The organism is Bradyrhizobium sp. LB8.2 (assembly GCF_040548035.1).
Taxonomy (GTDB): domain Bacteria; phylum Pseudomonadota; class Alphaproteobacteria; order Rhizobiales; family Xanthobacteraceae; genus Bradyrhizobium.
Window position 1 is genome coordinate 114,351 of sequence record NZ_JBEPQV010000011.1, and the last position, 57,085, is coordinate 171,435.

Sequence of the window (57,085 nt, forward strand, 5' to 3'; positions counted from 1 at the left end):
GCGCAGAGGCCTTCAGCGAGACCGGACCTTGAGGGCCGGGCCGCTGCGGCTGGCCCGGGATCTGGGGCGGGGCCGTCAGGCGCGCCAGCTCCTGATTGTCGGCGACTAGCGTGCCTTCGGTGACGAAGAGGTCGGTGACCCTGGATCCCTCCTGATCGGCGACGACCACGGCTTCGCGGCGCGGCACGAAGAAGCCGGTCACCCGGACCAGGTCGGAGAAGCAGGCATTGGTCGACTTCGTTACGATGACCAGCGCCTCGCTCGGCGTTTCCTTGGCCTCGGGGCGATGCCGGTGCTCGAACAGATAATAGCCGACGCCGAGCGCAACGACGAAGACCACCGTTCCGGCCGGCTTGAGATATTCGGAGAGATTCATCGCCGGATCGTCCTGGCCTGGCTCATGGCCATCCGCACTCGGCCCATAGAGAGCGTTTCCCTGAAATAAAGCAGCGTCCCGCAAGGCTGCGGGACGCGCTCTGGAAGCGAGACTTTACACCACATCACGACTTGTCACTTCAAAGGATTACGTCGTGGTCACTTCGATGCGGTGGTCTTGTTTTCCATGTTGACGACCTGCACGCGACGATTGACCTCCGCCATCGGCTGGGCCGGGTCCTTCAGCTTGCTCTTGCCGTAGCCGACGGTGACGAGGTCGGTCGCGGAGATGCTGTACTTGTCGACCAGGTAGCGCTTGATCGAATCCGCGCGGCGCTCCGACAGTTCCTGATTATAGGTCTCACCGCCGGCGGCGTCGGTGTGGCCGGCGACCACGAAGGTCGAGCCTTTCAGGTCGGGGCTGGTCAGCGCGCGGCCGAGCGCCTGTACCGAGGCAACCGATTTGGCGCTGATATTGGCTGAGTTGTAGTCGAACGTGATTTCCAGATCGATGTTCGGCTTGTCCTTGGCCACCGACGCGATTTCTTCACGCTCGGTCGACGACAGCGAACGCGTCGAGCGGCCGCGTACGGACTGGATCAGCTTGGTCTCCGCCGCACTCGGTGCGGGATCGGTCTGCGGAGCGATCGTAAGGCCGCGGGTCAGCGGCTTTTTCGGCGGCGGCGCCAGCGCGCGGACGATCTCGTCATCGGTGACGTTCTTGCTGTTGCCGTCGTCGCCCGCGAATGCCAGCGGGATCGTCAGCGACAGCGCGGCGCCAACGGTGATGATGGACAGGATTGCGGTAAGTCCCTTTGCAGCCAATCTCATAGCAAGTCCCTCCTGATCAGCCAGCTCGCGCGGTTCCAAAATCCCTGCACTAAGCCCCCCGAAGGGGGCCTGCGGCATCCGTCCGATTAGTCTTCGCCGGGCCACCGAGGGTTCGAGGCACATCGGCCTCGATTTAAAAAATATCAACGCACTCCGTAACTTGCGAATTCCTGAACAATGTTCGGGTCCATCGCCTTGGCATTGGCGATGTCCAGCGCACCTTCCTGGGCCGAGCCGTTGCGCTGCTTGGCGATCCCGCGTCCGAACAGCGAGGAAGTCAGGCGCGGATTGATCCTCAGGGCCGCGTCAAAATCGGCGATGGCGTTCTTGGCCGCTCCCGATTTCAAATTGACGAGCCCCCGGCTGTCCAGCGCGTCGACGAAGTTCGGTCGCAGCCGCAGGGCCTCGTTGCAATCCTTCAGCCCGCCCTGGAGGTCGCCGACCACGGTGCGCGTCCAGCAGCGGTTGTTCAGAGCCTCGACGTCCTTCGGGTTGATCCGGAGCGACTCGTCAAAATCCTTGATGGCGAGGTTATAGGCGCCCTTGCTGGCATAGACCTGGCCACGCCGGTAAAGCGCGTTCACGTCGTCCGGATTGGCCGCGATCTTGGCCGTCAGGCCCTTGATGGTGGGGTCCTCCGCCAGCACGGCCGCACTCGGCCCGCTATCCATGCTCGGAGCGGTGACGGGATCGGCCGGTTTCACCGGCGGTGGGGGAGGCGGCAAGGCGGCGTCGACCTGCGGCTTCGGTGACGGAGCAGCCGTCGTGTCGGCCGGTTTCGGCAGCACAGGTGGCGGCGGCGCGGGCGGAGCCGGCGGCGGGTTGTTGGCGACGACCGGCGGCGGAGCGGGAGGCGCGGGCGGCGTCGTCGTTGTCGGACGCGATCCGCCGGCCCCCGGAATGAACGAGAAATCTTCGGCCAGTGAAGAGGATATCCACGGCACCTGCTCGCCGCGCGAGGCGCGGGTGACGCCCATCTTGGTGCGGTTCAGCGTCTCCTCGGCCATCAGGTCGGGGACGCGGATTTCCTTGAGGAGTTCCTGGACGAACAGGCTGTGCTCGCCGCCGGCATCCGACACCACCGAGGCCAGTGCCGCCGAATACATCACCAGCGTTCCGTTCGGCGCGATAACAGGGGTGAGGCCGGCCGAGAAGCTGCGGAACCGGCGCTCGAACGGGTTGCGCCTGGAAGCATCGATGAGCGCGATCTTGACGCCGGCGCCGCGGGTGTTGAGCTCGCCAAGCACGGTTTCGAGGCTGATGCCGTCGCGGCGCACGTCGGATTCGGTCCAGATCTGCGCATCGATCGGCAGCAAATAGCTCTGCCGCGCCGACTGGATGCCGAATCCGCTGAAGAACACCAGTGCCACCGCCCCCGGCTTGATCTTGCCGTACAGCTTGTCGAAGGCGCGGCGCATGCCGTCGCCGGTCAGGTTCTCATTGATCTCGACGGAAAAGCCATCGCGCTTGAGCTCGTCGGCGACGTCGCGCGCGTCGTTCAGCGGTTCCTTCAGCGGGGCGTCGGCGTCCGGATATTTGGCATTGCCTATGACCAGCGCAAAGCGATCGCCGGCCGCAAGCGACGGAGCGGTCGGGATGAGCGACACGAGCAAGGGCAGAAGCAAAAGGAAGCGAATTTTCATAATCAGCGCGGTCCAGCCAAAAAGGCGCCGTTACCAGCTTGCGCCGCGGCGACCTTAACTTACGCAATGCGCATTATCAAACCGGGGAAGGGAGGCGTCAACTGCTTGCAAATTCGGCGGTATCGCGACAATTGACCGCGACGCATGGGCACGTTGCGGGGGAATAAACGGGCAGTCACGATTCCACTCGATGCATTCTGGTTGCCATTACGGCTGCATGTTAGGGCAGTCATGGCGACAACAATGTGATTGGTTTGACCTTTGCGGCGGACAATGGCTTGGTGCCATCGATCGCCCCTGAAGGTCCATCCAGAAAAAGAGCAAGATCAAGAGCATGGGAAACGCCTACGAAATCTACGCACTGCGCTATGCGACGATGTCGCCGCGCACCCCCAATATGAACTTCCTTGCGCCCGATCCGCATGACAGCGCGGCGCAGGATCTCGACTATTTCGTCTGGCTGATCCGCGGTGGCGGCCGCGACATCCTGGTCGATACCGGCTTCAATGCTGAGGAAGCGACCGCGCGGGCGCGCAAGCTGACGCTCAATCCGGTCGATGCACTGGAGCGCTTTGGTGTCGCGGCATCGAGCATTCGCGACATCATCGTCACACATCTGCATTACGACCACGCCGGCAATCTCGACCGCTTCCCGAACGCGCGCTTCCATCTCCAGGAGCGCGAGATGGCTTACGCGACGGGCCGCTGCATGTGCAACGGACTGCTGCGACATCCGTTCTCGGTCGAGCACGTCACGCAGATGGTCCGCCATGTCTATGGCGAGCGCGTCAATTTCTATTCCGGCGACGGCGAGGTCGCGCCCGGCGTCACTGTGCACCGCGTCGGCGGCCATTCGGACGGCTTGCAGGTGGTGAGGGTCGAGACCGCGCGCGGGCCAGTGGTGCTGGCGTCCGATGCCGCGCATTATTACGCCAACCTCCAGCGCCGGAGCCCTTTTCCGATCGTCTACAACATCGGCGACATGGCGCAGGGCTGGGAGATGATCGAGCGGCTCGCCGGCCATCCTGATCGATTCATCCCCGGCCACGACCCGATCGTGACGGAGATCTATCCGCGCGCCAGCGACAAGGTCGATGCCTGGGCGCTGCATTTGCCGCCGTCGCGGTCGTTTGCGAAGTGATCAATACGCCTGCTTGGCGTCGGCCTCTTCGCTGGTCTGGATCAGGTCGAGGCTCTGTTCGATCTTGCCGAGCAGCGCTGAGAATTGCTTGCGCTCCTCAGCGGTGAGGCAGGCGAGGATCTCGTCTTCCCGCCGCAGCAATTGCGGAAACAGCTCCTCGTAGAGCGTGCGCCCCTTCTTTGTCAGCTGCAGGCGGAATTCGCGGCGGTCGGCTTCGTTCTCGACGCGCTCGATCAACCCCTGGTGCAGCAGCATGGTCACCGCGCGGCTGATGGTGGATTTATGCGTGCGGGTGCATTGCGCAACGTACTGCGCGCTGCAGGCATCGTTGCGGAAGCCGAGCGTCGCGATCACGCGCCAGGCCGGGATATCGAGGCCGTGACGTTCCTGATATTCGACCGAAAGCGCGGCACTGACCTCCGCCGCGAGCCGGTTCAACCGGAACGGCGCGAACTTGAACAGGTCGAGCCGTGTTTGTGGAATGGGCAAAGCCTCCTCGGCCACCCGTGTCTTCAGCGCGATGTCGCTGGATGTCCTCGCCAAGGAGAGCGCTCCGAATTCCAGTTGACGGCCGGCCGGCACCGGTTCAAAATGGTTGCACGTGAGACTATCTAGCAGATCAGTCCTCTCCTGACCAGAGCCGAGGTTAGCGCATGGCGCAAGCCAAGACCCAGCAGGCCAAAACCCAGTTCGGCTATCGCCGCCACCCCGATCAGGATCGTCCCGGCCAAGGCCCGGCCGAGCATCCGGTCGTGATCGTTGGTGCTGGCCCGGTCGGGCTGTCGCTGGCGATCGACATCGCCCAGCGCGGCCAGCGCGTCGTCCTTCTGGATGACGCCGATCGTATCGGCGAAGGCTCGCGCGCGATCTGCTTCTCGAAACGTTCGCTGGAATATTGGGATCGGCTCGGCGTCGGCGACCGCATGGTCGAGAAGGGCGTGGTCTGGAGCGTCGGCCGCATCTTCCACGGCGAGTCCCAGCTCTACCAGTTCAACCTGCTGCCGGAAGACGGTCACAAGCGGCCTGCCTTCATCAACCTCCAGCAATATTACGCGGAGGCCTACCTGGCCGATCGCGTGCAGGACCTCCCGGGCATCGACCTGCGCTGGCGCAACAAGGTGACTGCGCTGGAGCAACGCAACGATTCCGTTGCGCTGACCATCGAGACGCCGGAAGGCAACTATTACCTGCACGCACAATATGTCATCGCCTGCGACGGCGCGCGCTCCTCGCTGCGGCAGATGGTCGGCGCCGACTTCGCCGGCCAGGTATTCGAGGATCAGTTCCTGATCGCCGACGTCAAGATGACCGCGGAATTTCCGACCGAGCGCTGGTTCTGGTTCGATCCGCCGTTTCATGCGGGGCGTTCGGCGCTGTTGCACCGACAGCCCGACGACGTCTGGCGCATCGACCTCCAGCTCAGCCGCGACGCCGATCCTCTCACCGAGAAGAAGCCCGAGAACGTGCGGCCGCGGATCGCGCGCATGCTCGGCCACGACAAGTTCGAGTTCGAGTGGATCTCGCTCTACAAATTCCAGTGCCGGCGGATGGACCGCTTCCTCCATGGCCGTGTGATTTTTGCGGGAGACTCCGCGCATCAGGTCTCGCCGTTCGGCGCGCGCGGCGCCAATTCCGGACTCGAGGACGCCGAAAACCTCGCCTGGAAGCTCGACCGTGTGCTGCGCGGGACCTCGCCCGCGAGCCTGCTCGAGAGCTATCATGTCGAGCGCAGTCTCGCTGCCGACGAGAACATCCGCGAATCCACCCGCTCGACCGATTTCATGGCGCCGAACACGCGCCAGGAGGCGCGGCTGCGCAAGGCGGCGCTGTCGCTGGCGAAAGAGACCGAGTTCGGCAAGCGCATGGTCAATGGCGGCAGGCTCTCGGTGCCGTGCAGCTATGACTCGCCGCTGTTGTCGCCCGATGCGGATGCGTGGCGTGGTGGACCGCTCCCCGGCTGTTCGATGCTCGATGCCCCCGTTGCGACGCGCGCTGGCGAGCAAGCCTATTTGACGGATGCATTCCGTCAGGGCGGAACGGATTTCACGTTGCTGTCGTTCAGCAATGGCGCGGCGATTGAGGCGCCTGTTGGTGTGAAGGACATCTGCATCGGCGGTGAGGACGGGCTCGCGGATCCGGCGGGGCTCACCGCAAAGCGCTATGATGCGGAACCAGGCTCAGCCTACCTACTAAGGCCGGACGGCTACGTTGCGGCGCGCTTCCGCCACCCGACGCGCGCTGGCGTCGCGGCAGCGCTGTCGCGGGCCCAAGGCTTCAATGAGCAAGGCTTGAATTGAGGATTCGCATGCCGCTTTCCACCAGCTCCAACTTTGCGCGGCCCGACGACGCCTTTCGCGCCATCGTCGAGGCGCATCGTGGCTTCACCGACGAGCAAAGCGCTGATTTCGACGCGGCGCTGGTGCTGATCCTCGCCAATCATATCGGCGATATCGAGGTGCTGCGGGACGCGATTTTGCTCGCCAAGCGGCGCATGATCGACGGCCAGCAGCAACAGCAACAACAGCAATAACGAATGTCCAAAGGAACGAATTAATGGCGAAGAACTTCGCGTCCACCGGCGATCTCTCCGAGAAGAAGATCACCTTTTCCGAGATCGGCACTGATCTCTACGCCTTTACGGCGGAGGGCGACCCGAATACGGCAATCATCCTCGGTGACGACGGCTGCCTGGTGTTCGACGCGCAATCGACGCCGGCGATGGCCAACAAGGTGATCGAGCGCGTCCGCACCGTCACCGACAAGCCGATCAAATATGTCGTGCTGTCGCATTATCACGCCGTGCGCGTACTCGGCGCCTCCGCCTACAAGGCGCAGGGCATCGTCGCTTCGCAGGAGACCCATCGGCTGATCGAGGAGCGCGGCCAGCAGGATTGGGATTCCGAATATGGCCGCTTCCCGCGCCTGTTCCAGGACGCCTCGAGCATTCCCGGCCTGACCTGGCCGACGCTGACCTTCGAAGGCGAGATGTCGATCTATCTCGGCAAGCGCGAGGTGCGGCTGATGCAGCTTGGCGCGGGCCACACCTCGGGCGACATCGTCGCCTGGGTGCCCGATGCCGAGGTGATGTTCTCCGGCGATCTCATCGAATATCACTCGGCCTGCTATTGCGGCGACGCGCATTTGCGCGAATGGCCGCTGACGCTGAACGAGATCCGCAACTTCAATCCCAAGGCGATCGCGCCGGGCCGCGGTGATGCGCTCAACGGGGTCGCCACAGTGCGCGAAGCCATCGCGATGACGCGTGACTTTGTCACATCGCTCTATGGCGCCGCGGAAATCTCGGTCGCCAAGGGCCGCACGCTGAAGGAATCGATGGCCGCGACGCGCGAGGTGATGGATCCGAAATTCCAGGGCTTCGCCATCTACGAGCACTGCCTGCCATTCAATGTATCGCGCGCCTTCGACGAGGCCTCGGGGATCGACGATCCCGTGATCTGGACCGACAAGCGCGACCAGGAGATGTGGGCCGCCCTGCAAGGAGGAGGATAGTCATGAACATCAATACCTCGCCCGATCAGATTGTTCGCAGCACCGCCCAGGTCACGCCGGGCTACATGTCCGGCTTCGGCAACAGCTTTGAGACCGAGGCGCTGCCGGGCGCCCTTCCGATCGGGCGCAACTCGCCGCAGCGCTGCGCCTATGGCCTCTATGCCGAGCAGTTGTCCGGCTCTCCCTTCACCGCGCCGCGCGGCACCAATGAGCGGTCATGGCTCTATCGCATTCGCCCGTCGGTGAAACATTCGGGCCGTTTCGAGAAGGCCGATGTCGGCCTGTGGCGTTCGGCGCCGTGCCATGAACACGATCTGCCGATCGCGCAGTTGCGCTGGGACCCGGCCCCGATCCCGAAGGAGGACATGACTTTCCTTCAGGGCGTGCAGACCATGACCACGGCCGGCGACGTCAACACCCAGGCCGGCATGGCCGCGCATATCTATCTCATTACCAAGTCGATGGTGGACCAGCACTTCTACAATGCGGACGGCGAGCTGATGTTCGTGCTGCAGCAGGGCAATCTGCGCATCGTCACCGAGTTCGGCCGCATCGACGCCGAGCCTGGCGAGATCGTGGTGATCCCGCGCGGCGTCAAATTCCGCGTCGAGATTCCGAACGGGCCGGCGCGCGGCTATCTCTGCGAAAACTACGGCGGCGCCTTCACGCTGCCGGAGCGCGGGCCGATCGGCGCGAATTGCCTCGCCAATGCGCGCGACTTCATGACGCCGGTCGCGCACTACGAGGACAAGGACACACCGACCGAGCTTTTTGTGAAATGGGGCGGCTCGTTGTTCAAGACCCAGCTTGCCCATTCGCCGATCGACGTGGTCGCCTGGCACGGCAATTACGCGCCCTACAAATACGATCTGCGCACCTTCTCTCCCGTAGGCGCGATCGGCTTCGATCATCCCGATCCCTCGATCTTCACCGTGCTGACCTCGCCGTCGGAGACGGCGGGCACGGCGAGTATCGATTTCGTGATCTTCCCCGAGCGCTGGCTGGTCGCCGACAACACCTTCCGCCCGCCCTGGTATCACATGAACATCATGAGCGAGTTCATGGGCTTGATCTTCGGGGTCTACGACGCCAAGCCGCAGGGTTTCGTTCCGGGTGGCATCTCGCTGCACAATTGCATGCTGCCGCACGGTCCCGACCGCGACGCCTTCGAGCACGCCAGCAACGGCGAATTGAAGCCGGTGAAGCTCACGGGCACCATGGCCTTCATGTTCGAGACCCGCTACCCGCAACGCGTCACCGCGCATGCGGCGAATGCCGCGACGTTGCAGGACGACTACGCGGATTGCTGGAAGGGCCTCGCGAAGCGGTTCGATCCGAACAGGCCGTAGCGCCGCGCCACCCACTCCGTCGTCATGCCCGGGCAGAAGCGCGAAGCGCGTCTTCGCGCTAGATGTCCCCCGCATCCACGTGTTGAAACGCAGAAGAAAGATCGTGGATGGCCGGGACAAGCCCGGCCATGACGGTCTCGAGTTCGGAGAATCCCGTGTCCCATCCCAACGACCCCAGCCTCCGCTCTTTCATCGACGTCGATCCCACCTCCGATTTTTCGATCCAGAATCTGCCTTACGGGGTGTTCTCGACCGCGGCCAATCCGACGCCGCGCGTCGGCGTGGCGATCGGCAATTGCGTGCTTGATCTCTGGGAGATCGAGCAGGATTCGCGCCTCGATGTCGGGCCGCTTGGCGTGTTCTCGACGTCGTCGCTCAATCCCTTCATGGCGCTGGGACCGAAGGTCTGGACGAAGACGCGCGCGCGGGTCAGCGAGCTTTTGCGTCACGATAATCCGGAGCTGCGCGACAATGAGGAGCTGCGCAAGCAGGCCTTGGTGCCGATGCGTGATGCAAAACTGCATCTGCCGTTCGCGGTCTCGGGCTACACCGACTTCTATTCCTCGAAAGAGCACGCCACCAATGTCGGCGTCATGTTCCGCGGCAAGGACAATGCGCTGCAGCCGAACTGGCTCCATATGCCGATCGGCTATAACGGGCGCGCCTCCACCGTCGTGGTCTCCGGCACCAAGGTGAAGCGCCCGCGCGGGCAGCTGAAGCCGCCGAACGTCGAGGTGCCGAGCTTCGCCCCGTGCAAGCGGCTCGATTTTGAGCTGGAGATGGGCGCCGTGGTCGGCCAGCCCTCGCCGATGGGTGGCATGCTTAACGAGCAACAGGCCGAGGAGATGATTTTTGGTTTCGTGCTGCTCAACGACTGGAGCGCGCGCGACATCCAGCAATGGGAATATGTGCCGCTCGGTCCGTTCCTCGCCAAGGCGTTCGCGACCTCGATCAGCCCGTGGGTGGTGACGCGCGAGGCGCTGGAGCCGTTCCGGCTGAAGGGGCCCGAGCAGGAGCCGGCGCCGCTCGATTATCTCAAGCAGGATAAGCCGCAGAACTACGATCTCGAGCTCGACGTCTCCTTGCGCGCCGCCGGCGCCAACGCGCCTGCCGGCATCAGTCGCACCAACTTCAAGTACATGTACTGGTCCTCGGTGCAGCAACTGATGCACCACGCCTCCTCCGGCTGCGCCATGAATGTCGGAGATCTCCTGGGGAGCGGCACGATCTCCGGCCCGGAGAAAAACCAGCGCGGCAGTCTTCTGGAGATCTCTTGGAACGGCACCGAGCCGGTTGAATTGCCGGGTGGCATCAAGCGGTCGTTCCTGGTAGACGGCGACAGCCTCGTCATGCGCGGCTGGTGCCAGGGCGAGGGCTATCGCGTCGGTTTTGGCGAGGTCGAGGGGACAGTTTTGGTGGCGGAATAAGTTGCGCCATCCCATAAACCCGTCATTGCGAGCGTAGCGAAGCAATCCAGAATCTTTCCGCGGAGAGAATTCTGGATTGCTTCGTCGCAAGGGCTCCTCGCAATGACGGCGTGAAGAGAGCCTATCGCCTCTCAGCCGGTACGTCTTTGACTCTCGCGCAATGCGCGGCGACATCCTCCTGGCTGTACTTCAAATGCACCCGCTTGTCCGACGGCGCCTGCTTCGTCGTGCACACGCCCGGTCGCCATTCCTGCGTTGGCCTTATCGGGCGCGGCGCAAAACCGCCACCGCAGTTCGGGCAGACGTTGGAGAGTTTCGTCTCCACGCAGTCCGCACAGAACGTGCACTCATAGGAGCAGATCCGCGCATCGGTCGCGTTCGGCGGCAGGTCGCGGTCGCAATATTCGCAGTTCGGTCGAAGCTGGAGGGCCATGGCTGAGTCTCCGCAGGTCGGCCGGGATCATCGCAGATCGCGCGCGCAGCGCGAATGCCGGATTTCCCTCGATTTCAGCCGGGTTTGATTTCCTTCAGCGGCAGACGCGTGCTCTCCTTCAACCTGTCGAGCACGATCGAGGAGCGCACATGCGCTACACTCTGGTGCGGCATCAGCACGTCGTTGACGAGATTGGAGAGACCCTTGAGATCGCGCAGCACGGCTTTCAGTACATAGTCGGCGTCGCCGGTGAGCGAATAGGCCTCCTGGATCTCGTCGATTCGATTGACCAGCGTGCGGAAGCGTTTCGAGTTATCCGGCGAGTGGGTCGCCAGCGTCACCTGGATGAAGGCGATCACGCCGAAGCCGAGCGCCTCGCTGGAGAGATCGGCGTGATAGCCTGATATCACCTTCTCCTCCTCCAGCCGCATCCGCCGGCGCGAGCATTGCGAGGCCGAGAGCCCTGCGAGGTCCGCCAGTTCCTGGTTGGTGAGGCGGCCGTCGTCCTGGAGCGCGCCCAGGATCCTGAGGTCGAAGGCGTCTACCGAAATCATGCGTAATTTTTCTATTTCATGCACAGATCGTGCATATGATAGTCAAAACGCGCCCCGTTTGCACGCTCATTGCACGCCCCGTGAAGGATAGTTCATGGCAGCAGCAAATTTGGGAGAGCGCCATGGGACCGTTTCCGCACGATGCACCGCCGGCCACTGTTACCGCCGACAATCCGATGGGCACCGACGGGTTCGAGTTCGTCGAATATGCGCACCCCAATCCCGAAGAGCTGCACGCCCTGTTCAAGCTGATGGGCTATGCGCCCGTCGCGCGCCACAAGAGCAAAAAGATAACGGTCTATCGCCAGGGGGACATCAATTATCTTGTCAACGAGGAGCCCGGCAGCCACGGTTACGACTTTGTCGCCGCACACGGCCCCTGTGCCCCGTCGATGGCGTTCCGCGTGGTCGATGCGAAGAAGGCCTATGACCGCGCGATTTCGCTCGGGGCCGAACCTGCCGACGCGTCATCCGCGCAGAAGACGCTCGACGTCCCCGCGATCAAGGGCATCGGCGGCAGCCTGCTCTACTTCGTCGATCGCTACGGCGCCACGGGTTCGGCCTATGACAGCGAGTTCGAATGGCTGGGTGCGCGCGATCCGCAGCCGGTAGGCGCCGGCCTGTTCTACCTCGATCACCTCACCCACAACGTCCATCGCGGCCGCATGGACGTCTGGACCGGCTTTTACGAGAAGCTCTTCAACTTCCGCCAGATCCGCTTCTTCGACATCGAGGGCCGTGCGTCAGGCCTGTTCTCGCGCGCGCTGACCAGCCCCGACGGCAAGATCCGAATTCCGATCAACGAGGACGCCGGCGATGCCGGCCAGATCGAGGAATATCTGAATATCTACCGCGGCGAGGGCATCCAGCACATCGCCTGCGGCTGCCGCGACATCTACCGCACCATCGAAGGCCTACGCGAAGCCGGCCTGCCTTTCATGCCGGCGCCGCCCGTGACCTATTTCGAGCGGATCGACGCGCGCCTGCCGAAGCACGGCGAGGACATTGCGCGGCTTCAGACCAATGGCATCCTGATCGACGGCGAGGGTGTCGTCGAAGGCGGCCAGACCAAGGTGCTGCTGCAGATCTTCTCGGCCAACGCGATCGGCCCGATCTTCTTCGAGTTCATCCAGCGCAAGGGCGACGACGGTTTTGGCGAGGGCAATTTCAAGGCCCTGTTCGAATCGATCGAGGAAGACCAGATCCGGCGCGGGGTGTTGAAGGTGGATGCGGCGTAGGCTGTCGCATCCCAACAGATGTTGTCCCGGCCTTCGCCGGGACGACATCGGAATTTGACGCAACCGCGGCCCTTATTTCTCAGCCTTCCACGCCTTCGTCACCGCGCCGATCTCCGCCCCTTCCGGCTCGCGCACCGCCGACGGCGTCCGCGAGAACCGCGGCGCCGGCGCCGGCTGCTTCACGCCGTGGCGCTCGACAAAGACCTGTCGGGCGACCATGTGCGGATGCTCGGTCGCTTCCGACATGGTCAGCACCGGCGCGAAACAGATGTCGCTGCCTTCCATGATCTTGCACCAGTCCTCACGCGTCTTGCTCTTGAACACCGCCTGCAACTTCTGCTTCAGCGCGGGCCAGGCCTTGCGGTCCATCTGCGCATCGAAATCGGCGTCTGTCAGGCCCGCATGCTCGCGCAGCAGCGCGTAGAACTGCGGCTCGATCGAGCCGATCGAGACGAAATGGCCGCAAGCGCATTCGTAGACGCCGTAGAAATGCGCGCCGCCATCGAGAAAATTCTGGTTGCGGCCTTCGGTCCAGCGGCCGAGCGTGGTCATGTCGAAGAAGAACGACATCAGCGATGCCGCGCCGTCGCACATCGCGGCATCGACGACCTGGCCCTTGCCGGACCTCGAGGCATCCAGCAGCGCCGCAAGCACGCCGACGACGAGATAGAGTGCGCCGCCCCCGAAATCGCCGACCAAATTGAGGGGCGGCACCGGCGCTTCCTTGGTGCCGATCGCGGCGAGCGCGCCGGTGATGGAGATGTAGTTGATGTCGTGGCCTGCGGCATTGGCGAGCGGGCCCTGCTGGCCCCAGCCGGTCATGCGGCCGTAGACCAGTTTTGGATTGCGCGCGAGCACAATGTCGGGGCCGAGCCCGAGCCGCTCCATCACGCCGGGGCGAAATCCCTCGACCAGCGCGTCGGCGTTTGCAAGCAGGTCGAGCACTTCCGCGATGGCCGCCTTGTCCTTGAGATCGAGCTCGATCACCTTGCGGCCGCGCCCCGCCACCGACTTCATGCTCTTCTTCGCGCCGACGCGGTCGAGGGTGACGACGTCGGCGCCCATGTCGGCCAGCATCATGCAGGCGAACGGTCCGGGGCCGATGCCCGCGAATTCGACGATGCGGAAGCCCGACAGCGGGCCAGAGGTGCGGACGGAAGAGGTGGGGGCTGGTTGATCGAGCACGTTTTTGTTTCCTCGGATCCAAGGCGCGTATTGCCGATGGTCGGCGAGCGCCGAGGCGTTCTCTGTGGGGCGAGTTAATTGGCTGATTAACTTTTCTCGCCTTCACGCCGGTGAGGCAAGCGGTTTTCATGCCGCGTGGCCAAAATAAAAACGGCGCGCACCGAAGTGCGCGCCGCGGAAAATTTGCGTCGAGGCGCTATCAGCCGGCCGCAGCCACCGCGCGTTGCGCCATCACCTTGATCAAGTTGGCGCGGTACTCGGCGGTGCCGTGGATGTCGGCCAGCAAATTGCTCGCCGAAATGCTGACGCTGTCGATCGCCGAAGGTGACCAGTTCGCCTTCAGCGCTGCTTCGATCGCGGGGACCCGCATCACGCCGCTCTCCGAAGCGCCTGTGGCGGCCACCCGAATCTCGCCCGACTTCGTCTGTGCCACGAACACGGCGGTCAGTGCGAAGCGGGAGGCCGGGTGCCGCATCTTTTCGTAGCCTGCCTTCGCCGGAACCGGGAACGACACGGCGGTGATGATCTCGCCGTCTTCCAGCGCCGTGGTGAACAGACCCTGGAAGAAATCCTCCGCCGCAATCGACCGCTTGTTGGTTTTCACGGTGGCGCCGAGCGCGAGCAGCGCGGCCGGATAATCCGCGGCGGGATCGTTGTTGGCGATCGAGCCGCCGATCGTGCCGCGATAGCGTACGGCGGGATCACCGAGCATCGACGTGAGATAGGCAATCGCAGGGATCGCCTTCTTCACATCGGCATTCTGCATGATGTCGAAATAGGTCGTGCCGGCCTTGATGGTCAGCACGTCGCCTAAGAGCTCGACGCCTTGCAGCTCCTTGATCTTGCCGAGATCGATCACGTCGGACGGGCTGGCGAGGCGCTGCTTCATGACCGGCAGCAGCGTCTGGCCGCCGGCGAGGAATTTCGCCTCGGTGCTCTTGGCGAACAGGCTGACGGCTTCGTCAACCGAGGACGCGCGATGATAAATGGTCTGGTACATCTTCGTTCCTCTCCCTTAAGCCGCGTGGATCGTGCGCCACACCCGGTCAGGGGTTGCGGGCATTTCCAGATTGTTCTTGCCGATCGCATCCGTGATCGCATTGATCACGGCCGCGGAGGCGCCGATCGCGCCGGCCTCACCGCAACCCTTGATGCCCAAGGGATTGCCCGGGCACAGCGTCGTGGTGTGGGAGAGGTTGAACGAGGGCAAATCGTCGGCACGCGGCATGGAGTAATCCATGAACGAGGCCGTGACCGGCTGGCCGTTGGCATCGTAGATCGCGTGCTCGAGCAGTGCCTGCCCAATGCCCTGGGCCAGGCCGCCATGGACCTGTCCCTCGACGATCATCGGATTGATCAGCCGGCCGAAATCGTCGGCCGCGACGAAGTTGACGAAGGTGGTCTTGCCCGTGCCGGGATCGACTTCGAGCTCGCAGATGTACGCCCCGGCGGGGAAGGTGAAGTTGGTCGGGTCGTAGAAGGCGCTTTCCTTCAAGCCCGGCTCCATTCCGTCAGGCAGGTTGTGCGCGGTGTAGGCCGCGAGCGCGACCATCGGGAAGGCGATCGCCTTGTCGGTACCGGCCACCTTGAACTCGCCGTTCTCGATGACGATGTCGCCCTCCGAGGCTTCCAGCGCATGCGCGGCGATCTTCTTGGCCTTGGACTCCATCTTCTCCATGGCCTTCAGGATCGCGGTGAGACCGACGGCTGCCGAACGCGAGCCGTAGGTGCCCATGCCGAACTGCACCTTGTCGGTATCGCCATGGACGATCGAGACCTGGCTGATCGGAACGCCGAGGCGCTCCGCGACGAGCTGGCAGAACGTCGTTTCGTGACCCTGGCCGTGGCTGTGCGATCCCGTGAGGACCTCGATGGTACCGACCGGGTTGACGCGCACCTCGGCCGATTCCCACAAGCCGACGCCGGCACCGAGACTGCCGACCGCCTTGGACGGCGCGATGCCGCAAGCCTCGATGTAGCAGGACACGCCGATGCCGCGCAGCTTGCCGTCGGCTTTCGCCTTGGCCTTGCGCCCGGCGAAGCCGGCATAATCGATCGCCTTCATCGCGGCATCGAGCGAGGCGTTAAAGTCGCCGGCGTCATAGGCCATGATGACCGGCGTCTGGTGCGGGAACTGGGTGATGAAGTTCAACCTGCGCAGCGCGGCCGGATCGACCTTCAATTGCCGCGCCGCCGTCTCCATCAGACGTTCGATCAGATAGCTCGCCTCGGGGCGGCCTGCGCCGCGATAGGCGTCGACCGGCGTGGTGTTGGTGTAAACCCCGACCACCTCGGCATGGATCGCCGGGATGTTGTACTGACCCGACAGCAGCGTCGCGTAGAGATAGGTCGGCACCGACGACGAGAACAGAGACATATAGGCGCCGAAATTGGCGTAGGTCTTCACCTTGAGGCCGGTGATCTTGTTGTTGGCGTCGAACGCCATCTCGGCATGGGTGACGTGGTCGCGGCCATGCGCATCGGTGAGGAAGGCCTCGGTGCGGTCGCCGGTCCATTTCACGGGACGGCCGACCTTCTTCGAGGCCCACAGCGCCACCATCTCTTCGGGATAGATGAAGATCTTGGAGCCGAAGCCGCCGCCGACGTCGGGCGCGATCACGCGCAGCTTGTGCTCAGGGGCGATGTTGTAGAACGCCGACAGCACGAGGCGGGCCACGTGCGGGTTCTGCGACGTCGTGTAGAGCGTGAAATGCTCCTCCGCCGAATCGTAATCGGCAATGGCCGCGCGCGGCTCCATCGCGTTCGGCGCAAGGCGGTTGTTGGTGACGTCGAGCTTCACCACGTTGGCGGCCTTGGCGATGGCGGCGTCCGCGGCGCCCTCGTCGCCGATCACCCAGTCATAGACTTGGTTGCCGGGGGCTTCGGGATGCAGCTGCGGCGCGCCGGACTTGATCGCGGCGTGGACGTCGGCGACCGCGGGCAGTTCTTCGTAGTTCACGACCACGGCTTCGGCCGCGTCGCGCGCGAGGTTCTTGCTCTCGGCGATCACGACTGCGACGGCCTGGCCGACGAAACGCACCGTCTCCGGCGCCATCGCGGGCCATGCGCCCATCTTCATCGGGCTGCCGTCCTTGGAGGTGATGGCCCAGCCGCAGATCAGGTTGCCGACCTTGTCGTCGACGATCTCTTGTCCCGTGAGCACCGCGACCACGCCCGGCATCTTCAGGGCGGCGGAGGAATCGATCCCCTTCACCTTGGCATGCGCGTGCGGGCTGCGGATGAAATGGGCGTGGGTCATGCCCTGCAATTTGATGTCGTCGACGTAGCGGCCCTTGCCGGTAATGAAACGCTTGTCTTCCTTGCGCACGACGCGCGCGCCAATGCCTTCAACACCCATGTTTGGTCCTCCCGACCGGAATTTGTTTTCACCGCGCTTTCCCTCGAAAGCGGCAGCGGTGGTTCTTATTTCGAGGCGCGCCGCTTACTCGGCCGCCTGCGAGACCTTCATGCGCCCGGCCGCATCCAGCACGGCTTTGACGATGTTGTGATAGCCGGTGCAGCGGCAGATATTGCCTTCGAGCTCGTGACGGACGGTGGTCTCGTCGAGCTCGCCACCATGACGATGCACGATGTCGATCGCCGACATGATCATGCCCGGCGTGCAATAGCCGCATTGCAGGCCGTGATTGTCGCGGAACGCGGCCTGCATCGGGTGCAGTTCGTCGCCTTTGGCGATGCCTTCGATGGTGGTGACGCTGGCGCCGTCGGCTTGGCCCGCCAGCATGGTGCAGGATTTCACCGCCTTGCCGTCCACGTGGACGACGCAGGCGCCGCACTGGCTGGTGTCGCAGCCGACATGGGTTCCGGTGAGGTTGAGGTGTTCGCGCAGCAGCTGGACCAGCAGCGTGCGGTCCTCGACGTCGACAGCAACGGCCTTGCCGTTCACCGTCAGTTTGACTGTAGACACGGTTGAAGTCCTCCCGGGATTGATTTTGATTGTTTCCAATTAGAGACAGCGACCCGGAACTTTGCAACTAGGATTTTTGGTCGCCTTCGTCATGGAAAAGTCATTGATCCAGACGGGCCTGCGTTGATTTGGGGGAAGAGTCGACGGGATCCGGAACGCCGCGCCGGGCCGACGTGGGATGCCAGCCTCTATATCCCCATGCGGGCCGCCTTGGCCGGTTGAGCCGAAAATCTGCGGGGCGCGCCGAATTTACCGCCCCTTATCGATTCTGCCTTAGTTTTGCGCAGCCAGGTCAGGGGGCGGGGCGCCACCGGATCGCGGCTGAACAGAAAATGGGGGTAGGAATGTCCGGGCGTATCGCGTCGTCCTCGAAGCGCACTATAATGCCGACCCTCAGGTTCCGGGCCAAGATCATTCTGGGTTTTGCCGCCGTGCTGGTGATCTCCGCCGGCAGCATGGCCTTCTCGTATTTTGGCTTCGAGCGGGTCTCGTCCGGGGTCGGGTCCTACCGCGCCAGCGTCACCGAGGCCGATCTCGCCCGTAATATCGACCGCGAGCTGCTCGCCTATCGCTCGGCCGTCAAATATTTCGTCGTCACCGGCAAGGAGGACGACGCCAAGGCGGCGCTGGACACCGAGGCCAACCTCAAGAACGCCATCGACCAGGCCACCAGGAGCGCCAAGAGGCCGGCGCGCCAGGAAAGCCTGGGCAAGCTCGCCAAGGAGTTTTCCAACTTCTCCGCGACCTTCGCAAAGGTCCTTCAGGCCAAGCGTGACAGCGCGCTGCTGGTGCAGAACCAGCTTACGCGCAACGCCAACCTCCTGAAATACAAGCTCGACGACATCGGCAACAACGCCTCCGATTCCGAGGCGCAGTCGATCGAGTTCGGCACCAAGCAGGTCAACGCCCAGTTCCAGACCGCGAACGCGGCGGCGACCAATTTCGTGCTGACGTCCGAGCAGGCGATTGCGACCAGCGCGCTGGCGCGGCTGAAATTCGTCGAGAACTCGCTCGGCGCGGTCTATTCCATGGACGACAAGATCGTCGCCGGCCTGAAGGAGGCCAAGGCGCTGTTAGGGGCCTATCGCGAAGCGCTGGAGAAGCTGATCGCCAACGCCAAGATGGTCGACGATCTCGTCACCGAGATGAGCGGCTCGGCCGGAGCGATCCTTCAGGGTGCCACCGCCATGAAGGCGGACCTCGTCGCCGAACAGCAGCGGCTGGAATCCGAATCGGAAGCGACCATCGGGAAGACCGAGCAACTGGTGCTGATGCTGGCCATCGGCGGCACGCTGCTCGGCGCGGTCCTCGCCTTCCTGCTCGGCACCGGCATTTCGCGTCCGATGATCGCGATGTGCAAGGCGATGCGCGAGCTTGCCTCGGGTAATTTCGACGTCGTGCTGCCGGGCCTGGGCCGCAAGGACGAGGTCGGCGAGATGGCCGGCGCGGTCGAGGAGTTCAAGGTGCAGGCCGTGGCCAAGGCCGAGCGCGACGCCGCCGCGAGCGAAGTCCAGAACAGGGAGCAGGCCGCAAGCCGCCGTTCCGAGCTGATTCGTTTCGCCGACGATTTCGAGAGCGCGGTCGGCGCCATCGTCTCCAACGTCTCGGCCTCCGCCGTGCAGCTGGAATCGGCGGCCTCGACGTTGACCCGCACCGCCGAGACCACGCAGAGCCTGTCGAGCCAGGTCGCCGACGTCTCCGAGCAGGCCTCCAGCAACATGCAGTCGGTCGCGACCGCGACGGAAGAGCTCTCGGCCTCGGTCGAAGAGATCGGCCGCCAGGTGCGCGATTCCAGCCGCATTGCCGAAGCTGCCGTGGTGCAGGCGAAGGAGACCGATGGTCGCATCGGCAAGCTCTCGCACGCCGCCCAGCAGATCGGCGAGGTCGTCAAGCTCATCACGGCGATTGCCGAGCAGACCAACCTTCTGGCGCTCAATGCCACCATCGAGGCGGCACGCGCCGGTGAAGCCGGCCGCGGCTTTGCAGTTGTCGCCAGCGAAGTGAAGTCGCTCGCGAGCCAGACCGCGAAGGCCACCGACGAGATCTCCTCGCACATCACGGGCATGCAGGGCGCGACTGCCGAATCGGTTGCGGCGATCAAGGAGATCGGCGCCACCATCGGCCAGATCTCGTCGATCTCGACGTCGATTGCGAGCGCAGTCGAGCAGCAGGGCGCGGCGACGCAAGAAATCGCGCGCAGCGTCCAGACCGTCGCACAGGGCACCCAGACCGCCGCCACCGACATCGGTCAGGTCAATCGCGGCGCCGCCGAGACCGGCTCGGCCTCGGAAGAGGTGCTGCACTCGGCCAAGACGCTGTCATCCGAAAGCACCCGGTTGCGCGCCGAGCTCGACCGCTTCATGGGGAATATCCGGGCGGCGTAGGCAGTCGCTTTTCCAATGTCGTCCTGGCGAAGCCAGACCCATTATTCAGCGAAGAGTTGCGGCGCGTGGCCGGTAACCCCGCGTCTTCGTCAAACCGCTCCGACGAGGGGAGTGATCATATGAAGACACCCCCGCGTCACCTAACCGCTAGTTGCGGCGCCACAAATTTACCGCCGCTTATCCTTTGCCCCGTAACGTGCAGAAGAGTCAGGAAGCGGGCTGCTTCCGGGCTGCGCCTGGTTTTCCGCGAATGGAATGGGGTGGGGGAATGCCCGTCAAGTCGAAGCCGAACACATCGAAGCTGCTCACCCTGCGCTTTCGCGCAAAAATCATCCTTGGCTTCGTGGCGGTGCTCGCCATCCTCGCCGTCAGCATGGCTTTCGCCTATTTCGGCTTCGAGCGGATCCAGGCCGCCGTGGCCTCCTACCGCGCCAGCGTGGCGGAAGCGGACCTTGCACGGACGGTCGATCGCGAGCTGATCAGCTACCAGGGGCTGGCGCGGGCTTATGCGCTGACCGGCGCGGCGGATGACGAGACCGCGGCCAAGGCCGCCGAACAAAATCTGAAGGCGGCGATCGCCAAGTCGACGGCCGCGACCACGGGCGCGGCGCGCCGTGAGCAGGTCGGCAGGCTCGAAGCCGAGTTCCAGCGTTTTACGAAGGTGTTCAGCGAGATCATCACGTTGACACGCGAGAACAACAAGATCGCGGCCGATGAGCTCAACAGCGTCGGCAATAAGATCCGCTTCAAGTTCGACGATCTCGCCGACACCGCCGCGCTGGCGGGGCTTGCATCCGTTCAGACCACGGCCAAGGACATCACATCGCAATACCTTGCGGTCTCTACCTCGGTCGGCGCCTTCGTCGCCAAGCCGGAGCCGAAGAGCGCCGACGGCGTGACCGCCCGCATCAAGTTTCTGGAGACCCTGCTGGTCTCGATCTATGCCAACGAGCAGAAGATCACCGACCGCGTCACCGAGATCGGCAATCTCCTGAAGCAGTACCGCACCTCGTTCGGAAAGCTGACCGAGAATGTGAAGGTCATCGTCAAGTCGAACGGGGAGATGACCAAGACGGCGGCGGCCATCCTGAAACTCTCGGGCGAGCTGCGGTCGGACCTCTCAGCCGATCAGCAGCGCATCGAGGAGAGCGCCAATGCCACCATCGGCGACACCGAGCGGACGATGCTGATGATGGCGCTCGGCGGCCTCGCCATTGGCGCCGTGTTGGCCTGGATGCTGGGCAATGGCATTTCGCGTCCGATGATCGCGATGTGCAAGGCGATGCGCGAGCTTGCCTCGGGTAATTTCGACGTCGTGCTGCCGGGCCTGGGCCGCAAGGACGAGATCGGCGAGATGGCCGGCGCGGTCGAGGAGTTCAAGATGCAGGCCGTGGCCAAGGCCGAGCGCGATGCCGCCGCGAGCGAAGTCCAGAACAGGGAGCAGGCCGCAAGCCGCCGTTCCGAGCTGATTCGCTTCGCCGACGATTTCGAGAGCGCGGTCGGCGCCATCGTCTCCAACGTCTCGGCTTCCGCCGTACAGCTGGAATCGGCGGCCTCGACGCTGACCCGCACCGCCGAGACCACGCAGAGCCTGTCGAGCCAGGTCGCCGACGTCTCCGAGCAGGCCTCCAGCAACATGCAGTCGGTCGCGACCGCGACGGAAGAGCTTTCGGCCTCGGTCGAAGAGATCGGCCGCCAGGTCCGCGATTCCAGCCGCATTGCCGAAGCTGCCGTGGTGCAGGCGAAAGAGACCGACGGTCGCATCGGCAAGCTCTCGCACGCCGCCCAGCAGATCGGGGAGGTCGTCAAGCTCATCACGGCGATTGCCGAGCAGACCAACCTTCTGGCGCTCAATGCCACCATCGAGGCGGCACGCGCCGGTGAAGCCGGCCGCGGCTTTGCAGTTGTCGCCAGCGAAGTGAAGTCGCTCGCGAGCCAGACCGCGAAGGCCACCGACGAGATCTCCTCGCACATCACGGGTATGCAGGGCGCGACTGCCGAATCGGTTGCGGCGATCAAGGAGATCGGCGCCACCATCGGCCAGATCTCGTCGATCTCGACGTCGATTGCGAGCGCAGTCGAGCAGCAGGGCGCGGCGACGCAAGAAATCGCGCGCAGCGTCCAGACCGTCGCACAGGGCACCCAGACCGCCGCCACCGACATCGGTCAGGTCAATCGCGGCGCCGCCGAGACCGGCTCGGCCTCGGAAGAGGTGCTGCACTCGGCCAAGACGCTGTCATCCGAAAGCACCCGGTTGCGCGCCGAGCTCGACCGCTTCATGGGGAATATCCGGGCGGCGTAGGGCTTCGTTACGGCAGAGCGAGCGGCGCGCTTTCCGCGCTCACTCCCTCCCGAATACCCGCTTCAGCTCCACCTTTGCTCGCTCCAGCCGCGTGCGCTGCGTCTGCGGCAGCGTCTTGCCAGCGCGGTTGATGTAGAACGTCAGCATCGACAGCGCCGAGCGATAGGCGCCGGTCTTGCGGCGCGCGCTGTGCTCGGCCGAGCGTTTCAGCGAAGTCGCGATCTTCTTCGCGCTTGTCAGCTTGAACACGCCGTGTTTGAGGTCGAGCGCGTCGCTCTCCTTCGTCACCCGCTGTGACCAGCGCTTCGGTGAGGCGCGTTTGGTGCCCTTGCGCGCCGCTGTTTTGCGAGAATGTGTCTTCCTTCTGACATGAGCCATGCGCCAACTCCTTGCGGCTCCACCGAAAACCAGCGGCGCGAACGGTCGTTCCAAGGGAACCTGCCCTCGCCGCAGACGTTGTCGCAGGTGGCAGGCGGAATGCCGCACCCCTTTGATCGGATCGACCGCGTCCACCTCCCGTGCCGGGGCGTCCATTGGTCAGATGCAACAACGCGATGGAATTGCAGCGAAGCGCAGCGCCGAATGATGGACCTGTGGTCTCCACGGCGGCTGCGGTCGATCGCATCATCGAGACCAGCATTCCCTCGCGACTCGACGCGCTGCCGTGGAGCGGCTTTCACACGCGCGTCGTGCTCGCGCTCGGCATCACCTGGATTCTGGATGGCCTCGAGGTGACGCTGGCCGGCGCGCTCTCCGGCGCGCTGAAGCAGAGTCCCACGATGCGTTTCTCCAATCTCGATCTCGGCGTTGCCAATTCCGCCTATCTTGCGGGTGCTGTGCTCGGCGCGCTCGGTTTCGGCTGGCTGACCGACCGCATCGGCCGCAAGAAGCTGTTCTTCATCACGCTTGCGCTCTATCTCTCGGCAACGGCCGCGACGGCTCTGTCATGGAACGTCGCGAGCTATGCGCTGTTTCGCTTCCTCACCGGCGCGGGCATCGGCGGCGAATACACCGCGATCAATTCGACCATCCAGGAACTGGTACCGGCGCGCTATCGCGGCTGGACCGATCTCGTCATCAATGGCAGCTTCTGGATCGGTGCTGCCATGGGCGCGGTGGCGGCCATCGTGCTGCTCGATCCCGCTGTGATCGGTCCCGATCTCGGCTGGCGTCTTGCTTATCTCATCGGCGCGGCCATCGGTCTCGTCGTGCTCTTGATGCGGATGTGGATTCCGGAGAGTCCGCGCTGGCTGATGATCCACGGTCATCCCGACCGGGCCCACAAGATCGTCGACGAGATCGAGCGCTCGGTGATCGGGCGCGACCAGGATACGAGCGACGGGCGCTTCACCAAGATCCGGCTGAAGATGCGCGATCACACGCCGATCCGGGAGGTCGTGCACACGCTGTTCTCGGTCTATCGCCAGCGGGCGATGGTCGGCCTCGTGCTGATGATCGCGCAGGCCTTCTTCTACAATGCCATCTTCTTCACCTTCGCGCTGGTGCTGACCGATTTTTACGGGATCAGCGCCGATCATGTCGGCTGGTATCTGCTCCCCTTCGCCGCCGGCAATTTCCTTGGTCCGCTGCTGCTCGGCCGGCTGTTCGATACGCTCGGCCGCCGCATCATGATCATGTTCACCTATGGCGCGTCGGGCCTGTTGCTGGCGCTGTCCGGCTATCTGTTTTCGATCGGCGCGCTGAGCGCACAGGGACAGACTATCGCCTGGATGGTGATCTTCTTCTTTGCCTCGCCCGCAGCGAGCGCCGCTTATCTCACAGTCAGCGAGACGTTCCCCCTGGAGGTCCGCGCGCTGGCGATCGCGGTCTTCTACGCGGTCGGCACCGGCATAGGCGGCGTGATCGGCCCCGCGCTATTCGGCGCGCTGATCGACACGGGATCACGCACCAGCGTGTTCGCCGGCTATTTGCTGGGGTCATTCCTGATGATCGCGGCCGCGATCGTGGCATGGCGCTATGCCGTCTCAGCGGAACGCAAATCGCTCGAAGAAATCGCGCGGCCGCTTGCATCTATGGAGTAGACTATGAAATCGGAACTGGCTGAACTGGATCAAAAGCGCACCATGGTCGACATTGAAGCGCCCGATGCGGTGCCGGTGCCTCACGCACTCGTGCCGCATCTCAACGAGACAGCGATTCTGCTCGACATCGACGGGACGCTGCTCGACCTGATGCCGACGCCGCGTGAGGTGTGGGTGCCGCCAAGCCTGTCGGAAACGCTGAACCGGCTGACGGAGCGCACGTCGGGCGCGCTGGCGATGGTCAGCGGCCGTTCGCTCAACGACATCGATCTGATCTTCGCGCCCGATGTATTTCGCGCCGTCGCCGGCCACGGCGCGGAGATGCGGCTTTCGGTGGATAACGAAGCCGATGCCGTCAGCGCGCCGCCGCTGGACAAGGAGTTGAAGCGGCGGCTCGCAGCGGTTGCCAAGCTCAGTCCCGGCATTCTGCTCGAGGACAAGGGTTATTCGCTGGCGCTGCACTACCGCCTCGCGCCGCATGCGGAGAAAGCGATCTATGAATCCGTTTCGCTGATCCGCGCCGATCTGCCCAATGCGCCGATCGAGGTGCTGCCGGGCAAGTTCGTCTGCGAGATCAAGCATTCCGGTTTCACCAAGGCGACCGGCGTGCGCGAGTTGATGACGCACGAGCCATTCAAGGGGCGCCGCCCGATCTTCATCGGCGACGACGTCACCGACGAGACCGTGTTCGCGATCATGCCCGACATGAACGGGCTCTCGTTCTCGGTGGGCCGCCGCGCCATCGGCGTCGACGGCCATTTCGATGCGCCGAACGATGTGCGCACATTCCTCGCGCGTCTGCTCGACGACACAAGATTGGAATAAGGCACCGACATCTCGAAGCCACATTTGGGCGCTCGCAATGGTTCCGGTGCGCGCGCTATTCGTGCTGCATGTCCCGGCCACCAAACCGGTTTTTGTTGAACGAAATCGGCATGTTCCCATCAGGAAAAACTGGTTCCAATGCGCGCGCCTGATTTTGGTTTCAATCCGAAGAAATGATGATCAGGAACCATATTGATGAACGGCAGTTAAATAGGGTGGAATGAACAGGAGGGGACGACCTGTGAACTTAATCGTCGTTTCAAATCGTGTTGCGCGCGGCAAACCTAACGAGCCGATGACGGGCGGGCTCGCGGCTGCGTTGCTTCCGGTCGTTGAGAATTCAGGCGCAATCTGGGTGGGTTCCTCAGGTCGCGTGCGGGATGGCCATCAAAAGGAACCGTTTGCCGAGATTGAAGCACTGGGTTCGGGTGCGATCGCAACGCTGGATCTGCCGGCGGCGCATTATGGCGGCTATTACGAAGGCTTTGCCAACTCAGCCTTGTGGCCGGCGCTGCACTCGCGCAGCGACCTGATCCGCGTCTCGCGTGATGACTATGTGAGCTATCGCGAGGTCAACGCCTTCATGGCGCGCGCCTTGATGCGCTTCCGGAAAGCACAAACGGCGTTCTGGGTGCAGGACTATCATTTCCTCGCGCTCGGCGCGGAACTGCGCCATCTCGGCGTCGATGACCCGATCGGCTTCTTCCTGCACACGCCGTGGCCGGTCGCCGCGGTGATGCAGGGCGTGCCCAATCATCGCGAGCTGATCACGGCGATGCTGGCCTACGATCTGCTCGGCTTCCAGACCAATGACGATTGCCAGAATTTTCTCGGCTATGTGGCGGGCGAACTGGGCCTCGTTGTCGAGGACGGGGTCGCGATTTCGCAGTATGGCCGAACTCGTTGCGAAGTCTTTCCGATCGGCATCGATGCCGAGAAGTTCGCGCAATACGCGGCGAAGTCGGTTTCGCATCCGGACGTGTCGCGGCTGCGCCGCAGCCTCAACGGCGAGCGGCTGGCAATCGGCGTCGACCGGCTCGACTATTCCAAGGGCCTCGTCAACCGCATCAGCGCATTCGACCGGCTCTGGACCGAGCATCCGCAGTTTGCGCGCAGCATCTCGCTGTTGCAGATCGCAAATCCCTCGCGCGGTGCGATCGAGGCCTATGGCAATCTCCAGAGCGAGGTCGCGCGTCTCGTGTCCGACGTGAACGGGCGCCACGGCGAGGCCGACTGGACACCGATCCGCTATCTCAACAAGGGATTTAGCCAGGCCGTGCTCTCGGGTCTCTACCGCACCGCGCAGATCGGCGTGGTGACGCCGCTGCATGACGGCATGAATCTGGTGGCCAAGGAATACGTCGCCGCGCAAAATCCGGCCGATCCCGGCGTGCTGGTGCTGTCGAAATTCGCCGGCGCGGCCAACGAACTCGACACTGCCCTCCTGGTCAATCCGCACGACATCGACGGCATGGCGCGCGCGATCGCGGTCGCGGCCGCGATGCCGCTCACCGAGCGCAAGATGCGCTGGGAAGCGATGATGAAGAAGCTGCGCGGCCACACCATCCAGCGATGGTCGGCGGATTTTGTCGCCCAGCTGGAGAAGTGCCGGACCGAAAAGGCCGCGGTGGCGCCGCTCGAAGCACAGCCGCCTCAGGCGTTGCGCTGGCTGAAGTCCGCGATCTCAGGTGTGCGGTTGATTTAGCTCTTGCTCGCCCGATTCTTATGGGAAGGGCCGAGGTGAGTGGCTACAGCCCTTCAGTAGCAATACGACACGCCCTCCAAAATCGCGCACTGCCGCTTGTTCGGCGCGTTCGGATCGTCCAGCGGCACCATGCCCTTGCCCTGGCCGACAAACACGCCAGGCCCGACATGCACTGAGCTTTTGTTGCCGATGATTACGCTCTGGTGCGGCGTCGAGCTCGAGCGCGTGCCGTCGGGCCAGAGGATGGCATCGCCCGAAAGCATCCCGCGCCGTCCGTCGTCGCAGCTCACGTCGACCCCTTGCCGGGTGCAGATTTGTGCAGCGGCCGGTCCGGCGACGGCGGCGGCAAGGGCCGAAATCAGGCTCATCGCGATGATGGCGTTACGGATGGTCATGGTGCTCCCGGTCGTGGTTGGGCATTTTCAAGTGAATCGTCGCACCAAACCCGCCGCCGGTTCGGCCCGTAGCGGGTTCCGAGCGCTGAGGCCGCGTCCGATATTATCTATGAAATACAAGATCTTACGGAAATTTCACCCGATTTCCCCGCGATCCCTTGCAAAATCATCGGCGCCCCTTCAAGAGAGTGCGCTCCGGAGAGATGGCCGAGTGGCTTAAGGCGCACGCTTGGAAAGCGTGTGTGCGGGAAACCGTACCGTGGGTTCGAATCCCACTCTCTCCGCCAATCGTCAAAACTAAGAAGAAAATTAGTCAGTATCGAGAAGGACCGCCGGCGGCGAAAGTCCAGGTGGCGGATTCCGGCTGGCATGTCGAGTGCGTGCTGGCAGGTGTCGTCCCTCATTGCGCGGGTAGGTGAAGCAGCCGCCTGAAATGCCGAAACATCTGCGACTGCGACTGTTCACGGTTCCAGCTCAGATGCACCGAAAGGGCCGGACTGCCATCGATGTCTATCGTGCTGAAGCGTCGGCCGGTCTCACCGACTACCGCGACATCGTCGACGATTGCTATCCCAACGCCTTCGTGCACAAGGCCTATCGCCGTTTCGATATGGCGGACCCGTATGCCAACGTGCGGCTCGATCCCAATTTCTCTAAACTGCTTTTCCGCGATCGAGCCGTGGGGCGTATGAGGCTCAAAAAGGATCAAGAACTTGTCCTTGAGGTCCGTAGCCGTCAGTTTGTCGAAAGCCGCCAACGGATCAGCAGACGGAACAAGCGCAACGAGTTTGCATGGACGCACGGGCACGCTTTCGATCAAAGGGTGAGCTACTGGAAAGATAGAAACTACACACTCTCCCTTTTGGAGGAGCAGGTAGTCGATGATCTGCTCCAACATCAGAACATCGATATGAAACTGCAGCTTCGGAAGGGCCTCGTGCATGCGGGCGATGACGTTGGGCACCACCGCACGACCCGGGCTGCCGGTGGCGCCGATTCGAAATAGTCCTCCGTCTCCGTTGACGAGGCGCTCAACCGCATTCCCTAGCTCGTCCAGCTCATCGAAGACCTTGCTTGCCAAACCCAGCAGCCGAATGGCCTCCCCCGTGGGGACAAGCCGCCCCTTGGTTCGCTTGAACAGGGTCAAACCGAGAATGTCCTCGCAACGCTGCACGATGCGCGAAACGCTGGGCTGCGTGGTGGCCAGGACTTTGGCCGCGCCATTCAAGGTGCCTGACGCCATAACCGCCCGGAACACCTCAATCTGGCGGAGGCTCAGGCGCCGCCTGTCCGCAGCGGTCTTCCTGACTTGTCCGTATTCGACGGAATCTTCACTCGTCCTGTCGGCAGTCATGTCGTCACCAACTGCTATGCCTTCAAGGCATAGAAGATGGCAAAAGCTTTCATTGTGTCAATAGGCCTGAGCAGGCTTCTCTGTTTCCAACCAACCAAAAGGAAACGGGAGGATCTCTCATGAGAAACCGCACGATTGCTGGGCTTGTGGCCTGCGCGATCTCGACTCTGGCTTCGATCGCCCACGCAGCCGATCCCGTGAAGGTCTGTGGGTTGAGGTTCACCTCGTCGGCCGCAAATTTCATTGCCGTCGAGAAAGGCTACTACGCAGACGAAGGGCTCGACATCACCCTTGCCTATTTCGATGCCGCGCAGCCTGTCGCCGTGGCCGTTTCGGCGGGCGCTTGCGATATCGGCGTCACCGGGTTCACGGCCGGCATGTATAATCTGGCCGGTCGGGGTACGTTGCGCATCATCGCAGGGGAAGCCTGGGAGGAGCGTGGCTATAAGTTCATCGGTTTCGTTGCTTCCAACGAGGCCTACGACAAAGGCCTCAGGAGCATCAGGGACTTGCCGGGCAAGCGTTTCGGGGTAACGCAGCTCGGTTCGACGTTCCACTACAATGTTGGAATGCTTACCGACAAATATGGCTGGGACAACAAGGCCGTTTCGGTCGTTCCACTGCAGTCGGTCGCCAACATGGTTGGCGCCGTCAAGTCTGGCGCGGTCGATGCTGCGGCGTTGCCATCCTTCGTTGCCAATCCGCTGAGCGCGGGAGGCGCGGTTAAACTACTTGGTTGGGTTGCGGCGGAAACACCGTGGCAGGTGTCCGGCGTCATCGCATCCAAGGACATGATCGACAAGCGCCGCAGCGTGGTCGAGCATTTCATCAAAGCCTATAAGCGCGCAACGGCCGAATACGACGCCGCATTCAATCATCTCGACGCCGGTGGCAAGCATGTCTTCGGCAAGGATGCTGAAGCGCTTTTCCCAATCATTGAAAAGTACACCAACACCTCGCGGGCCGTGGTGATGGATGGCCTGCCCTATGTCAACAAGCAGGCCAGCTACAATATCGCCAACGTCGCCGCGCAGCTCGACTGGTACAAGGCCCGCGGTTTTGTCGATGCCGGCGTCACCGTCGACAAAGTTGCCGATGCGTCCTTCGTAGAGGTCGTGAAGGAAAATTTTAAATAGCCGTCGATCCTCCCTGAGGAAGTCGAGAGAGGAAGCGAGCCATGGATCTGTCGGTTGCTGCGATCTCGCATTGGTATGGCGGCACCAATGCCCTTCAGAACGTCAGCTTTGATGTCAAAAGCGGGGAGGTGGTCTGCCTGATTGGTCCCTCGGGCTGCGGGAAATCGACCCTTTTAGGCATCATCGGAGGGCTGATCGCGCCTTCATCCGGCGAAGTCAGGCTGCGCGGGGCGCCTCCCGCGGGTTCGCTCAATCCGCTGACCTACGTGTTCCAGGATTTCGCTTTGTTGCCCTGGCGCACGGTCAGGGGAAACGTGGCCCTTGCGCTCGAAGAGCACAAGCTTCCGGCAGGCGAACTCGCCTCGCGCGTCGGCCGCGCGCTAGCGATGTGCGGGCTTTCGGACTTCGCGGAGGCCTTGCCCAGGCAACTATCGGGCGGCATGAAGCAACGTGTCGGCATTGCGCGCGCGATTGCCGTCACCCCGGCGGTGTTGCTGTTGGACGAACCCCTGTCCGCGCTAGACGCCCAGACACGTGACCTTCTGATCGAGGACTTGCTCGAGATTTTCCGGCGCGAATCCGCCACCGGCATCTGGGTGACACACAACCTCGATGAGGCGCTGAGGGTCGGAGACAAGGTCGTCGTGCTTTCGCGGAGGCCCGGCCGGCTCAAGAAGATCGTCCCAGTCGACATCCCGCGCGACCAGCGTGTGCTTCCGGAATCCGCGGCCGAAATGGCGAGACTGCACAATGAACTCTGGTCGCTGATCAAGGCAGAAGCCGTGATGGCGGATCGCGAGGTTGCCGATGTCTAGCGCACTCAAACTGGTGCAGGACGCGTCCCAGCGCAACTCCACGGGTTCTAAGGATGAAGGCCCGGAAGCGGTCGTCAGATTCCGTGGTGGCGGATTCGACCCTCGGCCGAATGCCTGGATCGGCTGGGCGGCGATCATCGGCCTTGTGGCGATCTGGCAGCTGGCAGCAGCGTCCGGATATCTTTCACCGTTGGTCCTCCCCAGCCCGGTTCAGGTCGGAAGCGCACTCCTCAAGATGGCGGCCGCCGACGATTTCACGAGCCAGGTGTCCGCTTCGCTCTCGCGCGTGGCGAGCGGATGGCTCATCGGCACGATCATGGGACTGATCGTCGGCTGCGCCATGGGTGTTTTCTCGATCGCCCGGGCCGGCGCGCTGCCCATCGTCTCCGGGCTTTATCCCATTCCAATGATCGCCATCCTGCCGTTGCTGATCGTATGGCTCGGCATCGGAGAGAGTTCCAAGACCGCCGTTATCGTCCTCGGCGTCTTCTCGCCGACCGTGATCAGCACATTCAGTGCGGTGGACAATGTTCCGCGGGGCCTGATCCGCATGGGACAAAGCTTCGGACTTTCCTGGCGCTCCATAGTGCTCAAGATCATCCTGCCTGGCTCGCTTCCCGGCGTCCTTGCCGGGTTTCGGATCACTGCGGCGATCGCGCTGATCCTTCTGGTGTCTGCCGAAATGATCGGCGCCGAATATGGCATCGGCGCGCTGATCCTGCTCGCCGGAAATCTCATGCAGACGGACCGGCTCGTTGCGGGCGTTCTCCTGCTCTCGGCGACAGGGCTGGTGATTTCCTGGCTGCTCGGCCGGCTCGAAAAGGCGCTGCTGAAATGGCGATGAACTCTGCAACTCATATCGTTTCCAAAACGTCTGGAGCCACAAGACTGGAAGCAGACATTTGCGTCGTCGGCAGCGGTGCTGCAGGTTCGATGGCGGCACTGACAGCCGCAAGACTCGGTCTCAAGACCGTCCTTGTTGAAGCGATGCCAAATGTCGGCGGGCAGTTGGTCGGGACATTGCTTGGAACGATCTGCGGGCTCTACGACAATGGACCGCAGCCACGTCGGCTCACATTCGGTCCTGTCGACGACCTGCTGAAGGACCTTTGGCAGCGCAATGCTATTCATGCGCGTCGCGCTCTGAATACGCTGGTGCTGCAATATGATGAAGCGTTGACGGGACGCTGGACCGAACGAGCGCTTCGCGACGCCGGGGTGGAACTCGTTCTCGGAGGCGTGGTCCGCAACGCCTCTATGGTGGACCGTCGGGTCACGACGCTTGATGTAGCGACCCGCTGGGGCGACCTCAAAATCTCCGCTCACGGATTCATCGATGCTTCCGGAGATTCCACCGTCGCATGGCACGCGGGACTTCCGGTGCGCGAACCCGACGAAGCACAATGGGGAACTCAGATGTTCATCATAGAAGGCTTCGAAGTTGACAAGGCCGACCTGATCGACGGGTTCAAGGTCGAGGAAGCCTTGCGGCGCCGCAGTAGCGAATTCGGTTTGCCCCGCAGGGACGGGTTCATTTTCAAATACCCCGGCCGTGATATCGCAACCGTCAACATGACGCACATCCCCAATCCCACAGAACCGATCGCCGCCGCCGAAGCGGCTTTGGCGGGCAAGGACCAAGCCGATGTGCTGATGGAATTCTTCAAATCGGAGTACCCTGAAGTTATGGCCAACGCCCGCATCCGATCTTACGGGCAGCCAGGCATTCGTCAGACACGCTGGTACGTGGCCGATCATCATCTCACCCTTGATGAAGTGCGCGGCGGCCGGCGACCGAAGGACGCGGTGGCTCGCTGCACCTGGCCCGTCGAGGCCCACAACTCCGCCGAGCGCGTCTATTGGGAAGAGTTTGAAGATCCAGACCACATGCACTATGTGCCGCTTTCCAGCATGATCCATCGCGACGCCGACAATCTCGTCGCAGCCGGGCGCTGCATCGATGGAGACACGGCGGCGCTTGCCTCGGTACGCGTGATGGGTCCATGCTTCGCGATGGGGCAGGCGGCTGCACATGCGCTAAAACTCGCTGGCGTCGGGTCCGTCCGGGACGTGTCGTTTGCAGAGCTCGAATGCGCTCTTCGCGCCAATCTGGACAACTTCGCAGTCGATCCGTGGACGGAGAGCGCGATATGAATGCGCCCGGTGCGCTCCACTCGTCATCTTACGATGTTGACCTCTACTCCGACGAGGTGATCCTCGATCCTTACGATCATTATCGAGCCATCCGCGAACTCGGCTCGGTCGTGTATCTGCCTAAGCACAATCTGTGGACCATGAGTCGCCATGCCGATGTGAAGGCTGCACTGCTGAATCACGAACTGTTTTCGAGCGCCAAGGGCGTCGCTGCCAACGATGTACTTAATACCGCCGGCCTCGGTAACACCATCACAAGCGATCCTCCTGATCACACGCGCATGCGCTCGATTATCCGCGAGCCGCTCACAGTTCCCGCGCTGCGCAAAATATCGCCATCGGTGAAGGACGAGGCTGAGGCCGTTGTCGAGCGTCTCGTCCGGCTGGGCGAATTCGAAGTCATGAGCGAACTGGCGCAATATCTACCGGTCACGATCGTCTCGCGCCTTGTCGGTCTGCCTGAGGAAGGCCGCGGCAACATGCTGAAATGGGCGGGCGCGACCTTCGACGCGCTCGGACCCATGAATGGACGTGCGCAGGCGGCCATGCCGAAGATCGAAGAGCTGCACGCCTATTGCAGGAACCCGGCGACGATCGGATCGCTGCGCCCCGATGGCTGGGCCGCCGCGATCTGGAGGGCGGCGGAACGTGGTGATATTCCGCGCGACAAATGTCCGGCCATGATGCGTGATTATATCAGCCCGAGCCTCGACACCACCATCTTTGCCACGGGGAACATCGTGCGCGCGTTCGCAAGATTTCCGGATCAATGGGACTTGGTGCGACGCGACTGGAGCCTCATATCGGGCGCGATCAATGAAGGCATTCGATGGGAGTCGCCCGTGCGCGGCTTCACCCGCGTGCTCACGCGGGATGCAGAGTTCGACGGTGTCGAGTTGCCAGCGGGCACGCGGATGTTGCTGCTTTATGCCTCTGCGAACCGGGATGAACGTGCCTGGAAAAGCCCCGAGATATTCGATGTGCGTCGCGACACACGGGACCATATCGGCTTCGGGTTCGGCCCGCATATCTGCGTCGGGATGCATCTTGCTCGTCTCGAAATCACATGCCTGTTGCAGGCGCTGGCGAAGCGCGTCACCCGTTTCGTCATCCGTGACGAGCAATGGGGCATCAACAACGCGCTGCGCGGTCTCAAGACCATGCATGTCGAGGTCATGATAGGCGAGGACCGGGAAGCCAAGCGCGATCAGCCGATTTCACTGGCCGAGCCGCTCAACCATCTCGCGGTTACCGTCGCCGGAATCGTCGAAGTCGCGAAGGACATATGGCTGGTCACATTGCGATCGGCCAATGGCTCGCCCTTGCCCGAGGCGTCGCCGGGCGCGCACATCGACGTGCACCTGCCCAACGGCTTGACTCGGCAATATTCGGTTGTACTCGGCAAGGGCGGTGCGGGCAGAATTCAGATCGGCGTGAAACGCGAGCACGCGGGCCTGGGCGGCTCAGCCTTCATTTTCGAGAAGCTGCGAGTCGGCGACGACATCCGGATATCAGGACCGCGCAACAACTTTCCGCTGGTCGAAATCGCGCGGAACAGCGTGTTCATCGCAGGCGGGATCGGCGTCACGCCCATCATCAGCATGAAGCGCCGCGCCGCGCAGCTCGGCTTGACGCATCGACTCTACTTCGCGGCTCGCGCCGAATCCGAAGTTGCGTTTCTCGATGAATTGTCGGGTGATCCGAATGTTCATCTCCACATCGACGAAGAGGCCGGCTCGGTACTCGATCTCGCAAGCATCGAGGCCGGTGCGCCGGCGGACACGCATTTCTATTGCTGCGGGCCGAAGCCGATGATGCAAGCATTCGAACGGATTTTCGCTGTCCGACCGAAGGAATGCGTGCATCTCGAATATTTCTCGGCCAGGCACGAAGCGGCGCGGAGCGGTGGCTTTGACGTCGAACTCGCCGGCAGCGGCCGCATCGTCAGGGTCGAGCCGGGCGAGCGCATCGTCGATGCGCTCCGCCGGGTCGGTGTCGAGGTGCCGGTATCGTGCGAGCAGGGTGTTTGCGGTTCATGCGAAACGCAGGTCCTCGCCGGCGAGCCGGACCACCGGGATTCTGTGTTGAGCGCCGAGGAAAAGGCCGCGAATAAATCGATGATGGTATGCTGTGGTGGCTGCAAAGGCGATCGCCTGGTTCTTGATCTGTAGGCTGGCGAGAAGTGATGAACCTTTGCGGCGTATCCGATCCTTGCCATCGCTCCAGCACCTTCGAAAAGTTCTGCGACAAGGAGCGCAAGCGGTGCCGCTGCGCTTGGTGTCCTCCATGCCCAGCACCTCAATTCCGACTCTGTGTTCGGCGTCAAGAGATCGCTCGTTGCGTCCTATGAGAGGTTCGACCGCGAATTCACTCCGTGGCGTTCCCATTTCGATTTCATCTTGACGCTAGAGGAATTCTCGGACGGCAAGACGTCGCATACCCCGCTCGTCGAGCGCGAGGCGCCATCCGGTCCGCGACACCCTTCCATCGGCGATCGTTGCCGACATGGCGATGCTATGCGGCTGCAGGCAAATGCTCCGATTGGTCGCTATCCAAATAGGGGCGTCAAAAACCCGGTCGCGACGCGGCAATCTTGGCGGTAGTGCGTTCCGTTGTTCAGCCAATACGTGGTCATGGGAAAACACCTAAAGGTTCATGAGCGTATCTCGCGCGCCTTCGGCCGCGCCGGCGCGCCATGCAGAAACGCGCCTGTACACGGGCGCGTGACCTCCATAACTTCCGCGGCGCAATTTGAGGAGACGCGACGTGGCGAAGAAAACGGCGACCAGGAAGAAAAGTGCTGCGAAGAAAGCAGCAAAGACCTCCGGCAAGACGAGCGCCGTTCGCAAAAGCGTGTTTGCGAAGGCTGCAACGAAGCCGGTCAAGAAGGCCACTCCGCGCAAATCGTCCGCACCGCGCCGTCCCAGGGGCCCGGCCTGGCAATGGTCGGCGGTCGAGACCGCAGCCGCAATCCGCTCCGGCGCCATCTCCGCGGTCGAGACCGTCGAGGCGCATCTCGAGCGGATGCGTGCCGTCAATCCGAGGCTGAACGCCGTCGTCGTCGATCTCTCGGAGGAGGCGCTGGCTGCGGCGCATGCGGCCGACAAGCAGCGCGCGAAGGGCGGCGAACTCGGCCTCCTGCACGGCGTACCGATCACGATCAAAGAGAATGTCGATTACGAAGGCCGTCCGAACTTCAACGGCGTGCCGGCGAACAAGGATCTCGTTGCGCCGTCGGATTCGCCCGTGGTGCGCAACCTGAAGAAGGCCGGCGCGGTGGTTATCGGCCTCACCAACACCCCGGAATTCTCTTTCCGCGGCTTCACCGACAATCCCTTGCACGGGCTGACGCTCAATCCCTGGGATCCTGATATCACCTGCGGTGGCTCCTCGGGCGGCGCGGGTTCGGCGGTCGCCGCCGGCATCGGCACTATCGCGCACGGCAACGACATCGGCGGCTCGCTGCGCTGGCCGGCGCATTGCAACGGCGTTGCGACCATCAAGCCGACGCAGGGACGTATTCCGGCATTCAACGCAAGCGCAACCGCCGAGCGGCCGATGCTGGCGCATCTGATGTCGGCGCAGGGGCCGCTCGCCCGCCACGTCGCCGACATCAGGCTCGCGCTGGAAGTGATGAGCCAGCGCGATCCGCGCGATCCCTGGTGGGTGCCGGCGCCGCTGGTGGGACCGAAGCCGAAGGGGCCGATCAAGGTCGCGCTCGCCAAGATTCCTGAAGACATGGACGTCGATCCGTCCGTGCGCACGGCGTTGCGTCAGGCCGCCGATCATCTGGAGCGTTCCGGCTATCGGGTCAGCGAGGTCGATGTGCCCGACATCGACGGCGTCTGGCAGACCTGGTGCGACATCATCACCAATGAGACGATGGTGTTGCAGGAGGCCGGCATGCTGAAGGTGACGTCTGAAGACTTCCACAAGGCGTGGGGCGGCATGAAGGCCAAGGCCAATGTGCTCGACCTCAAGGCCTGGATGCAGGCGACTGCCGCGCGCAACGGCCACATCCGCGCCTGGCAGCTGTTCTTCGAGGAATATCCGGTCGTGCTGGCGCCGACCACGGTGAAGCCGACGCCGGGCCCGCGTGAAGACACCGTCAGTGCCGAACGCGTGCGCGAGATCTTCTGGGGCGAGATCCGCTTCATCTCCGCGATCAACGTGCTGGGTTTGCCGGGCGCCGTGGTGCCGGTGACGCTGCACGATGGCAAGCCGATCGGCGTGCAGCTCATCGCCGGGCGCTATCGCGAGGACCTCGCGCTCGATGCGGCGGCCGCGATCGAGAAGCGGGCCGGCGTGCTCGCCCATCGGCTGTGGGAACAGATGGATTGATAGACAGCGAAGGCCTCACCTTCTCCCCTTGCAAAAGGGGAGAAGGAAACCGCTCAGCCAGCAGCGCAAAAACTCATTAATCCAATTTGACTCGAATTTTAGCCAATTCCCCAACAATCGTTAGGGTTACTTCCTCGATCTCTAGACGAATTATTGTCCGCTTTACCACCCGCCTCTAACAGAGGGACGGCGGACACCGCACATGCCTCATACAGGCCAATAAGTGCGGCCCGCTCCACGCGGAGGTGGCACGATGCGCAACGAGACGATCGCTATTCACGCCGGCTACGAGCCCGAAGCCACCACGCACGCGGTTGCCGTGCCGATCTACCAGACCGCGGCTTACGCCTTCGACAGCGCCGATCACGGCGCGGCGCTCTTCAATCTCGAGGCCGAAGGCTATCGCTACAGCCGCATCGCCAATCCGACCAGCGCGGTGCTGGAAAAGCGTATCGCCGAGCTCGAGGGCGGCGTCGGCGCGCTTGCGGTCGCGACCGGGCAGGCGGCGCTGCATTTCGCCTTCGTCAACGTCGCCGATCACGGCGGCAACATCGTTTCCATGCCGCAGCTCTACGGCACCACGCATACGCTGCTCTCGCACATCCTGCCGCGGCAGGGCATCACCGGCCGCTTTGCCGAGAGCGACAAGCCTGAGGCGGTCGAAAAGCTGATCGACGAGAACACCCGCGCCGTGTTCGCCGAAACCATCGGCAATCCCGCCGGCAATGTCTGCGATATCGAGGCGCTGGCAAAGATCGCTCACGCGCACGGTGTGCCGCTGATCGTCGACAATACGGTTGCAACCCCAATCCTGCTCAAGCCGTTCGATTACGGCGCCGACATCGCCGTGCATTCGCTGACCAAATTCCTGGGCGGCCACGGCACCACGCTCGGCGGCGCCATCGTCGATTCCGGCAACTTCCCCTGGGCCAGGTACGCGGACCGCTTCCCCGGTTACAACAAGCCGGACGCCTCGTACCACGGCCTCGTCTATGCCGAGCGCTTCGGCCGCACTGCCTATATCGAGCGCGCGCGGAGCATCTATCAACGCACCATGGGTTCGGTGCTGTCGCCGTTCAACGCCTTCCTGCTGATCCAGGGCATCGAGACCGTGGCGCTGCGCATGGAGCGCCACTGCGAGAATGCCCGCAAGGTCGCCGAATTCCTGCGTAAGGACCCGCGCGTCGCCTGGGTCAACTACACCGGTTTCCCGGACAGTCCCCATTATCCGCTGGTGCAGAAATATCTCGACGGCAACGCGTCCTCGCTGTTCACCTTTGGCATCAAGGGCGGCATGGAAGCAGGAAAGTCCTTCTACGATGCGCTGAAGCTGATCACGCGCCTGGTCAATATCGGCGATGCCAAGTCGCTGGCCTGCCATCCGGCATCGACCACGCACCGGCAGATGTCGGCGGAGCAGCAGCGGGTCGCTGGCGTCTTGCCGGAAACGATTCGTCTCTCGATCGGTATCGAACATTCCGCCGATATCATTGAGGACATCGGCCAAGCGCTGGAAAAGGCCTGCCCGTCCGCGCGCCTCCAGGCCGCGGAGTAGGCGGCGGCAGCGATGACGATCTTGATCGACAGGGATCAAGGCATATCGAGCCCGGCGCTGGTGCCGGGAGAGGGCGATCTTGCGCGCGAGCGCGGCGGCGCCGAGCTCACCATCGGCCTGATCAACAACATGCCGGATCCGGCGCTGAAGGCGACCGAGCGGCAGTTCATGAAGCTGCTCCAGGCCGCCGCGGGCCCGCGCCGCATCCGCTTCCACTGCTTCTCGCTGCCCTCGGTGAAGCGCTCGCCGGAAGCGAAGTGGCACGTCGAGAGCGAATATTCGGAACTCACCGAGCTGAGGCGCCACAAGTTCGACGGGCTGATCGTGACCGGCGCCGAGCCGGTTGCGCCCGAGCTCGACCAGGAGCCATACTGGCGCGATCTCACCGAGCTGATCGACTGGGCCAAGGTCAACACGCGCTCGACGATCTGGTCGTGCCTCGCCGCGCATGCGGCGGTGCTGCATCTCGATCGTATCGAACGGCGGCGGCTTCCGGCCAAATGTCACGGCATTTTCGACTGCAAAGCCGTGACCGGCGATCCGCTGACGCGCGCCGCGCCTGCGCCGCTCAAGGTTTCGCATTCGCGTCTCAACGAGATCGTCGAGGGCGACCTCGCGCAGGCCGGCTACCAGGTGCTGACCCGTTCGGCAAAGGTCGGCGTCGATGTCTTCGTCCGGCAATATGCCAGCCGCTTCGTGTTTTTCCAAGGCCACCCTGAATATGACGCGCTGTCGCTTCAGCGCGAATATCTGCGCGACATCGGCCGTTATCTCGCGCGCGAGCGCGACAATTATCCGCATCTGCCCGCGAGCTATTTTGACGTTGCGACCGAGGAGAAGCTTGGCCGCTTCGAGAAGCAGGCGAGGCACCAGCGCCACCCCACGCTCGGCAACGATCTGCCTGCGCTGAATTTGCGTGCCGATATCGACGCCGGCAGCGCCGCGGCGGCATTGTTTCGGAACTGGCTGCAATATCTCGGCGCCGAGGCCGACGCGTCGGTGCTCGTGCGTTAGGTCTGGACAACGGGTTCGACGTTAGGACTAACCAAGTGTGAAGCTTGCCTCAAGCAGCGAACGAATGCTTCAGTGACGGGGCGGCACAAACAGGGAAAGCGATTCGTGTGGTCGGCACTCCAGGGACGCGTGAGCAATCGGCTGGCCCGGCATTTCCGTGCCGCGCCGCACCGCCTGCCCGCGCATGCGCCCATGGTGAGCTTCACCTTCGACGACGCCCCCGATAGCGCCGCAGGCGAGGGCGCCGAGCTTCTGGAGCAGCATGGCGGCCGCGGCACGTTCTATCTCGCCGGTAGCCTGGTCGATCGCCCCTCGGACCATTGGCACGGCCTGTCAAACGACGCCGTGGTGCGGCTTCACCGCGCCGGGCACGAGATCGCCTGCCACACCTTCTCGCACCAGAGTGCGGTCAATCTCGACGAGCCCGCCATGGCCCGCGAGATCGACCGGAACCGCGGCCATTTTCGCGATATTGATTCCTCGATTACGCTGGAAAATTTCGCTTACCCCTATGGTATTGCCTCGGTCTGGCGCAAACCGCAGCTCGCCAAAACCTTCCGCTCGGCGCGCGGCATCCTTCCCGGCGTCAATCGCGACGTCATCGATCTCCAGTTCCTGCGCGCCTCGCCCCTGGTCGATTGCGAGATCGATGTTGCGGGTGTCGATCGCTATTTCGACGAGGCGGTCGACAGCGGCGGATGGCTGATCTTCTACGGTCATGACGTCGCCAACGCGCCGAGCCCGTATGGCTGCACGCCGCACCTGATGCGCCATGCGCTGCAGGCGGCCGGGAAGCGCGACATGCCGATCGTGACGGTCGCGGAAGCGCTGCGAAGGATCGGGGCGTAGCTTCTTCTTCCTTCTCCCCTTGTGGAGAGGGGACGAAGGCCCGATGCCGCGCGAATAGTCTTGTCATGACCCCAGCGGCATGCGACTGGCGTTGACCGAAATCTCAACGTCTCATCACGCCCATGTCCTCTCCCTCCACCGCTCAGCTGCCTGCGCCGGCCCAGGGCCGCGATGCGCTGTCGGTGCTGCATTCGGTGTTCGGCTTGCCCGGGTTCCGCGGCGCGCAAGGCGAGATCATCCGGCACGTCACCGACGGCGGCAATTGCCTGGTGCTGATGCCGACCGGCGGCGGCAAGTCGCTGTGCTATCAATTGCCGGCGCTGCTGCGTGAAGGCTGCGGTATCGTTGTGTCGCCCTTGATTGCACTGATGCGCGACCAGGTCGCCGGCATGCTCGAAGCCGGGGTCAACGCCGCCGCGCTGAACTCGTCGCTGACCCCGCAGGAAGCCTCCGACATCGAGCGGCGCCTGATCGCGGGCGATCTCGACCTGCTCTATGTCGCGCCGGAACGGCTGGTGACGCCGCGCTGCCTGTCGCTGCTGGCGCGGGCGAAGGTAGCGCTGTTTGCGATCGACGAGGCGCATTGCGTCTCGCAATGGGGTCACGACTTCCGCCCCGAATATGTCGGCCTCTCGATCATCGCCGAGCGCTTTCCCGGCGTGCCGCGCATCGCGCTGACCGCGACTGCGGACGAGTTGACCCGCAAGGAGATCGTCGAGCGGCTCAAGCTTGCGAACAGTCCGCAATTCGTCTCCAGTTTCGACCGGCCCAACATCCGCTACGAGATCGTCGACAAGCGCAACGCGGTGTCGCAACTGAAGGAATTCATCCGGGAGCGTCACGCGGGAGATGCGGGCGTCGTCTATTGCCTGTCCCGCAAACGGGTCGAGGAGGTTGCGGCTGCGCTCGCGGACGCCGGCATTGCGGCGCTGCCCTATCACGCCGGTCTCGACAGCAGCGTGCGCTCGCGCAACCAGGATCGCTTTCTCAACGAGGACGGCATCGTCATCGTCGCGACCGTCGCCTTCGGCATGGGCATCGACAAGCCCGACGTGCGCTTCGTCGCCCATCTCGACCTGCCCAAGAGCATCGAATCCTATTACCAGGAGACAGGCCGCGCCGGCCGCGACGGCAAGCCATCGGCCGCCTGGATGGCTTATGGCCTCTCCGACATCGTGCAGCAGCGCCGCATGATCGACGAGTCGAGCGGTTCCGACGACTTCAAGCGGGTCTCGATCGGCAAGCTCGATGCGCTGGTCGGCCTCGCCGAAACAGCGCACTGCCGGCGCCGGCGGCTGCTCGCCTATTTCGGCGAGATCGTGATGGGCGATAGCTGCGGCAATTGCGACAATTGCCTGACGCCGCCGAAAATGCGCGACGGAAAGGTGCTGGCGCAAAAACTCCTGTCCTGCGCCTACCGCACCGGCCAGCGTTTCGGCGCGATGCACCTGATCGACGTGCTGATCGGACGCCTCACCGAGAAGGTGACGCAGTTCGGCCACGACAAGCTTACGGTGTTCGGCATCGGACGCGAGCTCAACGAGAAGCAGTGGCGCACGGTGCTACGGCAGCTCGTGGCGATGGGGCACTTGCAGAGCGACAGCGAGGCTTTTGGGGCGCTCAAGCTGACTGAACAGTCACGCGGCGTGTTGCGCGGCGAGACCGAGGTGTGGCTGCGCGAGGAGGCGCCCGCCACCCGCAGCCGTGGCAGCCGCACGAAAGCCCGCCGCGGTGATCTGGCGCCGGCGGCCGACGCGTCGCAGGGGGATGTCGATCCTGAATTGCGCGCGCGGTTGCGCGCGTGGCGCTCGGACATTGCCCGCGAGCGCGGCGTGCCGGCCTATGTCGTGCTGCACGACGCCACCATCGACGGCATCGTCCGCGCATGGCCGACCACGCTGGACGAGTTGCGCAATGTGCCCGGCATCGGCGACAAGAAGCTCGAGCATTACGGCGACGAGCTGCTGCAGATTGTCAGGACGCGGTAGCCGCGCCACACCTCAGCCGTCATCCCGGACAAGCGCAGCGAAGCGGAGCGCAGATCCGAGATCCATACCGCGTGATTTATCGGTTGCGATCGGTAGGAGTACCGAGCTGCAAGTCTTCGCCAAACACCTCCCTGTAGTTATGGGTCCCGGATCTGCGCTTACGCTTGTCCGGGACGACAGCGGAGTGGAGGCGCGAGGTGCGGCCTACCTTACCCGTTCCGGAACGCATACCCGTAGCCGTTCAGCGCCGGAGCGCCGCCGAGATGGGCGTAGAGGATCTTCGCGCCCTTCTCGAAATAGCCCTTCCGCGTAAGGTCGATCAGGCCTTGCATCGACTTTCCCTCGTAGACGGGGTCGGTGATCATGGCTTCCAGACGCGCGGTGAGACGGATCGCCTCCTTGGTCTCTTCCGACGGCACGCCATAGGCGGGATAAGCGTAATCCTCGATCAGCACGACGTCGTCTGCGACGAGATCCTTGCCGAGCTCGACGAGCCTGGCCGTGTTCTGCGCGATCGAGAGCACCTGCGCCTTCGTCTGCGCCGGGGTGAAGGAGGCGTCGATGCCGATCACTTTTCGCGCGCGGCCATCGGCGGCGAAGCCGACCAGCATGCCGGCATGGGTCGAGCCAGTGACGGTGCAGACCACGATGTAGTCGAACTTGAAGCCGAGCTCGGCTTCCTGCTTGCGCACTTCTTCGGCGAAGCCGACGTAGCCGAGGCCGCCAAACTTGTGCACGGAGGCGCCGGCGGGAATCGCGTAGGGCTTGCCGCCCGCCGCCTTCACCTCGTCGATCGCCTCTTCCCAGCTCTTGCGGATGCCGATGTCGAAGCCGTCGTCGACCAGGCGCACGTCGGCGCCCATGATGCGCGACAGCATGATGTTGCCGACGCGATCATAGACGGCGTCCTCATGCGGCACCCACGCCTCCTGCACCAGGCGGCACTTCATGCCGATCTTGGCGGCGACCGCCGCGACCATGCGAGTGTGGTTGGACTGCACGCCGCCGATCGACACCAGCGTGTCGGCGTTGGAGGCGATCGCGTCGGGGATGATGTATTCGAGCTTGCGCAGCTTGTTGCCGCCATAGGCGAGGCCGGAATTGCAGTCCTCGCGCTTGGCATAGACCTCGACATTGCCGCCGAGATGCTTTGATAGCCGTTCCAGCTTCTCGATGGGGGTCGGACCGAAGGTCAGCGGATAGCGCGCGAATTCTTCGAGCATCGTCAGGTCATCCCGATTGGCGTTGGTGTCTGGAAATTGGCTACCATCGCACTGCGAAAAGGTGCTTTCAAATATTGCGTCTGTACCGCACTCTATCTTGCACAACCGGCGTCAAAGGGTGCTATTCCTTTCGAGATTGGCCCTAACGGCGGAAGTTTCTTCCATGTCCACTCGTCTCGATCGCATCGACCTTAAGATGTTGCGATTGCTGCAAAATAACGGCCGGCTCAGCAACGCCGATCTGGCGGAAACCGTCGCCATCAGCCCGGCCACCTGCCATCGACGCACCCAGCGCCTGTTCGAGCACGGCTTCATTGCCGCCGTCCGCGCCATGGTCGCGCCGAAGAAGGTGGCAAAGGGCACGCTGGTGATGGTCGGCGTCGTGCTCGACCGTTCGACGCCGGAAAGCTTTGCGATCTTCGAGCAGGCGATCACCAGGCTGAAATTCGTGCTCGACTGCCACCTCGTCGCCGGCGACTTCGACTATTTCCTCAAGATTCGCGTCGGCGACATGGAGGACTTCAACCGCATCCATGGCGAGCAACTCATCGCGCTGCCCGGCGTGCGCCAGACCCGCACTTTCTTCGTGATGAAGGAAGTCGTCGACAACGCGCCGCTGGAATTTTGAGCCATCAATTACGGGCAACGCCTGCTGTGGGCCGCGCGCGGCCCAGCTAGACGTGTACAGTGGAGCAGATAGCTCCCGCCTTCGTGCCATGCATCGGTTTTTGCGATCTCTTTCCATCCTCGTTTCTCGAGATCCTATGCCTCGCCAATGAGAGGTAGCGGGACATAGCATGGTTGTGCTGGTGTCTCTACACCACTTGCAAAATCGCACGGCCGTCACGGCAACTTCACTTGCTCCACACAACAACGTAGGTGAGTGTCAGCACTTCTCAACGAGGAGATCCCGCCGTGCGCCTTCCCATTCTCGATCCGAAAGACCTGAGTGCCGAACAGAAGCCGCTCTATGACGACATGCGAGCGGGTATCACGGACCACTTCAAGGGCTTTGTGAACATGCGCGACGACGGCGCGCTGCTCGGGCCGTGGAATCCCTGGATCCGCGAGCCGCGCTTCGGCAAGCCGGTGTGGGACCTGGTCAAGGCGATCGCGGCGAATCCGCTGCTGCCGGCGCCGGTGCGCGAGGTCGCAATCCTCGTCACCGGCTCGCATTTCCGCTCCGGCTACGAGCTCTATGCGCATGTGCTGGTCGCCGAGCAGCGCGGCCTTTCCGACGAGAAGCTCGCGACCATCGTCGCCGGACAGCGGCCGGTCGATCTCAGCAAGCAGGAGGCGGTCGCCTACGACGTGGCGTCCGCCTTGGTCAGCGGCGGCGTGCTGCCGGAACTGACCTGGCGGGCTGCGGTGAAGGAGTTCGGCGAGCACGGCGCGGCCGAGCTGTCCTATCTCGTCGGCGTCTATTGCATGGTCTCGGTCACGCTCAACACCTTCGACGTGCCGGTGCCGGAGTAGACGACGCGCCACCGAGGCGGCTAGTTGCGCACCGCGTAGAGCGGTGTGCGCAACGTCACCTGGTAGGACGGCTTCGGCAGCCAGGCGATCTGCGCGGTGATGCCAAACAGGCGGTTGTCGTTGTCGTCCATGCGGTCGAGATCGAGGCGCAGGATCGGCTGAGTGAAGGGCTCCGCCAGCGTCCGGGCCGCGACCTGCGCGCCGCCGAACGACTGCACGCCCAGGCGCCCCGTGATTTTCCAGTTGCTGGGCCATTGATAATAGCCGCCGGCATAGAGGATCGTGTTCGGCCGGATGCGGACGACCGGACTGGCAATGTCGGTGTAGGTGTATTGCACACCGGCAAGCCATCCGCGTGTTTCGTCCTCGTCGAGCGCGTAGTCGAACTCAAGGATGTTGTTGAACGAATTCGTCATGCCCTGCTCGTTGGGCACCGATTGCGTCAGGGTGGATTGCAGCGTGATTGTCGGGATCTTTCCGCCGTTCTGCTGGTAGAGATCGGCCTGCACACCGATGTTCCAGCTCGTGACGTCGAACGCCGACCAGCCGCCGCCTAGGTCCGTCGTCGAGCCGGACACGCCGCCATACAGCGACACGCGATCGCTGACGTCGACGGTCAGCGGCAGATCGACGGCAGTCGATTTCGCAGCCGGCAAGCCGCTCGGCAAGGTCGCGCCCCGGCGCGCCGCCAGCGCTTCGAATGCGGCCGACAAGGATGTGCTGCCGAAGCCGAGCCCGAGCGTGCCCGCGGGAATCGTTGCATAGATCGTGCGGAGATCGAGATAGATGTTCGGCACAGCCGGCTTTGCCGGCGCATCTTCTTCCTCGTCGGCGGCAATGGCGGCGCCTGCCGACATCGTCAGGCAAAACAGTCCCGTCGCGGCAGCCCGCAAAGCCTGAAGACGCGATCGGCTATGATAGGACACGTGACAATCCGACGCCTGACGCCCTAATGACGGAATCGCTCGATAGATGGAACGTGATCACGCGTCTGGTCAAGCATCATCCGCTAGCGGTGGACTGCGCGGTTGCGCGCGGTTACCCTACCGTGATCACATCGACACACTCGCCGGCCGGAGTGCAGGCCGGACATTGGAAGGACGACAGCCATGAACACGTCACGCCGCATCCTGCTTACTGGTCTGGCTGGCCTCGCTGTCGCTCCGAATGCCGTGGCCGCCGCAGTACCGTCGGCCGAACCTGGTGACGTGACGGTCGCAGAAGAACGCTTCGCGCGTACGATCGCAGCCGCACATGCACCCGACCTCACCTGCACACGGCAGGCCGAGCGTTATGCGGATGCGCATTGGCCTGAATATGTTGTGGCAGCGAGGGCCGTGCTCGACGCGCGCGTTTGATTCGCGCTTTTATTTCGCCACCGCCCGCCTGACCTGCTCGCCGATCTGCGACAGTACGAGCTGTGCCTGCGGCAAAATTGCGCCCATGGCGTGGAAATTGTGAACCATGCCGTCGTGGCAGACGTGCTCGACGGCGACGCCCGCGGCGAGCAGCTTGCGCGCATAGGCATTGCCCTCGTCGCGCATCGGGTCGTATTCGGCGGTGTGGATGATCGCGGTCGGCAGACCCGCGAGCCGTGTCATGCGCAGCGGCGAGATGCGGGGATCGGCGGCGTCCAAGCCCTCGGGTAGATAGTCGGCGAGGTCGGCTTCGATGGTGGCGCGATCGATCAAATGACCTTCGGCGAATTCCTCGCGAGAAGGTGAGGCCTCCTCGAAATCCAGCACCGGACAGATCAGGCATTGCGCGACGATGCTGAGGCCTGCGGTCTGCGCCGCCTCCTGGCATACGATCGCAGCGAGCGTTGCACCGGCGGAATCGCCGCCGAGCACCAGCCGCTCGGCGTCGATGCCGAGCGATGAGGCCTCGCGCGCTACCCATTCGGTCGCGGCGATCGCGTCGTCCACGGCGGCAGGAAATTTGTGCTCGGGCGCCAGCCGGTAATCGACCGAGACGAGACGGCAGTCTGTCGCATGCGCCAGCGCCGCCGCGATGCGGTCATGCGTGGCAATGCTGCCGGCAACGAGCCCGCCGCCGTGAAAGAACACGAAGCCGGGCGCGCGATCGCCGGCGCTTGCGGGTGAATAGAGGCGGTAGGGCAGCGCGCCGCCGGGACCGGGCAGCACGCCGTCCGACGTCGTCACGTCAGGTGCATCAGTGCGCGCGAACTGCATCAGCTTTGTCAATGACTGGCGCCGCGCCTCCACGCTCGGCCGGCTCCGCGCCCGCGGCGCGGCCGCAGCCATCATGGTCAACAAACGCTTTGCGAGCGGATCGAGCGGCATGGTGCTTCCGTTTCCCTTGTGGGAGAGGGTAACTCATCATTTTCCCGCAGGGAATCATTTAGAAATTGCGTCCAATAGTGGCGCTATAATACGGCACCACGCCAAGGGGAGGCCGGTCATGGCCGAGATCAAAAAGCCCATCGAATATTCGCCGAGCTGGACCTTCTTCGAGGGCAAATGGCATGACGGCAATGTGCCGATCATGGGCCCGCGGACGCATGCGGCCTGGCTCGGCTCGGTCGTGTTTGACGGCGCGCGTGCGTTCGAAGGCGTCGCGCCCGATCTCGACCGTCACGTCGCCCGCGCCAATCGATCCGCGATCAACTTCGGCCTGAAGCCGGTGGTCGATACCGGCACCTGGCTGACACTCGCAAATGAGGGCATCGCGCGCTTCGCGGCGAATGCCGAGCTCTATGTCCGTCCGATGTACTGGGCGCGGAACGGCTCGGGCGGCGGCGTGCTGTTCGATCCCGAGACCACCGATTGGTGCCTGTGCATCTACGAGGCGCCGATGCCAAAACCGGTCGGCAACGCCATCACGCTGTCGCCATTCCGCAGGCCCACCGCCGAATGCGCCCCGGTCGAGGCCAAGGCTGCCTGCCTCTATCCGAACAATTCGCGCGCGCTGGCGGAAGCCGCCTCGCGCGGCTTCCAGAACGCGCTGATGCTCGACATGCTCGGCAATGTCGCGGAGTTCGGCAATTCCAACGTGTTCATGGCCAGGGATGGCGTGGTCTGCACGCCGGTGCCGAACGGCACCTTTCTCAACGGCATCACGCGCCAGCGCGTCATCAGCCTGCTTCGTGCCGACGGCGTCACCGTGGTCGAGAAGACGCTGCGCTATGCCGACTTCCTCGCCGCCGACGAGATCTTTTCTACGGGCAATTTCGCAAAAGTCGCGCCGGTGATCCGTATCGACGACCGCGAGCTGAAGCCGGGCCCGCTCTACACACGCGCGCGCAAGCTCTATTGGGACTTTGCCCATGCGGTGAAGCTGGCGGCTTGATTCGCACTTTCCGTCGTCATGCCAGGGGCAGACTTGGCGATGGCGGGAGCTGGCTGCGCCGCTTAAACCGGCTGAACTGAAACGCCTGCGTCGAATTCCATGGCGTCTGATGCGCTTCGTTGCGCGTTTCGACCAGTTCGAACGCCGGCCCGAGCTCCGCCGCAAGGCTCGCGCTGTCATGACGCTGCACCGGCAGGCCGCTGCACTTCTCAGGGCCGCCGAGCGCAAACGTCGCAATGATGACGTGGCCGCCGGGCGCAACCGCCGACCGCAGGCGCTCGATGTAAGCGGTCCTGTCGCGGGACTCGGTCAGGAAGTGAAACGCCGCCCGATCGTGCCATAGATCGTATGTCTTCGCCGGGCGCCATGTCGTGGCGTCGGCAACGATCCAGTCGACCATTGAAGCGGCTGCGCCGATTCGCTTCCTGGCCGCGTCAAGCGCATTGGCGGAGAGATCCAGCACGGCGACGTCGCGATATCCGTCCAGCAGGAGAGCATCGACCAGCCGCGATGCGCCGCCCCCAATGTCGAGGATGGCGGCCTCGCGGTCCGGATTGGCCGCTCTGATCATCGCGAGCGAGGTCGCCGGAGTGTTCTGAAACCAGCTGACCTCGGCTTCGCCCTTGGTGGCGTAGACATTGTCCCAATGCGTGCTTCGGTCGGACATCGTGCGTCCTCCGGCTTGCCGGGGAGCCGGCGCATAAGAACGATCTACTCGTCCTTCTTCGACATCCGCTCAAGGCGTTCCTGCATGTCCTTCATCTGCTGGCGCAGATCGTCGATATTGCTGTCCTTTGGCACCTCGGGGGTCGCATCGGGGCCCGGCTCCGCGGAACCCGCGGGGCGGCCCGGAGTGGGCGCGAAAGGCTTGAACATTGAGAAGGTCTGCTGGAACAACTCCATGTTGCGGCGGACTTGTTCCTCCAGCGGCGCAAACGGAGTTCCAGACAGCGAGGTGGCGATCTGCTTGCGGAACTTTTCCTGCTCCTGAGTGAGCGACGCGATTGCCTGCTCCAGATATTTCGGCACCACCATCTGCATGCTGTCGCCGTAGAAGCGGATCAGCTGGCGCAGGAAGGTGGTTGGGAGCAGGTTCTGGCCGGCCTTGTTCTCCTGCTCGAAGATGATCTGGGCAAGCACGGAGCGGGTGATATCGTCGCCGGTCTTGGCGTCGTAGACCAGGAAATCTTCCCCGTCCTTGACCATGGAGGCGAGGTCTTCCAGCGTCACATAAGTGCTCGTCCCGGTATTATAGAGCCGGCGGTTCGCGTATTTCTTGATGGTGGTGGGTTGGTCTGATTTCGCCATGGGCTCTCACTTGCAAGCGCGGAGAACGGGAACCTGTCGGGCAATGCCGCAGGGCGGGAAGAGTACGCAACGCAACAAAATAAGCATTTTCAAAGGGGTCACGCTACCGTTTTGTGCGCCACGGTTAATCGGGCAGCAAAGACGTGCTTGCGAAAGCACCCAGAACGCTATTTTGAATGCGCTGCGGCATGAATTCGGTCGCCGGCCGATTGACTTGCCTCAACGACGTTAACAGGATGCCGTTCGAGACTGGCGAGCCGTTTCCCCAGCCCCGTCTGCCCCATTCAACCCCCAGGAGATGCCCATGTCAGACGATGTCGTTATCGTCAGCGCCGCCCGCACCCCGGTCGGAAGCTTCAACGGAGCGTTCGCGACCCTTCCCGCCCATGATCTCGGCGCGATCGCCATCAAGGCCGCGCTTGAGCGCGGTGGCATTGAGCCCGGTCGGGTTTCGGAAGTCATCATGGGCCAGATCCTGACCGCAGCTCAGGGCCAGAACCCGGCCCGCCAAGCCTCGATCATGGCCGGCATTCCCGTGGAGAGCCCGGCCTGGGGCGTCAACCAGCTCTGCGGCTCGGGCCTGCGCACGGTCGCGCTCGGCTACCAGGCGCTGCTCAACGGCGATTCCGAGATCGTGGTCGCCGGCGGCCAGGAGTCCATGAGCATGGCTCCGCACGCCCAGTACCTGCGCGGCGGCGTCAAGATGGGCGCGGTCGAGTTCATCGACACCATGATCAAGGACGGCCTGTGGGACGCCTTCAACGGCTATCACATGGGCAACACCGCCGAGAACGTTGCGCGGCAGTGGCAGATCACCCGCGCCCAGCAGGACGAGTTCGCGGTCGCCTCGCAGCAGAAGGCCGAAGCCGCGCAGAAGGCCGGTAAATTCAACGACGAGATCGTTCCCGTCACCATCAAGGGACGCAAGGGCGATGTCGTCGTCAGCGCCGACGAATATCCGCGCCATGGCGCAACGGTTGATGCGATGGCGAAGCTCCGTCCCGCCTTCGAGAAGGACGGCACGGTTACCGCGGGTTCGGCCTCCGGCATCAATGACGGCGCTGCTGTCGTGGTGCTGATGACTGCCAAGCAGGCCGCCAAGGAAGGCAAGACGCCGCTCGCGCGCATCGTGTCCTGGGCGCAGGCGGGCGTCGATCCGAAGATCATGGGCTCTGGCCCGATCCCGGCCTCGCGCGCCGCGCTGAAGAAGGCCGGCTGGAACGTCGGCGATCTCGACCTGATCGAGGCCAACGAAGCCTTCGCGGCGCAGGCCTGTGCCGTCAACAAGGACCTCGGCTGGGATACCTCCAAGGTCAACGTCAATGGCGGCGCGATCGCGATCGGCCATCCGGTCGGTGCCTCCGGCGCGCGCGTGCTGGTGACGCTGCTGCACGAAATGCAGAAGCGCGATTCGAAGAAGGGCCTTGCCACGCTGTGCATCGGCGGCGGCATGGGTATCGCGATGTGTCTGGCGCGCGACTGAAGATAGCTTACGCGTAACTGACGCGTAATTTGCGTGTGCGCTGCACACGTGACGGAGTGCGTTGCACGCGATTAAAAAGGCAGCGGTTGCAAATCAAATATTCTTCGCAACCGCGCAACCCTCGACTAAATACAAACGCCCGGCTCAACGCCGGGCGTTTTGTCCTTGATGTCCGTCCAACCAGCCGCATAATCCATCACTAAAAACGATCACTCAGAAACGTCGGAAGAGTCCAAGGGAAGGAATACGATATGGCACGAGTTGCATTGGTGACGGGTGGTACGCGGGGCATCGGAGCGGCGATCAGCAAGGCGCTGAAGGCGGCGGGGTACAAGGTCGCGGCGAGCTATGCCGGCAATGACACCGCGGCGGAGAAGTTCAAGGCCGAGACCGGCATCGCCGTCTACAAATGGGATGTCAGCAATTTCGACGCCTGCGCCGAAGGCGTGAAGAAGGTCGAGGCAGATCTCGGTCCCGTCGACGTGCTCGTCAACAATGCCGGCATCACCCGTGACACCGCCTTCCACAAGATGACGCTCGACCAGTGGAACGCCGTGATCAACACCAACCTCGGCTCGCTGTTCAACATGACGCGCCAGGTGATCGAAGGAATGCGTGCCCGTAAGTTCGGCCGCGTCATCTCGATCTCGTCGATCAACGGCCAGAAGGGCCAGTTCGGCCAGGTCAACTATTCCGCCGCAAAGGCCGGCGACATCGGCTTCACCAAGGCGCTTGCGATCGAGAACGCCAAGGGCGGCATCACCGTCAATGCGATCGCGCCGGGCTACATCAACACCGAAATGGTGCAGGCCGTGCCCAAGGACGTGCTGGAAAAGAACGTGATCCCGCAGATCCCGGTGAATCGTCTTGGCGAACCCGAGGAAATCGCGCGCGCTGTGGTGTTCCTCGCAGCTGACGAGGCCGGCTTCATCACCGGCTCGACGCTGACCATCAACGGCGGCCAGTACCACGCCTGATATGGCGTTTGGCGCAACAAAGCTATAATGAAGACGCCATGCCCGGCCTCGTGCCGGGCATCCGCGTCCTCAGAGCCCTCGATTGATGACCGCCCGCACTGCGACGCTGATCGGATTGACCGCGATCCTGATGTGGTCGCTGCTGTCAGTGATGACGGTGGCGACCGGAACGATCCCGGCGTTCCAGCTGGCCGCGATGACGTTCGCGATCGGCGGTCTGGTCGGTCTGCTCACCTGGATCGGTCGCGGCGAGGCGGCCAAAAGCCTGCGTCAGCCACTGGTCGTGTGGACCGTCGGCGTCGGCGGATTGTTCGGCTATCACGCGCTGTATTTCCTCGCACTGCGCTTCGCGCCGCCGGCTGAAGCCGGCCTGCTGAATTATCTGTGGCCGCTCCTGATCGTGCTGTTCTCGTCGTTGCTGCCAGGCGAGCGGCTTGCCGTGCATCACATCGTCGGCGCCGTGCTCGGCCTCGCCGGCACCGTGCTGCTGTTCGCCGGAAGCACCTCCGGCTTCGCGCAGGGGCAATTGCCGGGATTGGTTGCGGCCTTCATCGCAGCCTTCGTGTGGGCGACCTATTCGGTGCTGTCGCGCCGATTGAAGGCGGTGCCGACCGATGCGGTCGCGGGATTCTGCCTCGCCACCGCGGTGCTTGCCGCGCTGATGCATGGCCTGCTTGAAACCACGGTATGGCCGGACACCACGCTGCAATGGCTCTCGGTGATCGCGCTCGGCATCGGCCCCGTCGGTGCCGCCTTCTACGCCTGGGACATCGGCATGAAGCGCGGCGACATCCGCGTGCTCGGCGCCGCGTCCTACGCGACGCCGCTGCTCTCGACCGGCTTCCTCATCGCCGCCGGTTTTGCAAAAGCCAGCGCCAACATCGCCATCGCCGCGATCCTGATCGCCGGCGGCGGCCTGATCGCGGCAAAGGACATGGTGCTGCGGAAGCGGTAGCGTCATGCCGGGGCAAGCCGGAACTGTGGTGCCTTAAGGCTCCCAGCCCTTCGGCGCGAGCTCGAACTTTGCGAACTCGAAGGCGGGCGCCACGGTGCAGCCGAGCAGCGTCCACTCGCCGGTGGTCTCGGCCGTCTGCCAGGCATTCGCCGGCACGATCGCCTGCGGCCGCTCACCGCTCACAAGGTCCGTGCCGAGGCGCACTTCATGCTGCGAGCAGCCGTTATGGGCGATCCGCAGCGTCAGCGCGCCGCCGGCGTAATAGTGCCAGACCTCGACTGCATCGATGCGATGCCAGTGCGAGCGCTCGCCGCGCGCGAGCAGGAAGTAGATCAGGGTCGAACGCGACCGGCCGTTGGCGTCCGTGGTCTGGTCGCGAAACGTCTCGCGGTAATGCCCGCCCTCGGGATGCGGGCGGAGTTCGAGGCGCGCGATGATCTCGGCTGCGGTCGGCATCGATTCCCGTCAGGATTTGATCTTCAAGACTTGTTCTTGCGCTCGCGCAGCTCGCCGAACACCGCGGCGGCATCCGCGCCTTTCATGTGCAGCCTGGCTGCGACCGACGGTTCGTCGGCGCGCAGGAACACGTTTGCTCGCTTCTCCTCACCAAGCAGTGAGGGAACGGTCGGCTTGTTCTCGGCCCGCAGCTTCGCCACCTCCGCCGCGCGCGCCTGCAGCGCCGCATTGTCGGGGTCGACGGCCAGCGCGAACTTGACGTTGGATGCCGTGTATTCATGGCCGCAATAGAGATTGAAGTCGTCGGGCAGGGCACGCAGCTTCAAAAGCGAATCCCACATCATCGGATAGGTGCCCTCGAACACGCGGCCGCAGCCGATCGAGAACAGCGTGTCGGCGGCGAACAGCGCCTTCTCGGTGTCGAACACGTAGGAGATGTGGTCGAGCGTGTGGCCGGGCGTCTCCAGTACCCGCCCCAGCAAGCTGCCGACCTTGACGATTTCGGCATTGGCGACGCGCAAGTCGACGTCTGCGATCTTAGTCGTCTTGTCATGCGGCGCGACGACGCGGCAATTGTATTTCTGCTTGAGCTCGGCCACCCCGCCGACATGATCGCCATGATGATGGGTGATCAGGATGTCGGTGAGCTGCCAGCCCTCGCGCTCCAGCGCCTTCAGGATGGGACCGGCCTCCGGCGCGTCGATCGACGCCGTCGCCTTGGTTTCCACATCGTGGATCAGATAACCGAAATTGTCGTTTAAACAGGTGAAAGTACGAATTTCGGCAGCCATGTCATCTCCATCGCGCTCAGCCCCGCCAGACAAATATGGCGTTAACGTTGCGCAGGCAATGCAATATTCCGCGCGCAGGGTCCACCTCGTGCATGTTACATTGCCGTCATGACCATTGATGTCGTCGACCTCCGCGAGTTCTACTCCCGCCGCCTCGGGATTGTGGCGCGGCAAATGATCAATCGCGGCATCAGGGAGCGGTGGCCGCGTATCGAGGGCCAGCGCGTGCTCGGCTTTGGCTATCCCACGCCCTATCTCGGGTTGTTCCGCGAGGATGCGGAGCGCTGCATCGCCTTCATGCCGTCGGCGCAGGGCGTCTTGAAATGGCCGACCGGACGGCCGGCGCTCGCCTCGCTGGTGGATGAATTCTCGTTGCCGCTTCCCGACGCCGCGGTCGATCGCATCCTGCTGGTCCACGCGCTGGAAATGTCGGACGATCCGGCCGCGCTGCTGCGCGAGGCTTGGCGCGTGCTGTCGCCGTCCGGCCGGATGATCGCGGTCATCCCGAACCGGCGCGGGGTGTGGACCCGCACCGACAGCACGCCGTTCGGTCACGGCCGGCCCTATTCGCGCTCGCAGATCACCGACCTGTTGCGCCAGACCTGGTTTACCCCGACCGCATGGGGCGAGGCGCTGTTCATGCCGCCCTATGCCGGCGGCTGGGTACTGAAATCCGCACAGATGTGGGAGCGCGCTGGCGCGGCGCTGTCGCTGCCCTTCGCGGGCGTGCACATCGTCGAGGCGACCAAGCAGGTCTACCGCGCGATCCCCGCCAAGCGCGAGCGGGCGCGGCTGATTCCCTCGCTGGCGAAGCCGGTGCTGGTGCCGTCCTCGACAAGCGTGACGCGCAGCTAGAGCTCCGTTCCGGTTGCATCGGAACGGAGCTCTAGTTTCTTGTTTCGACGCGTTTTCTTGACGCGAACCGGTATCCACTTCGCTCGAAAACGCTCTAAAAAAATCGTCCCGGCAAGACCGGGACGATTCAGGTCAGAATATCTGGCGAAACGGTTGCGGCTTACTCGCCGGGGGCCACTTCGTCGCTCGAGGCCGCCGGAGCGGCTTCGCGCTCGGGGCGCGGGCCATTCGGCCGGCGGCGCCGCCGCGGAAAGCGTTCGCCGCCAGCAGCGCCTTCAAGGCCGGCGCCCGGGGCGCCGGTCAACTGCGGCTGCGGGCCGGTGATGAAGGAGGGCAGACGATCGACGTTGCCAGCCTCGGCGACGACGACGGGCTGCGGCTGGTTCTGCGGTTGCGGCTGATATTGCGGCTGCGGACGATGGTCGCGCTCGCGATGTTCGCGCGGCTGCTGGTTGTCGCGCTGATAAGGCTGGTTGTCGCGCGGCTGATGATCTCGCTGCTGATGATCTCGCTGGCCATCGCGGTCGCGCACGAAAGTCGGCTGCGGCGGCTGCGGGACGAAACCCGGCTCCTGGCCAAAATTCGAGAAATTCTCGCCGTCGTCTTCGCTGTCGTCGCCGCTGCTGTTGCTGATGGGCTCGTCGCCGCGCGGCTGCTGGTTTTGGCGGAACTGCTCCTGAGCCGTCGCGATCAGGCGAAAATAATGCTCGGCGTGCTGGTAGTAGTTCTCGGCCGCAACGGGGTCTCCGGAGGAGCGCGCGTCACGCGCGAGCTGAAGATACTTTTCAGCGACATGCGAAGCCGTGCCGCGGATCTTGATGTCGGGTCCGTTGGACTCGTAGACCCGGGTCATCGGGTTTTGGCCGCGCCGGTTATTGTTGTTGTTATTGTTGCTACTATTGTTGTTGCGGTTGCGCATCCGCTGCTTGTTCTGACCGTTTCTCATGTCCTGCCTTTAATTCCAGCCCTAAAGGTTGCACGCATCACTGATTGCTGAGAGTGACCTGATGACAGCGGTTCACATCGCTCGCGCGCACCGCACGCAAACAGATTGATCCCTGCCGATGTTCGTCGACCGTCGCGTTCAACAAAGACGCGTTCCCCACCGCCAGCATCTATCGCCAGCGAACCCATTCATATCGCCTGCCGAAACAAGCCTAGCTTTGTTGCGTAAGTCTTAAAGCTCAATATCAGGCTTTCGTTCACGTTGCGGTCGGTAAGCAGCGCAGCTCAATGGCCATCGCGCTCAACAGGACCTGCGGTTTGGAACCTTTATCGGTAGGCTCTCGCTCGAGAGACCCCGGCTTTCGCCCGTAGGTCTACGGGGCCGGCACCGATCTGTTGATCAGAAGGTAGTCGTTCCCAAGGGATATTCCAAGAGGTTTTTTGCAGCCCAATCCGGCTTTTATGGGGGCATTTTTCGGGCCGAAACCGCCCGCGGGATGCCCGCCAGATCGACCTTGGGCGAACTGTCCACCACCAACGCAGCGGCCGTCATCAAGGTTTCAATATTTCGGGCCTGGCCCTGTCCGGCCTCGACGATCAGTGCTCCGCCGGGGGCGAGACGTTCGGCGGCCTGCGGGGTCAGGGCGCGATAGGCGTCGTAACCGTCATTGCCGCCATCGAGCGCCAGATGCGGATCGTGCTCGCGCACCTCGATGCTCAGTTTCGGAATTTCGGCCGACGGGATGTAGGGCGGGTTCGAGACGATGAGGTCGAACGGGCCGCGAAGCGCCGCCGCGTAGGAGCAGGCGACGAAGCTGGCGCGGTCGGCGAAAC

Annotated in this window: 52 protein-coding genes, 1 tRNA gene and 1 pseudogene (2 of these 54 only partly in view); 32 read left to right on the forward strand and 22 right to left on the reverse strand. The window is 63.4% G+C overall.

Annotated elements, in window-relative coordinates:
• The 3 genes from ABIB06_RS16020 to ABIB06_RS16030 all read right to left on the reverse strand — a co-directional run.
• Positions 1–376, reverse strand: partial view of an efflux RND transporter periplasmic adaptor subunit gene (locus ABIB06_RS16020; protein ID WP_354049694.1) — the 5' end (the start) only. Its footprint begins 554 nt before the window's first position; 376 of the gene's 930 nt are visible here — the first part of the coding sequence; its start codon is at positions 374–376; its stop codon lies beyond the left edge, outside the window.
• Between the two features lie 158 nt (positions 377–534).
• A complete protein-coding gene (locus ABIB06_RS16025) occupies positions 535–1,206 on the reverse strand; it encodes an OmpA family protein (protein ID WP_247444600.1) in 672 nt (223 codons plus the stop codon).
• Between the two features lie 143 nt (positions 1,207–1,349).
• Complete coding sequence (locus ABIB06_RS16030) at positions 1,350–2,849, reverse strand: caspase family protein (RefSeq protein ID WP_354049693.1); 1,500 nt, start codon at positions 2,847–2,849, stop codon at positions 1,350–1,352.
• 334 nt (positions 2,850–3,183) lie between these two features.
• Between ABIB06_RS16030 and ABIB06_RS16035 the strand changes: the two genes are divergently transcribed.
• Complete coding sequence (locus ABIB06_RS16035) at positions 3,184–3,990, forward strand: N-acyl homoserine lactonase family protein (RefSeq protein ID WP_247345089.1); 807 nt, start codon at positions 3,184–3,186, stop codon at positions 3,988–3,990.
• Here the strand turns inward: ABIB06_RS16035 and ABIB06_RS16040 are convergent, their stop codons facing one another.
• Positions 3,991–4,533, reverse strand: coding sequence for a MarR family winged helix-turn-helix transcriptional regulator (locus ABIB06_RS16040; RefSeq protein ID WP_354049692.1), 543 nt, complete (start codon positions 4,531–4,533; stop codon positions 3,991–3,993).
• 110 nt (positions 4,534–4,643) lie between these two features.
• Between ABIB06_RS16040 and ABIB06_RS16045 the strand changes: the two genes are divergently transcribed.
• The 5 genes from ABIB06_RS16045 (at position 4,644) to fahA (ending at position 10,276) form a co-directional block, all read left to right on the forward strand.
• Positions 4,644–6,287, forward strand: a complete 1,644-nt coding sequence (locus ABIB06_RS16045; RefSeq protein ID WP_354049691.1) for an FAD-dependent oxidoreductase — start codon at positions 4,644–4,646, stop codon at positions 6,285–6,287.
• Positions 6,288–6,295: 8 nt separating this feature from the next.
• Entirely contained in the window at positions 6,296–6,520 is a 225-nt protein-coding gene (locus ABIB06_RS16050) for a DUF2783 domain-containing protein (RefSeq protein WP_354049690.1), read from the forward strand.
• 23 nt (positions 6,521–6,543) lie between these two features.
• Positions 6,544–7,500: an MBL fold metallo-hydrolase gene (locus ABIB06_RS16055; protein WP_354049689.1), complete on the forward strand. Its 957-nt coding sequence runs from the start codon at positions 6,544–6,546 to the stop codon at positions 7,498–7,500.
• Positions 7,501–7,502: 2 nt separating this feature from the next.
• Positions 7,503–8,849, forward strand: coding sequence for a homogentisate 1,2-dioxygenase (gene hmgA, locus ABIB06_RS16060; protein ID WP_354069144.1), 1,347 nt, complete (start codon positions 7,503–7,505; stop codon positions 8,847–8,849).
• A gap of 155 nt (positions 8,850–9,004) precedes the next feature.
• Entirely contained in the window at positions 9,005–10,276 is a 1,272-nt protein-coding gene (gene fahA / locus ABIB06_RS16065; RefSeq protein WP_354049687.1) for a fumarylacetoacetase, read from the forward strand.
• Positions 10,277–10,397: 121 nt separating this feature from the next.
• On the opposite strand, the gene ABIB06_RS16070 is transcribed toward fahA, so the two are convergent.
• Both ABIB06_RS16070 and ABIB06_RS16075 read right to left on the reverse strand, forming a co-directional pair.
• Positions 10,398–10,709: a DUF1272 domain-containing protein gene (locus ABIB06_RS16070; RefSeq protein ID WP_247345067.1), complete on the reverse strand. Its 312-nt coding sequence runs from the start codon at positions 10,707–10,709 to the stop codon at positions 10,398–10,400.
• Between the two features lie 74 nt (positions 10,710–10,783).
• On the reverse strand, positions 10,784–11,263 hold the full coding sequence (locus ABIB06_RS16075) for an Lrp/AsnC family transcriptional regulator (RefSeq protein WP_247345064.1): 480 nt from the start codon (positions 11,261–11,263) through the stop codon (positions 10,784–10,786).
• A 122-nt stretch (positions 11,264–11,385) separates the two neighbouring features.
• Between ABIB06_RS16075 and hppD the strand changes: the two genes are divergently transcribed.
• Complete coding sequence (gene hppD / locus ABIB06_RS16080; RefSeq protein ID WP_247345061.1) at positions 11,386–12,501, forward strand: 4-hydroxyphenylpyruvate dioxygenase; 1,116 nt, start codon at positions 11,386–11,388, stop codon at positions 12,499–12,501.
• A gap of 72 nt (positions 12,502–12,573) precedes the next feature.
• Here the strand turns inward: hppD and ABIB06_RS16085 are convergent, their stop codons facing one another.
• The 4 genes from ABIB06_RS16085 to ABIB06_RS16100 form a co-directional block, all read right to left on the reverse strand.
• Entirely contained in the window at positions 12,574–13,686 is a 1,113-nt protein-coding gene (locus ABIB06_RS16085) for a CaiB/BaiF CoA transferase family protein (RefSeq protein ID WP_247345058.1), read from the reverse strand.
• A 199-nt stretch (positions 13,687–13,885) separates the two neighbouring features.
• Positions 13,886–14,686 (reverse strand): FAD binding domain-containing protein, encoded by an 801-nt coding sequence (locus ABIB06_RS16090; RefSeq protein WP_247345055.1) that lies wholly within the window; start codon positions 14,684–14,686, stop codon positions 13,886–13,888.
• 15 nt (positions 14,687–14,701) lie between these two features.
• Entirely contained in the window at positions 14,702–17,044 is a 2,343-nt protein-coding gene (locus tag ABIB06_RS16095; RefSeq protein WP_247345052.1) for a xanthine dehydrogenase family protein molybdopterin-binding subunit, read from the reverse strand.
• Between the two features lie 84 nt (positions 17,045–17,128).
• Entirely contained in the window at positions 17,129–17,614 is a 486-nt protein-coding gene (locus ABIB06_RS16100) for a (2Fe-2S)-binding protein (protein ID WP_247345050.1), read from the reverse strand.
• Positions 17,615–17,958: 344 nt separating this feature from the next.
• Here ABIB06_RS16100 and ABIB06_RS16105 point away from each other — a divergent pair, with 344 nt between their 5' ends.
• Together ABIB06_RS16105 and ABIB06_RS16110 are read left to right on the forward strand one after the other, a co-directional pair.
• Positions 17,959–19,998, forward strand: coding sequence for a methyl-accepting chemotaxis protein (locus tag ABIB06_RS16105; RefSeq protein ID WP_247345047.1), 2,040 nt, complete (start codon positions 17,959–17,961; stop codon positions 19,996–19,998).
• Between the two features lie 268 nt (positions 19,999–20,266).
• A complete protein-coding gene (locus ABIB06_RS16110; RefSeq protein WP_247444613.1) occupies positions 20,267–22,300 on the forward strand; it encodes a methyl-accepting chemotaxis protein in 2,034 nt (677 codons plus the stop codon).
• A gap of 39 nt (positions 22,301–22,339) precedes the next feature.
• Here the strand turns inward: ABIB06_RS16110 and ABIB06_RS16115 are convergent, their stop codons facing one another.
• Positions 22,340–22,678, reverse strand: a complete 339-nt coding sequence (locus tag ABIB06_RS16115; protein ID WP_247345211.1) for a DUF3175 domain-containing protein — start codon at positions 22,676–22,678, stop codon at positions 22,340–22,342.
• Between the two features lie 176 nt (positions 22,679–22,854).
• On the opposite strand from ABIB06_RS16115, the gene ABIB06_RS16120 reads away from it, so the two are divergent.
• The 3 genes from ABIB06_RS16120 (at position 22,855) to ABIB06_RS16130 (ending at position 26,872) form a co-directional block, all read left to right on the forward strand.
• The gene (locus ABIB06_RS16120; RefSeq protein ID WP_247345044.1) at positions 22,855–24,342 is read left to right on the forward strand and encodes an MFS transporter; all 1,488 of its coding nucleotides are present in this window, start codon (positions 22,855–22,857) and stop codon (positions 24,340–24,342) included.
• Positions 24,343–24,345: 3 nt separating this feature from the next.
• Positions 24,346–25,167 carry a trehalose-phosphatase gene (gene otsB, locus ABIB06_RS16125; protein WP_247345041.1) on the forward strand — a complete coding sequence of 274 codons (822 nt, stop codon included), beginning with the start codon at positions 24,346–24,348 and terminating at the stop codon, positions 25,165–25,167.
• A 241-nt stretch (positions 25,168–25,408) separates the two neighbouring features.
• A complete protein-coding gene (locus ABIB06_RS16130) occupies positions 25,409–26,872 on the forward strand; it encodes a trehalose-6-phosphate synthase (RefSeq protein ID WP_247345037.1) in 1,464 nt (487 codons plus the stop codon).
• Between the two features lie 53 nt (positions 26,873–26,925).
• On the opposite strand, the gene ABIB06_RS16135 is transcribed toward ABIB06_RS16130, so the two are convergent.
• Entirely contained in the window at positions 26,926–27,267 is a 342-nt protein-coding gene (locus ABIB06_RS16135) for a hypothetical protein (RefSeq protein WP_247345034.1), read from the reverse strand.
• Positions 27,268–27,464: 197 nt separating this feature from the next.
• On the opposite strand from ABIB06_RS16135, the gene ABIB06_RS16140 reads away from it, so the two are divergent.
• Positions 27,465–27,554 (forward strand) — tRNA-Ser (locus ABIB06_RS16140).
• Positions 27,555–27,667: 113 nt separating this feature from the next.
• Here the strand turns inward: ABIB06_RS16140 and ABIB06_RS16145 are convergent.
• Positions 27,668–28,621: a LysR family transcriptional regulator gene (locus tag ABIB06_RS16145; protein WP_247345031.1), complete on the reverse strand. Its 954-nt coding sequence runs from the start codon at positions 28,619–28,621 to the stop codon at positions 27,668–27,670.
• Positions 28,622–28,767: 146 nt separating this feature from the next.
• Here ABIB06_RS16145 and ABIB06_RS16150 point away from each other — a divergent pair, with 146 nt between their 5' ends.
• From ABIB06_RS16150 to recQ, 11 genes and pseudogenes are all read left to right on the forward strand, one after another.
• On the forward strand, positions 28,768–29,757 hold the full coding sequence (locus ABIB06_RS16150; RefSeq protein ID WP_247345027.1) for an ABC transporter substrate-binding protein: 990 nt from the start codon (positions 28,768–28,770) through the stop codon (positions 29,755–29,757).
• Positions 29,758–29,798: 41 nt separating this feature from the next.
• The gene (locus tag ABIB06_RS16155; protein WP_354049686.1) at positions 29,799–30,572 is read left to right on the forward strand and encodes an ABC transporter ATP-binding protein; all 774 of its coding nucleotides are present in this window, start codon (positions 29,799–29,801) and stop codon (positions 30,570–30,572) included.
• A complete protein-coding gene (locus tag ABIB06_RS16160) occupies positions 30,565–31,416 on the forward strand; it encodes an ABC transporter permease (protein ID WP_247345021.1) in 852 nt (283 codons plus the stop codon). Before ABIB06_RS16155 ends, ABIB06_RS16160 begins: the two co-directional genes overlap by 8 nt.
• The gene (locus tag ABIB06_RS16165) at positions 31,407–32,726 is read left to right on the forward strand and encodes an FAD-dependent oxidoreductase (RefSeq protein WP_354049685.1); all 1,320 of its coding nucleotides are present in this window, start codon (positions 31,407–31,409) and stop codon (positions 32,724–32,726) included. The genes ABIB06_RS16160 and ABIB06_RS16165 overlap by 10 nt, the downstream gene beginning before the upstream one ends.
• Positions 32,727–33,409: 683 nt before the next feature.
• Positions 33,410–34,897, forward strand: a complete 1,488-nt coding sequence (locus ABIB06_RS16170) for a cytochrome P450/oxidoreductase (protein ID WP_354069148.1) — start codon at positions 33,410–33,412, stop codon at positions 34,895–34,897.
• A gap of 123 nt (positions 34,898–35,020) precedes the next feature.
• Positions 35,021–35,131 (forward strand): annotated as a pseudogene (locus ABIB06_RS16175) (6-chlorohydroxyquinol-1,2-dioxygenase); the annotation flags it as partial.
• A gap of 361 nt (positions 35,132–35,492) precedes the next feature.
• A complete protein-coding gene (locus ABIB06_RS16180; protein WP_247345012.1) occupies positions 35,493–37,067 on the forward strand; it encodes an amidase family protein in 1,575 nt (524 codons plus the stop codon).
• A gap of 253 nt (positions 37,068–37,320) precedes the next feature.
• Complete coding sequence (locus tag ABIB06_RS16185; RefSeq protein ID WP_247345009.1) at positions 37,321–38,622, forward strand: O-acetylhomoserine aminocarboxypropyltransferase/cysteine synthase family protein; 1,302 nt, start codon at positions 37,321–37,323, stop codon at positions 38,620–38,622.
• 12 nt (positions 38,623–38,634) lie between these two features.
• Positions 38,635–39,636: a homoserine O-succinyltransferase MetA gene (metA, locus tag ABIB06_RS16190; RefSeq protein WP_247345006.1), complete on the forward strand. Its 1,002-nt coding sequence runs from the start codon at positions 38,635–38,637 to the stop codon at positions 39,634–39,636.
• 105 nt (positions 39,637–39,741) lie between these two features.
• Entirely contained in the window at positions 39,742–40,485 is a 744-nt protein-coding gene (locus ABIB06_RS16195; protein WP_247345003.1) for a polysaccharide deacetylase family protein, read from the forward strand.
• A 122-nt stretch (positions 40,486–40,607) separates the two neighbouring features.
• Complete coding sequence (gene recQ, locus ABIB06_RS16200; protein ID WP_247345001.1) at positions 40,608–42,473, forward strand: DNA helicase RecQ; 1,866 nt, start codon at positions 40,608–40,610, stop codon at positions 42,471–42,473.
• A 209-nt stretch (positions 42,474–42,682) separates the two neighbouring features.
• Here the strand turns inward: recQ and ABIB06_RS16205 are convergent, their stop codons facing one another.
• Entirely contained in the window at positions 42,683–43,696 is a 1,014-nt protein-coding gene (locus ABIB06_RS16205; RefSeq protein ID WP_247344998.1) for a 1-aminocyclopropane-1-carboxylate deaminase, read from the reverse strand.
• Between the two features lie 163 nt (positions 43,697–43,859).
• Here ABIB06_RS16205 and ABIB06_RS16210 point away from each other — a divergent pair, with 163 nt between their 5' ends.
• On the forward strand, positions 43,860–44,324 hold the full coding sequence (locus ABIB06_RS16210; RefSeq protein WP_354049683.1) for an Lrp/AsnC family transcriptional regulator: 465 nt from the start codon (positions 43,860–43,862) through the stop codon (positions 44,322–44,324).
• A gap of 287 nt (positions 44,325–44,611) precedes the next feature.
• Complete coding sequence (locus ABIB06_RS16215; protein WP_354049682.1) at positions 44,612–45,172, forward strand: carboxymuconolactone decarboxylase family protein; 561 nt, start codon at positions 44,612–44,614, stop codon at positions 45,170–45,172.
• 20 nt (positions 45,173–45,192) lie between these two features.
• On the opposite strand, the gene ABIB06_RS16220 is transcribed toward ABIB06_RS16215, so the two are convergent.
• Complete coding sequence (locus tag ABIB06_RS16220) at positions 45,193–46,065, reverse strand: hypothetical protein (RefSeq protein WP_354049767.1); 873 nt, start codon at positions 46,063–46,065, stop codon at positions 45,193–45,195.
• A 216-nt stretch (positions 46,066–46,281) separates the two neighbouring features.
• Here ABIB06_RS16220 and ABIB06_RS16225 point away from each other — a divergent pair, with 216 nt between their 5' ends.
• Complete coding sequence (locus tag ABIB06_RS16225) at positions 46,282–46,530, forward strand: hypothetical protein (protein WP_354049681.1); 249 nt, start codon at positions 46,282–46,284, stop codon at positions 46,528–46,530.
• 9 nt (positions 46,531–46,539) lie between these two features.
• Here ABIB06_RS16225 and ABIB06_RS16230 read toward each other — a convergent pair whose 3' ends face one another.
• Positions 46,540–47,475 (reverse strand): alpha/beta hydrolase, encoded by a 936-nt coding sequence (locus ABIB06_RS16230; protein WP_354049680.1) that lies wholly within the window; start codon positions 47,473–47,475, stop codon positions 46,540–46,542.
• A gap of 118 nt (positions 47,476–47,593) precedes the next feature.
• Between ABIB06_RS16230 and ABIB06_RS16235 the strand changes: the two genes are divergently transcribed.
• Positions 47,594–48,481 carry a branched-chain amino acid aminotransferase gene (locus tag ABIB06_RS16235; protein ID WP_354049679.1) on the forward strand — a complete coding sequence of 296 codons (888 nt, stop codon included), beginning with the start codon at positions 47,594–47,596 and terminating at the stop codon, positions 48,479–48,481.
• Between the two features lie 16 nt (positions 48,482–48,497).
• Here ABIB06_RS16235 and ABIB06_RS16240 read toward each other — a convergent pair whose 3' ends face one another.
• Together ABIB06_RS16240 and phaR are read right to left on the reverse strand one after the other, a co-directional pair.
• Positions 48,498–49,148: a class I SAM-dependent methyltransferase gene (locus ABIB06_RS16240; RefSeq protein ID WP_354049678.1), complete on the reverse strand. Its 651-nt coding sequence runs from the start codon at positions 49,146–49,148 to the stop codon at positions 48,498–48,500.
• A 44-nt stretch (positions 49,149–49,192) separates the two neighbouring features.
• Complete coding sequence (gene phaR, locus ABIB06_RS16245) at positions 49,193–49,789, reverse strand: polyhydroxyalkanoate synthesis repressor PhaR (RefSeq protein ID WP_247344971.1); 597 nt, start codon at positions 49,787–49,789, stop codon at positions 49,193–49,195.
• A 304-nt stretch (positions 49,790–50,093) separates the two neighbouring features.
• On the opposite strand from phaR, the gene ABIB06_RS16250 reads away from it, so the two are divergent.
• The 3 genes from ABIB06_RS16250 (at position 50,094) to yddG (ending at position 53,204) form a co-directional block, all read left to right on the forward strand.
• Positions 50,094–51,272 carry an acetyl-CoA C-acetyltransferase gene (locus ABIB06_RS16250; RefSeq protein WP_247344968.1) on the forward strand — a complete coding sequence of 393 codons (1,179 nt, stop codon included), beginning with the start codon at positions 50,094–50,096 and terminating at the stop codon, positions 51,270–51,272.
• 251 nt (positions 51,273–51,523) lie between these two features.
• Positions 51,524–52,249, forward strand: coding sequence for an acetoacetyl-CoA reductase (gene phbB, locus ABIB06_RS16255; protein WP_247444637.1), 726 nt, complete (start codon positions 51,524–51,526; stop codon positions 52,247–52,249).
• 85 nt (positions 52,250–52,334) lie between these two features.
• Complete coding sequence (yddG, locus tag ABIB06_RS16260) at positions 52,335–53,204, forward strand: aromatic amino acid exporter YddG (protein WP_354049677.1); 870 nt, start codon at positions 52,335–52,337, stop codon at positions 53,202–53,204.
• Positions 53,205–53,237: 33 nt separating this feature from the next.
• On the opposite strand, the gene ABIB06_RS16265 is transcribed toward yddG, so the two are convergent.
• Both ABIB06_RS16265 and gloB read right to left on the reverse strand, forming a co-directional pair.
• Complete coding sequence (locus ABIB06_RS16265) at positions 53,238–53,660, reverse strand: cupin domain-containing protein (RefSeq protein ID WP_354049676.1); 423 nt, start codon at positions 53,658–53,660, stop codon at positions 53,238–53,240.
• A gap of 23 nt (positions 53,661–53,683) precedes the next feature.
• A complete protein-coding gene (gene gloB / locus ABIB06_RS16270; RefSeq protein ID WP_354049675.1) occupies positions 53,684–54,451 on the reverse strand; it encodes a hydroxyacylglutathione hydrolase in 768 nt (255 codons plus the stop codon).
• 108 nt (positions 54,452–54,559) lie between these two features.
• On the opposite strand from gloB, the gene ABIB06_RS16275 reads away from it, so the two are divergent.
• Positions 54,560–55,306, forward strand: a complete 747-nt coding sequence (locus ABIB06_RS16275; protein WP_247344951.1) for a class I SAM-dependent methyltransferase — start codon at positions 54,560–54,562, stop codon at positions 55,304–55,306.
• Between the two features lie 160 nt (positions 55,307–55,466).
• Here the strand turns inward: ABIB06_RS16275 and ABIB06_RS16280 are convergent, their stop codons facing one another.
• Together ABIB06_RS16280 and prmC are read right to left on the reverse strand one after the other, a co-directional pair.
• Positions 55,467–56,252 (reverse strand): DUF4167 domain-containing protein, encoded by a 786-nt coding sequence (locus ABIB06_RS16280; protein ID WP_354049674.1) that lies wholly within the window; start codon positions 56,250–56,252, stop codon positions 55,467–55,469.
• A gap of 459 nt (positions 56,253–56,711) precedes the next feature.
• Positions 56,712–57,085, reverse strand: partial view of a peptide chain release factor N(5)-glutamine methyltransferase gene (gene prmC, locus ABIB06_RS16285; protein ID WP_354049673.1) — the end only. It continues 523 nt past the right edge of the window; 374 of the gene's 897 nt are visible here — the last part of the coding sequence; the start codon falls outside the window, past its right edge; its stop codon occupies positions 56,712–56,714.

Bases quoted from the DNA above. Each gene is read 5' to 3' on its own strand.
- ABIB06_RS16160 (WP_247345021.1), top strand. From the start codon at position 30,565: ATGTCTAGCGCACTCAAACTGGTGCAGGACGCGTCCCAGCGCAACTCC.
- ABIB06_RS16045 (WP_354049691.1), top strand. From the start codon at position 4,644: ATGGCGCAAGCCAAGACCCAGCAGGCCAAAACCCAGTTCGGCTATCGC.
- ABIB06_RS16135 (WP_247345034.1), bottom strand. From the start codon at position 27,267: ATGACCATCCGTAACGCCATCATCGCGATGAGCCTGATTTCGGCCCTT.
- ABIB06_RS16155 (WP_354049686.1), top strand. From the start codon at position 29,799: ATGGATCTGTCGGTTGCTGCGATCTCGCATTGGTATGGCGGCACCAAT.
- ABIB06_RS16070 (WP_247345067.1), bottom strand. From the start codon at position 10,709: ATGGCCCTCCAGCTTCGACCGAACTGCGAATATTGCGACCGCGACCTG.
- ABIB06_RS16105 (WP_247345047.1), top strand. From the start codon at position 17,959: ATGTCCGGGCGTATCGCGTCGTCCTCGAAGCGCACTATAATGCCGACC.
- ABIB06_RS16165 (WP_354049685.1), top strand. From the start codon at position 31,407: ATGGCGATGAACTCTGCAACTCATATCGTTTCCAAAACGTCTGGAGCC.
- ABIB06_RS16110 (WP_247444613.1), top strand. From the start codon at position 20,267: ATGCCCGTCAAGTCGAAGCCGAACACATCGAAGCTGCTCACCCTGCGC.
- ABIB06_RS16075 (WP_247345064.1), bottom strand. From the start codon at position 11,263: ATGATTTCGGTAGACGCCTTCGACCTCAGGATCCTGGGCGCGCTCCAG.
- ABIB06_RS16120 (WP_247345044.1), top strand. From the start codon at position 22,855: ATGGAATTGCAGCGAAGCGCAGCGCCGAATGATGGACCTGTGGTCTCC.
- ABIB06_RS16265 (WP_354049676.1), bottom strand. From the start codon at position 53,660: ATGCCGACCGCAGCCGAGATCATCGCGCGCCTCGAACTCCGCCCGCAT.
- ABIB06_RS16230 (WP_354049680.1), bottom strand. From the start codon at position 47,475: ATGCCGCTCGATCCGCTCGCAAAGCGTTTGTTGACCATGATGGCTGCG.
- ABIB06_RS16030 (WP_354049693.1), bottom strand. From the start codon at position 2,849: ATGAAAATTCGCTTCCTTTTGCTTCTGCCCTTGCTCGTGTCGCTCATC.
- hppD (WP_247345061.1), top strand. From the start codon at position 11,386: ATGGGACCGTTTCCGCACGATGCACCGCCGGCCACTGTTACCGCCGAC.
- ABIB06_RS16185 (WP_247345009.1), top strand. From the start codon at position 37,321: ATGCGCAACGAGACGATCGCTATTCACGCCGGCTACGAGCCCGAAGCC.
- ABIB06_RS16205 (WP_247344998.1), bottom strand. From the start codon at position 43,696: ATGCTCGAAGAATTCGCGCGCTATCCGCTGACCTTCGGTCCGACCCCC.
- ABIB06_RS16095 (WP_247345052.1), bottom strand. From the start codon at position 17,044: ATGGGTGTTGAAGGCATTGGCGCGCGCGTCGTGCGCAAGGAAGACAAG.
- ABIB06_RS16050 (WP_354049690.1), top strand. From the start codon at position 6,296: ATGCCGCTTTCCACCAGCTCCAACTTTGCGCGGCCCGACGACGCCTTT.
- ABIB06_RS16090 (WP_247345055.1), bottom strand. From the start codon at position 14,686: ATGTACCAGACCATTTATCATCGCGCGTCCTCGGTTGACGAAGCCGTC.
- hmgA (WP_354069144.1), top strand. From the start codon at position 7,503: ATGAACATCAATACCTCGCCCGATCAGATTGTTCGCAGCACCGCCCAG.
- phaR (WP_247344971.1), bottom strand. From the start codon at position 49,789: ATGGCGAAATCAGACCAACCCACCACCATCAAGAAATACGCGAACCGC.
- yddG (WP_354049677.1), top strand. From the start codon at position 52,335: ATGACCGCCCGCACTGCGACGCTGATCGGATTGACCGCGATCCTGATG.
- ABIB06_RS16055 (WP_354049689.1), top strand. From the start codon at position 6,544: ATGGCGAAGAACTTCGCGTCCACCGGCGATCTCTCCGAGAAGAAGATC.
- ABIB06_RS16250 (WP_247344968.1), top strand. From the start codon at position 50,094: ATGTCAGACGATGTCGTTATCGTCAGCGCCGCCCGCACCCCGGTCGGA.
- ABIB06_RS16235 (WP_354049679.1), top strand. From the start codon at position 47,594: ATGGCCGAGATCAAAAAGCCCATCGAATATTCGCCGAGCTGGACCTTC.
- ABIB06_RS16035 (WP_247345089.1), top strand. From the start codon at position 3,184: ATGGGAAACGCCTACGAAATCTACGCACTGCGCTATGCGACGATGTCG.
- ABIB06_RS16280 (WP_354049674.1), bottom strand. From the start codon at position 56,252: ATGAGAAACGGTCAGAACAAGCAGCGGATGCGCAACCGCAACAACAAT.
- ABIB06_RS16115 (WP_247345211.1), bottom strand. From the start codon at position 22,678: ATGGCTCATGTCAGAAGGAAGACACATTCTCGCAAAACAGCGGCGCGC.
- ABIB06_RS16275 (WP_247344951.1), top strand. From the start codon at position 54,560: ATGACCATTGATGTCGTCGACCTCCGCGAGTTCTACTCCCGCCGCCTC.
- otsB (WP_247345041.1), top strand. From the start codon at position 24,346: ATGAAATCGGAACTGGCTGAACTGGATCAAAAGCGCACCATGGTCGAC.
- ABIB06_RS16145 (WP_247345031.1), bottom strand. From the start codon at position 28,621: ATGACTGCCGACAGGACGAGTGAAGATTCCGTCGAATACGGACAAGTC.
- metA (WP_247345006.1), top strand. From the start codon at position 38,635: ATGACGATCTTGATCGACAGGGATCAAGGCATATCGAGCCCGGCGCTG.
- phbB (WP_247444637.1), top strand. From the start codon at position 51,524: ATGGCACGAGTTGCATTGGTGACGGGTGGTACGCGGGGCATCGGAGCG.
- ABIB06_RS16210 (WP_354049683.1), top strand. From the start codon at position 43,860: ATGTCCACTCGTCTCGATCGCATCGACCTTAAGATGTTGCGATTGCTG.
- ABIB06_RS16225 (WP_354049681.1), top strand. From the start codon at position 46,282: ATGAACACGTCACGCCGCATCCTGCTTACTGGTCTGGCTGGCCTCGCT.
- ABIB06_RS16240 (WP_354049678.1), bottom strand. From the start codon at position 49,148: ATGTCCGACCGAAGCACGCATTGGGACAATGTCTACGCCACCAAGGGC.
- gloB (WP_354049675.1), bottom strand. From the start codon at position 54,451: ATGGCTGCCGAAATTCGTACTTTCACCTGTTTAAACGACAATTTCGGT.
- ABIB06_RS16025 (WP_247444600.1), bottom strand. From the start codon at position 1,206: ATGAGATTGGCTGCAAAGGGACTTACCGCAATCCTGTCCATCATCACC.
- recQ (WP_247345001.1), top strand. From the start codon at position 40,608: ATGTCCTCTCCCTCCACCGCTCAGCTGCCTGCGCCGGCCCAGGGCCGC.
- ABIB06_RS16170 (WP_354069148.1), top strand. From the start codon at position 33,410: ATGCGTGATTATATCAGCCCGAGCCTCGACACCACCATCTTTGCCACG.